Raw genomic sequence first — 57,671 nt, 5'->3', positions numbered from 1 at the left:
GGTGCTCGACTCCGACCGCACCCCCACCTGGGCCGGCTGGGAATCCGTCGAACGTGTGCGGGCACGCTACGGCATCTCGAGTGTCAACTTCGTCAAACCCGGCGTCGGAGAGACCACCCGAGTGCTGTTGCGGCGCGTTCCCTGGAAGGTACTGGTGCGCGACACGACCGCGGACGAACACGCCCACATCCGCATGCTCGCCGCCGCCCGCGACGTACCCGTCGAACAGGTCCCCGATCTCGCGTATTCCTGTATGGGACTGATCAAGGATCTGCCGTGAGCACGTCCGCGCCCGCACTGGTCGCCACCGATCTCGACCGCACACTCATCTATTCGCGCGCCGCGATGACCGGCGACCAGTTCGAGGCCCAGGACCTGCTCTGCGTCGAGTACTACGAGGGCGCACCGCTGTCCTACGTCACCGACACTGCAGCGCAACGACTCCGATCCCTCGCCACCGAGCTTCCGGTGGTTCCGACGACCACGCGCACCCCCGAACAGTTCCGGCGCATCGAGCTGCCGGGCGGGCCGTGGCGGTATGCCATTGCGAGCAACGGCGGGTCGATCATCGAGGACGGCCGGCTCGACCCGCACTGGCGACGCAGCGTCGAGTTTGCGGTACGCGAGGGTGGCGCGAGCCTCGACGAGATCACGTCCGAACTGCGCAGTCGCATCTCGGAGGAGTGGGTCGCGAAGTTCCGCATCGCGGACGAGCTGTTCTGCTATCTCGTCGTCGACGTCTCGTCGCAGCCCGCGGAGTTCCTCGACGACTGGCACGACTGGTGCTCGGCACGCGGCTGGAACGCCTCGCAACAGGGCCGGAAGATCTACACGATGCCGAACAGCGTGTGCAAGAGCCGCGCGGTCGCCGAGGTCCACCGCAGACTGAGCGACGCCGGGTTGCTCGCACACGACGCCCCTGTCTTCGCCGCCGGTGACGGCGCGCTCGACGCGGAGATGCTCAAGGCCGCCGACGCGGCGATCCGGCCGCGTCACGGCGAACTCGAACTGATGGACTGGCGTCATCCGACCGTCTCGGTGACCGGCGCCGCAGGTGTCACGGCCGGGGAGGAAATCCTCGCCTGGTTCGCCCGATCCGCTCGTGTTCCGGTCGCTTCGTAGAGTAGAAGGCGCCCGGCCACCGATACAGTGAGGACACATCTCTTGCCGACTTCGCTCTCCAAGGGTCAGAACGGACCGCTCAGCGCATCCGACGTGGTCGTCTCGCTCGAGCTGACCACTCCCGCCGATCTGTCTGCACTGCTCGTCAAGGCCGACGGCAAGGTGCGCTCCGACGCCGACTTCGTCTTCTTCAACCAGCCCACCGGCCCGGGCGTACGACTCGTTCCCGGCACTCCGGGGCAGGCCGCGTCGCTCGCCGTCTCCCTCGCGCAGGTGCCCGCCGACATCGATCAGGTGCGTGCCGTGATCACTCTCGACGACACGTCGAGCAGCTTCGGCCGGTTCGCGCCGCCCACAGCCCGGGTCTCCGACAGCACCGGCACCGTTCTGTACGAGTACCGGATCGAAGGACTGACCAGCGAATCCATCGTGATCGCGCTGGAACTGTACCGTCGCCAGGACGCGTGGAAGGTGCGTGCTGTGGGGCAGGGATATGCGGGCGGATTCGCGGCCCTGGTGACCGACCACGGGGTCAGCGTCGACGACGCACCGGCACAACCGGCTGCTGCGGCTCCGCAACCGGTCACTCCCCCGCCCGCGCCGGCCCCGGCCGCTCCCCCGGCTCCCCCGGTACAACCGGCGGCGCCGGCCCAGCCCGCAGAAGTCAGCCTCACCAAGAATCGCCCCGTGAGCCTGGTGAAGGGCCAGAAGGTCACCCTCCGCAAGGACGGCGGCGTCGCACTGACTTTCCTGCGTATGGGCCTCGGCTGGGACCCGGTCGAGAAGCGTGGCCTGTTCGGCAACCGCTCCGCGGACATCGACCTCGACGCGTCGGCGGTGCTGTTCGCCGACAACCAGATCGCCGACGTCGTGTACTACGGCCAGTTGCGTTCGAAGGACGGATCGATCCAGCATGAGGGCGACAATCTCACCGGAGCCGGCGAGGGCGACGACGAGGTGATGCTCGTCGACCTCACCCGCGTGCCCGCCCATGTCACGACCGTGATGTTCATCGTGACCTCGTACAAGGGCCACACCTTCGAGCAGGTGAAGAATGCGTTCTGCCGTCTCGTCGACGGCACGACCGGCGCCGAACTCGCCCGCTACACCCTCCAGGGCGGCATGCCTTTCACGGGCATGGTCATGGCGAAGGTCTACCGGCAGGGAAGCGAGTGGAAGCTGCAGGCCATCGGTGAGGGTATGCAGGCGAAGCATCCCGGTGAGGCGGCGCCGCAACTGGGCCGCTTCCTGAACTCGTAAGCCGGTGAGCCGGCACTTCACCGCGGGACAGAACGCCCCGCTGACGACCCGCACGGTCCGTTTCACGGCGACCGCGTCCGTACCGCTGGACGTGTGCGCGTTCGTCGTGGACGACCGGCTACGGGTGGCTTCCTCGGACGACGCGGTCTTCTACAACCAGCCCGCGACGACCGGTGTGCGGATCGAGGGCGATGCGATCGTCGTCGAGTTCGATGCGGTCCGGCCCGGTGCACGAGTGCTGTGCGCGGTGGGCTGTGAACGTCCGGTGCCGGTGACGACCTCGCTGACCGACACGGCCGGAAGCCCGATCGCGACGTTTCACGTGGAACCGTGTGCCGGCACCGAGACCGCGCTGCTGTGCTGGGAGATCTACCGGCGCCACGACACCTGCAAGGTGCGTGCGCTCGGCCAGGGGTACACCGGCGGGTTGCTCGAGATGTTCACGGCACACGGGGTCGACGTCGACGCTCCGGAGACCGCTCCGGCCTCGGTGGGCACCGCCGGGCCCGACTCGGTCGTCGGGCTCGGCGCTCTGGAAACTCTGTGGCGGATCTTCGAGGACGCGGCCCGCTCGGCCGCCGCATGCACGGCTGCTCTCGAATTCGCCCGGCAACGCCTGGACGACGAACTCTCGGCGGCGGTGGCCGACCCCGCAGGACGCACCGGCCCCGAGGCCGAACGTTCGAGACATCGCGCGCAACGTCGCCACGACGAACTCGTGGACACTGCCGAGTCCCGGTATCGGGACGACAGCGCCGTTCTCGCCGCCGAGCTGCTCGCCCTCGACGCCGGATTGCCGCCTGCCCTGGCCTCCTGGTCGTCCCCCGCCTGGGCGGGCGCAGGCACGCCGAGCGACGGGGTGCGCGTGGGCGAGGTGTCGGCACCGGATCCCGGGGCGCTGCGCATTCCTTTCGCCCTGCCGGCGCCGTTGATCCGTCCGTTGTGGGTCGGAGGTGAGCCCGCCGAACTCGGTCCCGTCGTGTCGTCCCTGGTGGTCCGGTTGCTCGCTGCCCGGCCCGGCACACTTCTGCATCTCGTCGACCCCGGCCGGAACCTGCCGGAACTCGAATCCCTCACCGCACCGAGGTTCGCCGGTCCGCCCGTCCACGATCGGGCCCAGGTCGCGGCCAGACTCAGGGGCCTGGCCGATGCGGCGGAACTGGACGCCCTCGCCCAGCAGGTCGACGAGGGCACCTCGACCTCACCTGTGCTCGTCGTCCTCGCCGGATTCCCCGACTGCTACGGCCACGAGGACATCCTTCAGATTCTTCGTCTCACGACGAGAGCGCGCGACGGCCGCGTCTCGCTGGTCCTCGCGGGAGATCCGGAGGACGACGACGATCCCGCTCTCGGCATCCTCTGGGACGAGGCCGAACACCTTCCCGGTGAAGGCCTGCTCTCCGACCCGTGGACGGGCGGCCGCTGGGTGTTCACCCCCGACCGTCTGCCGGCCGAGATCGACGCTCTGCGCGGGGCACTCGGCGGACGTTGACCGGCGCACTCCGTCACGCGTCGCCCCCGAGCTTCGCGATGTCGGGTGCGTAGACGGTCATCCACTGCGGATGCAGGCGGAAGTAGACCACGTCGTTGTCCCAGTCGAACGCGTCCGCGCCGTAGAAGGACATGAAATAGTCGAGCAGTTCCGGCCAGTCGGGGGCCGGTTCGCCGCCCCGGGGATTGAGGATCTCCACCCTGCCGTGGGTGAACACACCCAGCTCCTCCCCACGCACGTGTGCCAGACTCGCCGCGGGGCGCGCGGCGAGATGCCGGGCTTTCGCCGCACTGCGAGCCGTACCGAAATGCCACTTCCCGTGCAGAAAGTGCCCGTCCACGGCACTGACCCGCGGTTCACCGCCGGCAGTGACCGTCGCGAGCGTGAGAACGCACATGCCGGTGAGCACCTCGACGAGTTGCTCGGCGGTCGCCGTGGTCTTCCGGTCGATGATCGACCGCAGATGGGAGGTGGAGCGGGACAGCGACTCGTCGAGCAGTGCCTGGAGGTCGCCGAGTTCGTCGGAAGTTTCGCGCATGCCTCCATGCTCACATCACGAGCGGTCGCGAGACCTGACCGATCTTGCTCTGTATTCGATCCCGTACTCGCGGATCTTCCGGTAGATCGTCGCGCGTGACATACCGAGAGCCTTTGCCGCGGCGGACTTGTCACCGTTGTGGAGAGCGAGTGTCTCGACCACCGCGTCGCGTTCGAGTGATTCGAGTTTCGTCAGCCGGCGACGGGTGGTAGAACGACACTCGGCGGGCAGGTCCTCGAGCTCGATCACACCGGATCGCCGGCGTCTGCAGATGTCCTCGAGCACCGACTTCAGGTGGGTCACGTTGCCGGGCCAGGACAGTCGCGCGAGTTGGTTCGCCGCAGCCCGGGACAGCGTCAGGTTTCCCGCCCCCATGGCGTCGAGCAGGAGCCGCGACAATTCGGGAAGATCCTCGACGCGGTGGCGCAGCGGCGGCACCGGCACGGTCTTCGGGAACAGCCGTAACAGCGGATGGGTGTCGGGCAGCCCTTCGGTGGAGTGCAGGGTGAGCGCCACCCACGGAACGTTCGCGGCGGAATGCGCGGAAGCATCGAGCAGAAGATCACCGATCGCGTCGATGCTGTCGTCGTCCAGGCAGTGGACCTGCCGCAGCAGAAGGTCGGAGCCGTCGTCCGCTGCGGCAGCGACCTGCTCGAGCACGCTCTCCGCATCCGCTGCCGAAGCATCCACACAGACGAGAATCCGTCCGCTCCGTACGTGTTCGTGCACCGCCCGGACGAGAGTTGCTCTCCCGGTGCCCGGTTCGCCGTCCGCGACCACCCATTCGTTCCGCGTACAGGCGTCCGCCATCTCTTCCGCTGTGCGCGTCCAGGCGGCGCTCCGTCCCGCGACGGAACGCAGAACGGGCGCACGAGTACGACCCCGGGAGCGTGCTCGCCCACGGTCCACCTGCTCCTTGATGTGCACGATGCCACCCGCGAGCCTGTCGTCGACGAAGGTGGGCCGATAGGACAACCGGGCGGTGACACCGCTGGGCAGGTCGGCGAGGAGCGTGAACGGTTCGGCTCTTCCCCGCGAGTCCCGGGTGCGGTCGATGATCGCAGCCTGGTCGTGCGAATCGAAGACCCGGTGCGTGAGGTCGTTGATCATGAGCACCTCGTCGCCGATCGCGATGACCGGCCGGCCCGAGTGCCGGCATGCGAGGTGGTAGTCGTGCAGCAACGCCCGGTCGAGTTCACCGGACTCCTCGAGGATCTGTTCCCGGATGCGATGCGCCACCATCTTCGCGAACGAGAGCAACAGGGCGTTGGTGTTCTCCGCCAGCGTGGTCAGATCCACCGCGCCGAGCACGGCTCCGGTCACCGGATGGGTCACCGGAGCCCCCGCGCACGAAAAACGCCGCAATTGCCCGTTGTAGTGCTCGTCCCCGCGGATGAGCAGCGGCGCGCCGACCTCGAGGGACGTACCGATGCCGTTCGTGCCGACATTCGTCTCGGCGTACCGGAAACCCGGGGCGAGGTGCACACTGTCGAGTGCCGCGGCGAGGCCGCTGTCGCCGAGGCGCCGGTGCAGCACGGTCCCGGACGCGTCGGTGAGGATGAGCGAGACGGGTTCGTTCTCGATCTCCTGTGCCATCGCGTCCAGCACCGGAGCCGCCGCGCGAGTGAGCACGGTGTCCACCGACTCGGGATCGACGAAGTCGGCGCCCGGCCGGTCGGTGTCGACGTTCGCCTGCGCCGACCGCAGCCAGGAGACGCGCAACCAGTGCCGCGTCCGCCCACCCTCGCCTGATCCGATCGCACTACCTCCGATATCGCCCCGGGGCGCTGCGTGTTCCGATGCCGCGCCCGGTCTGTGTGCACTCACCGTCGATCTCCCGATTGTCGGTCGCCGCGGGCCACTGTTCGCATTGTCTGTTCGTCACTTTATCGCTTCATACTGTGATCCATGTCTCACATTGAGACAGATTGTGTGCGTCTTCCGCGGTTGTATCGCATCACCCCCGATCTCCGACGGCCGGCACCGCCCGGCTCCCGATCCAGGAGGCACACATTGAGCAGGCAGAGCCTCACCAAGGCGCACGCGAAGATCACCGAGCTGTCGTGGGAGCCCACATTCGCGACCCCCGCGACGCGCTTCGGCACCGACTACACATTCGAGAAGGCACCGAAGAAGGATCCCCTCAAGCAGATCATGCGGTCGTACTTCCCCATGGAGGAGGAGAAGGACAACCGCGTCTACGGCGCGATGGACGGCGCGATCCGCGGCAACATGTTCCGTCAGGTTCAGCAACGCTGGCTCGAATGGCAGAAGCTGTTCCTGTCGATCATCCCCTTCCCCGAGATCTCGGCGGCGCGCGCCATGCCCATGGCGATCGACGCAGTGCCCAATCCCGAGATCCACAACGGGCTCGCGGTGCAGATGATCGACGAGGTTCGTCACTCCACGATCCAGATGAACCTCAAGAAGCTGTACATGAACAACTACATCGATCCGGCCGGCTTCGACATCACGGAGAAGGCCTTCGCGAACAACTACGCGGGCACCATCGGCCGCCAGTTCGGTGAAGGCTTCATCACCGGCGATGCGATCACGGCGGCGAACATCTACCTGACGGTCGTCGCGGAAACCGCCTTCACCAACACTCTTTTCGTCGCCATGCCCGACGAGGCCGCCGCGAACGGCGACTACCTGCTGCCCACCGTGTTCCACTCGGTGCAGTCGGACGAATCCCGGCACATCTCGAACGGCTACTCGATCCTGCTGATGGCTCTCGCCGACGAACGCAACCGTCCGCTCCTCGAGCGCGACCTGCGTTACGCCTGGTGGAACAACCACTGCGTCGTCGACGCCGCGATCGGCACCTTCATCGAGTACGGGACGAAGGACCGCCGGAAGGACCGCGAATCCTACGCGGAGATGTGGCGGCGGTGGATCTACGACGACTACTACCGCAGCTACCTGTTGCCGCTCGAGAAGTACGGGCTGACCATCCCGCACGATCTCGTCGAGGAAGCCTGGAAACGCATCACCGAGAAGAGCTACGTGCACGAGGTGGCCCGCTTCTTCGCGACCGGCTGGCCGGTCAACTACTGGCGGATCGACGCGATGACCGATGCCGACTTCGAGTGGTTCGAGGAGAAGTATCCCGGCTGGTACTCGAAGTTCGGCACATGGTGGGAGAACTACAACCGGCTCGCCCATCCCGGACGGAACAAGCCGATCGCCTTCGAGGATGTCGGATACCAGTATCCCCACCGGTGCTGGACCTGCATGGTGCCGTGCCTCGTCCGCGAGGACATGGTGGTCGAGAAGGTCGACGACCAGTGGCGCACCTACTGCTCGGAGCCGTGCTACTGGACCGACGCCGTCGCCTTCCGCGGTGAGTACCAAGGACGGGAGACCCCGAACATGGGCCGGCTCACCGGCTTCCGTGAATGGGAGACACTGCACCACGACAAGGATCTCGCCGACATCGTCCAGGATCTCGGTTACGTCCGCGACGACGGCAGGACCCTCGTCGGGCAGCCTCACCTCGACCTGGATCCGAAGAAGATGTGGACCCTGGACGACGTGCGGGGCAACACCTTCCAGAGCCCGAACGTGCTGCTGAACCAGATGTCGGATGCGGAACGGGAGGCGCATGTCGCGGAGTACCGCGCCGGCGCCACACCACTCTGACACATCCCCGGACCGGCCGGCGCGATCTCGTCCCCTGTATTCGCGCCGGCCGGATCCCCTACCCGAAGCACAGGAGGCTCCCGTGGCCGACACCCACCGCATCCACTTCGAACCCGTCGACATCGAGATGGACGTCGCCGAGGACGAGAAGATCCTCGACGCGGCCTTCCGGCAGGGCATCCACCTGATGCACGGATGCCGGGAGGGGCAATGCTCGGCCTGCAAGTCCTACGTTCTCGACGGGGAGATCCAGATGGATCGCTATTCGACCTTCGCGTGCAACGACGCGGAGGTCGAGGAGGGGTACGTACTCCTCTGCCGCTCACACTCGTTCAGCGACTGCACGATCGAACTGCTCAACTTCGACGAGGACGAACTCCTCGGCGGTGTACCCATCCGGCAGGTGCGCGCCCGGGTGGTCTCGATCGATCCGGTGACCCGGGACATCGTCTCCCTCGTCGTCCGGCCGGTCGATCCCGAGAACTTCGAGTTCAAGGCCGGTCAGTACGCCGACATCACGATTCCCGGAACGGACGACCACCGATCGTTCTCCATGGCGACCGCCCCGGCGACCTCCGATCACGTCCAGTTCCTCATCAAGAAGTATCCCGGCGGTGTTTTCTCGGGCCTGCTCGACGACGGGCTGACGATCGGCGACGAACTGGACCTGACCGGGCCCTACGGATCCTCGACGCTCAAGGAGGGTCACGTACTGCCCATCGTCTGCATCGGCGGAGGGGCGGGGATGGCGCCCATCCTGTCGTTGCTGCGGCACATGAGCGAGACCGGTGATCCCCGGCCGGTCCGCTTCTACTACGGCGCCCGCACCGCCGCGGATCTGTTCTACCTCGACGAGATACGAGAATTCTCGAAGACGTTACGGGACTTCGCCTTCGTGCCATGCTTGTCGGAGAGCGCGCACTCCCTTCCCGACGGTCTCACCGGGGTGGAGACGGGCATGGTCCCGGACGTCGTGGGCGCCCACGAGAACGAACTGCACCGGTGCGAGACGTATCTGTGCGGTCCGCCCCCGATGGTCGACGCGACCTTGGACCTGCTCGACAGCAGAGGCGTCCCGAAGGACCAGATCTTCTACGACAAGTTCACCAGCCCGACCTTCGAGTGATCGAAGCGCCCGTTTCGCCCCAGTGACAGGAGAATCCGCAGATGACCGCCACTGCAGAGCCCCATCGGCGCAGTTTCCCCCGCATCGAATTCACCGATGCCGAGGCAGGCGCCCTGGAGTTCCCGAGTTCGAAGAGCCGCACCTACAACTACTACACGCCGGCGAAGCTGCGGGCGACGACCTACGAGGACGTCACCGTCGATGTGCAGCCCGATCCGGATCGGTACCTGAGTCAGGGCTGGATCTACGGCTTCGGTAACGGGCCCGGCGGCTACCCGAAGGAATGGACGGCCGCGAAATCATCGGACTGGCACCAGTTCCGGGATCCCAACGAGGAATGGGACCAGTCGATCTACCGCAACAATGCTGCAGTCGTCCGGCAGGTGGACCTGTGCCTGAAGAATGCGAAACGGGCGCACGCCTACGAGGCCTGGAATCCCACCTGGCTCGCGTTCATCGCCCGGAACCTCGGGGCGTGGATGCACGCCGAGAACGGCCTCGGCCTGCACGTGTTCACCTCGATCCAACGGTCCGGCCCGACCAACATGATCAACACCGCGGTCGCGGTCGACGCGGCGCACAAATTGCGGTTCGCACAGGATCTCGCACTGTTCAACCTCGATCTCGCCGAGTCCGGTGTGCCGTTCGACGGCTCGGTGCACAAGGAGGTCTGGCAGTCCGCCCCCGAATGGCAAGCCACCCGTGAGGTGGTCGAACGACTGACCGCGGTCGGCGACTGGTGTGAACTTCTGTTCGCGACCAACATCATCTTCGAGCAGCTGGTCGGATCGCTGTTCCGGACCGAACTGATCATGCAGATCGCCGCACGCAACGGCGACTACATCACCCCGACGATCGTCGGCACCGGCGAACACGACTACGACCGCGATCTCGCCTACACCCGGTCGCTGTACCGGATGCTCACTCGTGACGAAGAATTCGGGGATTCCAACAGGAAATTGTTCTCCACCTGGATGAGCACGTGGGTGCCACGCTGCATCGATGCGGCACGGTCGCTGCAGCCGATCTGGTCACAGCCGTCCGACAAGGCGGTCACCTTCGCCTCGAGTCTCGAATCCGCCCAGTCGAAGTTCCGGTCCCTGCTCGAGGAGATCGGACTGGAAGCACCGAAGGAGCTGGACCAGTGAGCATGAATTTCGGATCCTCCACCGAGTTCTCCAACAAGTGCGGAGTGACCCTCATGAACACTCCGATCGGGCGGGTCGTCGCCGACGTCATGGGCGCCAAGGACGGGGTGGAACTGACGGAGTATCCCTCCATGATCCGCGTCGACGGCACGAAACTGCTCGAGTTCGACTACGACGAGCTCACCGAGGCACTCGGCAGCGAGTTCGACGGTTCCGTCTTCGAGGAGATCAGCTCGACGCATTACGGACGCATGGTGCATCTCGACGACAAGACCATGTTGTTCGCCAGCCCCGAGGACGCCGCCGAGTACATCGGTTTCGACCTCACCGCGCCATAGGAATCGAGGACGGCATGTACACCAAGGACGGCGAGAACTATTTCATCGTCGATGCTCACGTGCACATCTGGGACGCGCGTCCCTCCAACCTGAAGAACATCCACGGGCAGCAGTTCATCGACTGCTTCTACGACTACCACAAGAACCTCAGTCCGCAGGAGGAGGTGTGGGACTTCGACACCTACGCCTACTACGGCAGCGAGAGGTTCATGAAGGATCTGTTCACCGACGGATATGTCGACCACGCCATCTTCCAGGCGACGCTGCTGAGCGAGTTCTACAAGAGCGGTTTCGGTCAGACGGAGGAGTGTCTCGCACTCACCCGCAAGCATCCCGGGAAGCTCACCTACAACCATGCCTACGACCCCCGGAACGGGGAGGCCGGCCTCGAGCAGCTGCGACGCGACGCCGAAAGCATGAATCTGCAGGGCGTCAAGCTCTACACGGCCGAATGGTTCGGCGACTCCCGGGGATACAAGCTCGACGATCCGTGGTCGCGGCGCTACCTCGAAGAGTGCATCGAGTTGGGGATCGAGAACATCCACGTCCACAAGGGCCCCACCATCCGCCCGCTGGATCGTGACGCATTCGACGTCGCCGATGTCGACAAGGTGGCGACCGACTACACCGATCTGCGGTTCGTCGTCGAGCACGTGGGCCTGCCCCGCCTCGAGGACTTCTGCTGGATCGCGACACAGGAGTCGAACGTCTACGGCGGCCTGGCCGTGGCGATTCCGTTCATCCACACCCGGCCGAGGTATTTCGCGCAGATCATCGGTGAGCTGATGTACTGGATCGGGGAGGACAAGATCCTCTTCTCGAGCGACTACGCCCTGTGGACGCCGCGGTGGCTGATCGAGAAGTTCGTCGACTTCCAGATCCCCGAGGACATGACGGAGTACGCACCGCTGACGATCGAGCAGAAGAAGAAGATCCTGGGCCTCAATGCGGCTGCGCTCTACGACATCGACGTGCCGGCCGAATTGCGGCTTCCCGAGCCGGCCGGGCAGGAGGGGGTCGAGGTCGCTGCAGGGGCACAGGAAGCGGTGTCCTCATGACTGCCGAGGCCGTGACCTCCGGCGACGTCCTGCGGGCGTTGTCGGAGGTCGTCGATCCCGAACTGGACGAACCCATCACCGATCTCGGGTTCGTCCGCTCGGTGGTCCTCGACGACGACGGCGTCACCGTGCACCTGCGCCTTCCCACCGCATTCTGCTCACCCAACTTCGCCTACCTGATGGCGTCGGACGCCCAGGACGTACTCGAAACGGTCGAAGGGATCGGACGGATCCGGATCCTGCTCGACGATCACCACGACAGCCACAAGATCAACAGTGGACTCGCGGCGAAGGCGGGATATCAGGGCACCTTCGGGGTCGAAGCCGTGGACAGTCTCGACGACCTGCGGCGCACCTTCCTCCGCAAGGCGCACCTGGCCGCACTCGAACGCTGCATCGAGGCACTGCTGCGTGAGACCTCTCTGACCGTCGACGACATCGGCACGCTCACCCTGAGCGACATTCCACCGGGCCGATACCGGTCCGCTCTGCTCCGGAGGCGCCTGGCCCTCGGCCTGACGTTGTGCCCGGCCGGTCGTGTGTTCGTCGACGACGAGGGCAGAACCATTCCTGCCGAGAACATTCCGATGCGACTGCGGTTCGCGAAGTCCGTGCGCATCTCCATGGAAGGCAATTCCCACTTCTGCCGGGGCCTGCTCGCCACCCGCTATTCCGACGACGACGGGGCGGAGGTCCCGCGGATCGTCGACATCCGATCAACTTCGTCCGTCCCCGTCAGGAGGGTGTCATGAAGGCCGTGCAGGTCGTGGGCTACCACACGAAGCTCCAGCTCACCGAGATCCCGGAACCGAAGGTCGAGGGCCCGCTCGACGTGATCGTCCGCATCGGTGGAGCGGGCGTGTGCCGCACCGACATCCACATCCTCGAAGGACAATGGGCGGAGAAGAGCGGCGTGGAACTGCCGTACACGATCGGCCACGAGAACGCCGGCTGGGTGCATGCGGTGGGCGATGCGGTCACGAACGTCGCGGTGGGCGACAAGGTGATCCTGCATCCGCTCATCACGTGCGGTCAGTGCCGCGCGTGCCGCTCCGGCGACGACGTCCACTGCGAGAACAGTGCCTTCCCCGGTATCGACACCAACGGCGGTTACGCGGAATATCTGCGCACCACCGCACGCAGCGTCGTACGGATCGACGACTCGCTCGAACCCGCCGACGTCGCTGCGCTCGCGGACGCCGGACTGACGGCCTATCACGCAGTCGCCAAGGCCGCGAAGCTGCTTCGCCCCGGGGACGTGTGCGTCATGATCGGCGCCGGAGGTCTCGGGCACATCGGCATCCAGGTGCTGAAGGCGATCTCGGCGGCCACGCTCGTCGTGATCGACCGCAATCCGGACGCGGTGGCGCTCGCAGCCGAGATCGGCGCCGACCACGCGATCGTCGCGGACGGTACACACGTGCAGCAGGTCCTCGACCTCACCGGTGGCCACGGCGCCGAGGCCGTCGTCGACTTCGTGGGTGAAGGCGGCGCCACGCGGGAAGGCGTGGCGATGCTGAGGCGCGCCGGGAACTACTACGTCGTCGGCTACGGCGAGAACCTCGACATACCCACCATCGACATCATCTCGACGGAGATCAACATCATCGGCAATCTCGTCGGCTCCTACAACGACCTGCAGGATCTGATGATCCTCGCCGCGCAGGGCAAGGTCAGGCTTCACACCACGAAATATCCGCTCGACCGGTTCCAGCAGGCCATCGACGATCTCGACGCCGGTCACGTACGCGGCCGCGCGATTCTCGTCCCCGGATCCTGAACCGCATCACCGACGAAAGGACATCCCGTCATGGCCAAGGATCTGAGGTTCGAGCAGGAAGCCCGCACGCTGCTCGAATACGGCGTCAACGCGCTCGCCGACGCCGTCAAGGTGACACTCGGGCCGAAGGGGCGAAATGCCGTGCTGGAGAAGCTGACCGGTCCTCCCACCATCACGAACGACGGTGTCACGATCGCCCGGGAGATCCAGCTGCGCGATCCCTTCGCCAACATGGGGGCACAGCTGGTCAAGGAAGTCGCCATGAAGACCAACGGGACGGTGGGCGACGGCACCACCACCGCGACCGTGCTCGCGCAGGCGATGGTCCGGGAAGGGCTCCGGGCCGTGGAGGCGGGCGCCAATCCGATGCGTGTGCGGCGCGGCATCGAGCGTACGGTCCCCGTCGTCGTCGATGCGGTCCGCACCCACTCGGTGCAGATCCGGGACCGCCGCGACCTCGCTCGCATCGCCACGCTCGCCGCCAGCGACGACGACGCGATCGGCGAGGTCATCGCCGAGGCGGTCGCCCACGTCGGACGCTCCGGCATCGTCACCACCGAAGAATCCGACACACTCGGAATGTCCGTCGACGTCGTCGACGGTATCGAGTTCGACCACGGCTACATCTCGGGGTACATGATCACCGACCCCGAGCGCATGGAATCGGTCCACGAGAACCCCCTGGTGCTGCTCACCAACAAGAAGATCAGCCAGGTCCAGGACATCATGCCGAGCATCGAGGCGGCCAAACGTGCGGACCGGCCACTGGTGGTGCTGGCCGAGGACGTCGACGGACCGGCTCTGCACCTGCTCGTCGGCGGCAACATGCACAAGACGATGCAGTCCGTCGTCGTACGCGCCCCGGGTTTCGGGCACCGGCGGGTCGCCGAACTCGAGGATCTCGCGGTGGCGCTCGGCGGGCACGTCGTCGCCAAGGACACCGGTATCGAACTGTCGGAGGTCACGCGCGAACATCTCGGGTCGTGCGATCGCGTCACGGTGACCGAGAACGACACCACCATCGTGGGTGGCCACGGTGACCCGAGACTCGTGCAGGCCCGCATCACGCAACTCGAGACACAACTCGGCCGGGCCCGCATCGACGCCGACCAGGACGCACTGCAGCTGCGGCTCGCACGCCTGACCGGCAGTGTCGCCGTCATCAAGGTCGGGGGCGCCACCAGTGTCGAACTCAAGGAGAGGATGCTGCGGGTCGAGGACGCGCTCGCAGCCACCCGCGCCGCGCTCGAAGAGGGCGTGGTCGCCGGGGGCGGCACCGCGCTCGGGCAGGCACATCGGGCACTCGCCGATCTCGACCTGCCCGGAGACGAAGCGGTGGGACGGGATGTCGTACGCCGAGCGCTCGCCGAGCCCCTGCGCCGCATCGCGATCAACGCCGGCTTCGACGGTGATCACGTCGTCCGGGTCGTCGAGGGGTTGCCGCTCGGTCACGGATTCAACGCCCTCACCGGGGAGTACGGCGATATGTTCGACGAAGGCGTGATCGATCCGTTCAAGGTGACCCGGGCTGCCTTCGAGAGTGCGGCATCGATCGCGGCCCTGCTCATCACCACCGAGACCGCCGTGGTCGAGGAGGTGGTGGGTAACCCCGGGGCGATTCCCGCGCCCGGTTTCGGCGACCTCGCCGAAGGCATGATCCGCCCCTCGAACATCTACTGACCGGAGGCAAGATGATCTTCATCGTGGTCCGCTTCAGGGTGCGTCCCGAGTACCAGGACAGCTGGCTCGAGACGACCGCGGAGTTCACCGAGGCAACTCGCAACGAGCCGGGAAACCTGTGGTTCGACTGGTCCCGCAGCGTGGACGACCCGTCCGAGTTCGTTCTCGTCGAGGCATTCAGGGACGGGGACGCCGGTGCCGAACACGTGAAGTCCGACCACTTCCGTAACGGACTCGACGCGATGCGGCCGGCGCTCATCGAGACACCGCGCATCCTCAACACGGAGATCCCCGGTACCGAGTGGTCGCGCATGGGCGAACTCGAGATCGGCTGATCGACCACAGGGGTGTGTGCCGGGTCCGAGCCCGGCACACACCCCGTGTCGGATCCGCGCTCATAGGTTTGCCCTAACGTTTCGTGCGGCGGCAGGTCTTTGTGGCCGCAGTCACCGTCGTGATCGACTGGACCGGCGTGGACGGTACGTCCACGGTGTCCGTGTCGATCAGGAGCGTGATGTGAGCGAGTTGCACCTTCCCAACCGAATTCGGCAGCTGGCAACAGAACATCCGGATCGCGCGGCGGTCAGCTCCGGCGGCACGACTCTCACCTTCTCCGAGTTCGACGCCCTCACCGACCGGGTCGCGTCGGCGCTCACGACGGTGCCCGCCGGGTCCCGCCGGATCGGGGCGCTCCTGCGTATGGGTCTGCCCGGTGCGGCCACGTTCGTCGGCTGCGCCAAGGCAGGGCTCGTGTTCACGCCCCTGAACTGGCGCCTGCGTCCCGACGAGATCGCCGACATCGCCGACGATGCCCGGCTCGATGCTCTGATCGTCGAGGACGAGTTCGCGGCGTCCGCGTGCGCAGCCGCCGAGGTACTGCCCGATGTGCAGATCGTCGTGGTGGGCGATGCCTCCACGATTCCCGGCGCGCGCTCGTGGGAGGACTTCGTCGCCTCCGGTGACGGCGCCGACCCCGGATTCGGCGACGACCCGCAGGCCGAGGTCCTGCAACTCTATACATCCGGTACGACCGGGCGTCCCAAAGGTGTTGTGGCCACGCATCACAACATCTTCAACGAACCCCGGAACTTCGCGCTCTACGAGTTCACCGACGATTCCGTCGCTCTCGACGCACTGCCCCTGTTCCACATCGCCGGTGTCGGATGGATGAGCACGACCCTGTCGGCCGGCGTGCACCTGGTGCTGCTCGGGGAGATGCGCCCGGAACCGGTGGCCGCCGCGATCTCCCGGTACGGCATCACCCATGCCTTCCTCGTTCCGTCCGCGATCGGCATGCTGGTGGAGATGCCCGGACTGGCGGACCACGACCTGTCGAGTCTGCATCTCGTCGCCTACGGTGCGTCCCCCATCACGCCCACCCAGCTCGCCCGGGCCATGGACCGCCTCGGCTGCCGCTTCGTGCAGCGTTACGGCATGACCGAGACGATGGGTGCCCTCACGGCCCTGCGCGCCCACGACCACGACCCGCACGGGCCACGTTCGTACCTGCTGCGTTCGGCCGGAACCCCGCTTCCGGGTGTCGACGTGCAGATCCGCGACATCGCCACGGGCGAACCGCTTCCCGTCGGCGAGACCGGGGAGATCGTGTGCCGATCGCGGAACAACACGTCCGGATACTGGCGACGCGACGCGGAGAACGCCGCCCTGTTCACCGCGGACGGTTTCCTGCGCACCGGCGACGCCGGACACCTCGACGAGGACGGCTATCTGTTCGTCACCGACCGAGTGAAGGACATGATCATCACCGGTGGTGAGAACGTCTACCCGATCGAGGTGGAATCCGTCCTGGCCGAACATCCCGCCGTGGCCGAGGTCGCCGTCGTCGGCGTTCCCGACGATCGCTGGGGTGAGGCCGTCACCGCCGTCGTGCGACTGGCTCCGGGTGCGCCCCGGCCGGACGAGGACGAACTCGTCCGGTTCACGGTCGAACGCCTCGCGTCCTACAAGAAGCCGCAGCGCATCCGGTTCGTGGACGAATTGCCCCGCAACGCGAGCGGAAAGGTCCTCAAGCGCACACTGCGCGACGAGTTCGCCCGGGCGCCGGAGGAAACCACGTCATGATCCGCACCGAGGACATCGGTACGGTCCAGCGTGAGGCGTGGGCAGCCCGGACACTGCCACCCGTCGAGGAGGTCCGGCCGGGACTGTGGTCGATACCCGTGCCGATGCCGGACAATCCCCTGCGTTACGTGCTGTCCTACGCGCTCGCGCTCGACAACGGTGTCGCCCTGATCGATCCGGGTATGGACACCGAGGAGTCGTGGGATGCCCTGGTCACGGGTGTCGAGTCCACCGGCCACCACATCACCGAGACGCGTTACGTCGCCGTCACCCATCTGCATCCCGACCATTTCGGTCTTGCGCCCCGGCTGAGGGAGACCGCCGGCGCCGTCATCGCGATGCATGCCGCCGACGCAACGGCTCTCGGGCACTTCACCGCCGAGGACGTCGCCGCCGACAAGGAAGCCTGGCGCGTCGACCTGACGGGACTCGGAGCTCCCCCGGAAGTCGTGGAGGCGGCCCGCTTCGAACTCGTGCGCTTTCCGCCGGGAGAGAGCGCCGACATCGTTCTCGCACACGGAGACCGGCTCGACATTCCGGGCTGGAACATCGAGGCGATCTGGACACCCGGGCATACCCCCGGCCACCTCGCCTTCGTCGACCGCGACCGCGAACTGCTGTTCAGCGGCGACCACATGCTCCCGCGCATCAGCCCCAACATCTCCTCCGGCCCCGGTGAACTGACCGACCCGCTGCACCGATATCTGCTGTCGCTGCACGCGACGACGTCACTTCCCGACTGCGAGGTGCTCCCAGGCCACGAGTACCGCTTCCGTGGGATCACCGAGCGGGCACACCAGCTGATGGATCACCACGAGCTCCGGCTCGGTGAGATCCGTGACGCGATCGCGGCACGACCCGAGTCGACGGCATGGCAGGTGACGACCCGCGTGACGTGGTCCCGGCCCATCGACGTGATGTCACCCCGGTTGCAGCGACTCGCGGTCCGCGAAACCCAGGCGCACCTCATCGTGCTCGCCGACCGAGGCGACATCCGCTCCGACGGTGGAACTCCCGCCCGCTGGACTCTCTCCCCTCCGATCGATACGAAGGAAAACTGACATGAGCGTTGTTCTCACCGAATTCGCCGACGGCGTGGCCGTATTCACCCTCAACCGCCCCGAGGCCAAGAACGCCGTGAACCTCGAGGTCGCGAAAGCGCTGGCCGCCGCCCTCGACGAGTTCGAGGCACGCCCCGACCTGACGATCGGCATTCTCACGGGCTCCGGTGGAACATTCTGCGCCGGAATGGATCTCAAGGCATTTGCCCGCGGTGAGCGTCCGACGATCCCGGGACGCGGTTTCGGTGGCATCACCGAGGCCCCGCCGACCAAACCGCTCATCGCCGCCGTCGAGGGCTGGGCCCTGGCCGGAGGGTGCGAGCTCGCACTCGCCGCCGACCTGATCGTCGCGTCCAGGGATGCGAAATTCGGTATCCCCGAGGTCAAGCGAGGACTCGCAGCGGCCGCAGGCGGCCTCCTGCGCCTGCCGAAGATCCTGCCGTATCCCGTAGCGATGGAGATGGCCATCACCGGCGATCCGCTCACCGCCGAGGTCGCCTACGCACACGGACTGGTCAACCGTGTCACCGAACCCGGCCAGGCACTGGCGGTGGCACAGGAACTCGCGGCTCGCGTCGCAGCGAACGGCCCGCTCGCGGTGCGGGCGACCAAGCAGGTCGTCTCCATGGCCGCCGCCTACACCGATCCCGATGCTTTCGTCGCCCAGCGCGCGTTCATCGATCCGGTGTTCGCCTCGTCCGATGCACAGGAGGGCGCTCGGGCGTTCGCCGAGAAGCGAGCGCCGGTCTGGAAGGGCGAGTAGTCCTGCCGCGCGTCCGGTGGTCACGGCAGGTTCCCCGAGGCCCGATTCACACGGTCGCCTAGGATAGCCGGGTGGACCTGCATCTCGTGACCTACTTCGTGGCTGTCGTCGACCACGGTGGAATCACGAAGGCAGCTCGTGCTCTTTATATTTCGCAACCCTCGTTGTCACAGGCGATCCGCACGCTCGAACGCCGGCTGGGGACGACCCTGTTCGACCGCACCGGACGACGGCTCACGCTCACCGAGGACGGCCGGGCTCTCGAGGTCGCGGCGCGCCGGATCCTCGCCGACGTCGAGCGTGCGAAACAGAAGGTCGCGGCGGTACGCGATCTCGAAGCGGGCCGCGTCGAGATCGTGACCTACGCGACGTTCTCGATCCACCCCGTCATCGAGTTCGTCCAGCGCTTCCGCAGCCGTTACCCGAAACTGACGGTGCGGGTGAGCGACGCCGAAGGTCCGGCCGGGGTGCATGCGGCCCTGCGTCGCGGCGAAGCGGAGATCGGCATCACCGACCTGTCGGTCGAGCACGCCGGCATGATCACGGTGCCGGTGCTCGAGCAGGAGATGGTGCTGGCCCTGCACCCCGATCTCGCGAGCGATGTCCCCGACCCGGTGACACGGGCGCAGGTCCGCGATTTCCCGCTCGTCCTCGACCTCGGGTCCCGCGCGAGCGCCGCGCGCACCGGTGAACTGCTCGGGGAACAGAATGTCGTGGTCGACTGCGCCAACCAGGCCGCCCTGTGGCAGTTCGTCGAACGCGGTACGGCCGGCACGGTGGTACCGCGGCGTGTCGCCGAGAAGCAGATTCCCGGCGCGGTGGTCCGCTCGCTGGACCCGCCGTTCCTGCGTCCCGTCGGACTGGTGATGCGGCCCGGCGACCCTTCCCCGGCGGCCGCGGCCTTCGTCGCGACCACCACGGCCAGCACCTGGGAGGGGTGAGCACATGGAGTTCCGGCAGGTCGAGTATTTCCTCGCCGTCGTGGAGAACGACGGTATCAACGGCGCCGCCGCCGAACTCGGGGTGGCACAACCCACCGTCTCCCAGGCGCTGCGCAGTCTCGAACGCGAGCTGGGCGTACAACTGTTCCATCGCATCGGGCGCGGCATGGTGCTCACAGCAGCGGGCAAGGCTCTCATCGGTCCGAGCCGGCAGATCCTGCGCGATGTGAACGCGGTCGAGGAGTTGCTGACCGTGTCCACCACCGAGGTGACCGGCCGGCTGGACCTGATGGTGTTCCCCGCTCTCGCGACCGGACCGATCGTCGATCTGGTGTCCGAATTCCGGCGCCGGCACCCCAAGGTCACCGCGCGGCTCGGTGATCTGCGGACGGAGGAGTCCACGGCCTCGGTCATCCACGACGGTCACTGCGAATTCGTCGTCACCCATCTGTCCCGTGAGGACGAGGTGGGACTCGAGATCATCGAACTCGGCCAGACGGAGTACTGGCTGGCCTATCCACCCGGTACCGATCTCCCACCCGGACCTCTCCCGTTGGCCGATCTGCCCGACATCCCGATGGTCTTCGTACCGCGAGGTATGGGATCGGTGAGCGATTCGATCGATCACGCGCTACGCCGCGCCGAGGTCCGGCGTCCCATCTCGGTACTCACCGACCATCGGGAGGCCCGGCTGCCGATGGTGCTCGCAGGTCTGGGTGGATCCTTCGTCGAGCGTTCCCTCGCCGAGTCGGTGCAGGACGTGGCGGTGGTCCGTCCGTGCGAGCCGACCTTCGCGCAGTCGTACGGGCTGGTGTTCGACCCGGCTTCGCTGTCGAAGGCGGGCCGGGCGTTCGTCGACTTCGTGCGGTCGTCCGAGGAGATCGCGCCGAAGGGGTGACTTCCCGGGGGACGGTGACATCCGGACGGCGGGGCGCGAGGATGAACGGGTACGACACCCGCTTCCGCGTCGGGAGATGATCCGTATGTCCGCTTCGGCGACCTCCCCCACCGATCTCGACTCCGTGGACGCCTTCGCGCAGCGCGTCCTCGATTCCGTGCTCGGCAGCATGGACACCCTCGCCATCCTGCTCGGTGACCGTCTCGGCTGGTATCGAAGCCTCGCCGAGGACGGACCCGCCGCCGCCGACGAACTGGCCGCACGCACCGGCACCCACCCGCGCTACACCCGCGAATGGCTCGAACAGCAGGCCGTGACGGGCCTGCTGGGCGTCGAGGACGGCGATCCGCCCCGCTTCGTCCTGTCGCCCGCCGGTCGCGAAGTGCTCACCGATCCCCACAGCCTGTCCTATCTCGCACCGCTCGCCCGGATGATCTGCGGCGCCACCATGCAACTTCCCGGCCTGCTCGAGGCGTACCGCGACGGCGGTGGGGTGAGCTGGAGCCGGTTCGGCCGTGACGTGCGTGAATCCCAGGCCGATGCGAACAGACCCCTGTTCGAGAAGTCGCTACCCGGCGCCCTGCGCTCGATACCCGAGATCGACCGGATGCTCGGCGAACCCGGCGCACGGATCGCCGATATCGGTTGCGGCGGAGGATGGTCCACGATCACGCTCGCGCGCACCTATCCGGGATCCCACGTGCACGGTGTCGACATCGACCCGCCCTCGGTCGCTCTCGCCCGGTCGAATCTCGCTACCGAGAGCCGCACCGACGACGATGTGGCACAACGGGTCACCTTCACCCGGTGCGATGCATCCGAACTCCCGGCAGGGCACTTCCGTGCGGCCTTCGCATTCGAGTGTCTCCACGACATGCCGCGTCCGGTCGAGGTCCTGGCCGCGGTACGGCGTTCGCTCACACCGGGCGGGTTCATGATCGTCATGGACGAAGCGGTCGCCGAGACCTTCACCGCTCCCGGCGACGACCTCGAACGACTCATGTACGGCTACAGCCTCACGGTGTGCCTTCCCGACGGAATGAGCCACACACCGAGTGCCGCGACAGGGACGGTCATGCGGCCCGCCACGCTTCGGCGCTACGCGCTCGACGCGGGTTTCACCGCTGTGGACGTTCTACCCATCGAGGATGTCGGATTCTTCCGCTTCTACCTGCTCCGCACCGGATAGGGCCGCGGGCAGCGCCACGGGGAGGCCGTGTGCGGGCTTCGTGGGAAACACGCACACGACCTCCGCGCCGTCACGAGTGGCGCTGTCAGGAGACGCGTTCGAAGACCGCGGCCAGCCCCTGCCCGCCGCCGATGCACATCGTCTCGAGACCGTAGCGGGCCTCGCGGCGGTGCAGTTCGCGGGCCAGGCTCGCGAGCATGCGTCCGCCGGTCGCGCCGACCGGGTGGCCGAGGGAGATGCCCGAACCGTGCACGTTCGTGCGCTCGAAGTCGGACTTGCCGAACTTCCACTCCCGCGTCACCGCGAGTGCCTGCGCGGCGAATGCCTCGTTGAGTTCGATGAGATCGACGTCGGTGAGGGTGATCCCGGCCCGGTTCAGAGCGATCTCCGTGGCAGGTACGGGACCGATACCCATGATCTTGGGCTGCACACCGGCGAGACCCCACGAGACGATCCGCACCAGCGGGGTCAGACCGAGTTCGGACGCCTTCTCGGCAGTGGTCACGATCGCCATCGACGCCGCGTCGTTCTGCCCGCTGGCGTTGCCCGCGGTGACGGTGGCGTCGGGATCCTGCTTGCCCATGATCGGACGGAGCTTCGAGAGCGTCTCGACGGTCGTGTCGGCGCGCGGGTGCTCGTCGGTGTCGATGACCTCCTCGCCCTTACGGCTGCTGACGGTGACCGGCACGATCTCCTCGGCGAGGATGCCGTTCTTCTGCGCGGCGACGGCGCGGGCGTGCGATTCCGCGGCGAGCTCGTCCTGCTCGAGACGAGTGATGCCGTACTCGGCGCGCAGGTTCTCGGCGGTCTCGATCATGCCGCCGGGCACGGGATAGAAGCGTCCACCGGCCGTGGATCGCGCCCGTACGAGACCGTCGTGCATCTGCACTCCGCTGCGGGCGCCACCCCAGCGGATGTCGGTCGAGTAGAACGCGGCGTTGCTCATCGACTCGGTGCCCCCGGCGACGACGAGATCGTGGTCGCCGTTGCCGACCTGGAAGGCGGCCTGGATGACGGCTTGCAGACCCGAACCGCAGCGACGGTCGATGTGCATGCCCGGCACGGTGACCGGCAGTCCGGCGTCGAGGGCGACGACCCGGCCGATCGCAGGTGCCTCGCTGTTGCCGTTGCAATGGCCGAGGATGACGTCCTGAACCTGTTCGGGCGCAACACCGGTGCGATCGAGCAGACCCTTCAGTGCTGCGACACCGAGATCGACCGCAGTGAGGGACTTGAACATTCCTCCGTAGCGGCCGATCGGAGTACGGACCGGCTCGCAGACGACTACTTCGCGCATGATGACCTTTCGGGAGAACCGGGTGACGGAGCGACCGTCACATGAAGCGGCCGCCGGTGACCTCGAGGACGGTGCCGGTCATGTAGGAGGACATATCGGAGGCGAGGAACAAAGCAACGGAAGCGATCTCGCCGACCTCACCGGGCCGGCCCATCGGGATCTCGTTCATCTTCTGATCCCAGGCCTTCTGCGGCATGGCCTCGGTCATCGCCGAGCGGATCAGGCCGGGCTGGATCGCGTTGACCCGCACACCGTGGTGCGCCATCTCCTTCGCGGCAGCCTTGGTCAGACCGACGATGCCGGCCTTCGCGGCCGAGTAGTTGGTCTGTCCGACCATGCCGACCTTGCCGGACAGCGACGAGATGTTGACGATCGCGCCGCGCTTGGCCTCACGCATGATCGCGGCGGCCTTGCGGGTGCCGTGCCAGGTTCCCTTCAGATGCACCGCGATGACCAGATCGAAGTCCTCCTCCGTCATCGTGCGCATGGTGGCGTCGCGGGTGATGCCCGCGTTGTTGACGACGACGTCGAGCGAACCGAAACCGTCGAGGGCCTCGGCGAGCAGGGTGTCCCAATCGTCGGACTCGACGACGTTCGCCCGCACCGCGCGGGCGACGTCACGGCCACCGAGCTTCTCCGCGGCGGCGTTCGCGGCGTCGAGGTCGAGGTCGCCGATCACCACGCGGGCACCGGCGGCGACGAATTCCTGCGCAATGGCGAAACCGATTCCCTGAGCGGCACCGGTGATGACGGCAGTGCGATTCTCCAGCAGAGACATCCAAGATTCCTTTCGGTGGGGCACGTACCGGCCCCCGAATGTGTCGATGTCGTCGAATATAACGGCGATCGGTGCTGGTAGCGCCCTTCCGAACCATCGAGAATGCCTATACGGGAATGGCGCCATTCGTATTGGACACCTCACGTGGGCGATACGAAACTCGAGTACATGACACTCTCCATCCCTGCCCCCGAGGTCGACGAAGACGACTTCCGCGAGATCCTCGCCCAGACCCGCGCGTTCGTCCGGAATGTGGTCGTCCCGCGCGAGCAGGAGATCGCAGACACCAATGCGATCCCCGAGGACATCCGCGCGGCCGCGAAGGAGATGGGCCTGTTCGGTTACGCGATTCCGCAGCAGTGGGGCGGGCTCGGCCTGAATCTGCAGCAGGACGCCGAACTCGCCATGGAGCTCGGCTACACGACACTGTCGCTGCGCTCGATGTTCGGCACCAACAACGGCATCGCCGGTCAGGTTCTCGTCAACTTCGGTACCGACGAGCAGAAGGAGCAGTGGCTCGAAGGCATCGCCTCGGGCGAGGTCGTCGCATCCTTCGCCCTGACCGAGCCGGGCGCCGGGTCGAACCCCTCGGGACTGCGTGCCAAGGCCGTGCGCGACGGCGACGATTGGGTGATCACCGGCGAGAAGCGCTTCATCACCAATGCCCCACTGGCGAATCTGTTCGTCGTCTTCGCCCGCACCCGTCCGGCAGACGAGAACGGGACCGGCATCGCGGTCTTCCTCGTCCCCGCCGACACTCCGGGTGTCCGGGTGGGAAACAAGGACGCGAAGATGGGCCAGGAAGGTGCCTGGACCGCCGACGTGCACTTCGACGAGGTACGCGTCCCGGCTTCGTCATTGGTCGGCGGCAGTGAGGATGTCGGCTACAAGGCCGCGATGATCTCCCTGGCCCGTGGTCGCGTACATATCGCCGCGCTGTCGGTCGGCCAGGCCCAGCGGGCCCTCGACGAATCCGTCGCCTACGCCGCGACCGCCACCCAGGGTGGCACCCCGATCGGGAACTTCCAGCTCGTACAGGCGATGATCGCCGACCAGCAGACCGGTGTGATGGCCGGCCGCGCACTCGTGCGCGACGCCGCGAAGGCATGGGTCGAGGAGACCGATCGCCGGATCGCGCCCTCGGTGGCGAAGCTGTACTGCACCGAAATGGTCGGCAAGGTAGCCGATCTCGCGGTGCAGATCCACGGCGGTACCGGATACATGCGGGAGGTGCCGGTCGAACGCATCTACCGCGACGTGCGACTGCTGCGCCTGTACGAGGGCACCAGCGAGATCCAGCGCCTGATCATCGGCGGCGGACTCGTCAAGCAGGAACAGAAGAAGAACTCCTGAGTTCCACGTCCGCCTTCCCACGGCGAAGCCCCCGGTACCTCGATACCCGGGGGCTTCGCCGTGCTGCGTCAGGAAACCGACAGGCGTGACCGCAGATCCGTCTTGAGGATCTTGCCCGCCGGCGAGGTCGGCAGCGCGTCGACCATCACGACCTCGCGAATCTTCTTGTACGGCAGGACACGTTCGGCGACGAACGCCTTCAGCTCGTCCTCCTCGAGGTCCTCACCGTCGACCGGGACGACGAAGGCGACCGGTTCCTGACCGACCGGGCCCGCCTCACGACCGACGACGGCGGCGGTGGACACCTTCGGGTGCGTCACCAGGATCTCCTCGAGCTCACGCGGATAGACGTTGTAGCCCTTGTAGATCAGCATGTCCTTCGCGCGGTCGGCGATGTAGAGGAAGCCGTCGGCATCGCGATAGGCGATGTCGCCGGTCGCGAGCCAGCCGTCGACATACTGCTCCGCGGTGATCTCCGGGTGCCCGAGATAACCGTCGGTGACCTGCGGTCCGCGAATCCACAGTTCGCCGCGTTCGCCGTCGGGGAGGACGACGGACGGGTCGATCTGCGAACGGATCTCGATCTCGGTGTCGAAGACGGGTAGGCCCACACTGCCCAGGCGGTACTCGGAGTCGACGACGAGCGGCATGGCCGTGACGACACAGGTGCCCTCGGTGAGCCCGTAACCCTCCGCGATGCGTGCCTCGGGGAACGCACGCCCGAGATTCTCGAGGGTCACGTGGTCGATCGGCGCGGCACCGGACGACACGACCCGCACGGTGGACAGATCGCGGGTCCCGACGTCCGGATGTGTGGCGAGCGCGTGCCACATCGCCGGGCTACCGGTGATATAGCTCGCCTCGTACCGTTCGATCAGCTCGAGCATCCGTCCCGGCTCGAACCGTCCCGCGAGGACCTGGGTCAGGCCGCATGCGAGCAGGAAAGACGTGTTGATCAGCGCGTGAGCGTGGAACAACGGCGACACCACGATCGTCGAACCGACGCCCGGGACGACGCCCGCGATCTCGAGATCGTCGATCTTGTCGAGGCTGATACGTCCGTCGACGTCGGCGACCAGTTGATGACCGGCACGCCACGCACACATCTGCGTGACGTTGCCGACGACGTTGCGGTGCAGTACCCGTACGCCCTTCGAAATACCCGTCGTGCCACCGGTGTACGCGATGTGCGCAACATCGTCGGGTCCGGTGAGGACCGGTTCGAAGGTAGGAGGCCGCCGCTCCAGCGCATCGCCGAAACGCACGGCACCCGGTGCGGTGACCGCCTCGCCGGAGACGACGGAGATCGATCGGACGCCGGTTCCTTCCACAGCCCGGAGCAGGATGCCGAGTTGCTCGGCACCGGTGACCACCGCGGACGCGGAGGTCTCCTCGATCTGCCGGCGCAGACCCGGCTCGGGCTGGAGCGGATTGACCAGCGTGACCGCCGCCCCCACCCGGAGTGCGCCGTAATAGGCGATGTGGAACTCGACGCAGTTGCCCAGGTGCAGCAGAACGACATCGCGCGCCCGCACCCCGGCCTCGTGCAGCACGCCGGCGAACTGCGCCGACCGGGCGTCGAGGTCGTTGTAGGTGAGGATCCGGTCGCCGTCCACCACCGCCGGCCGGTCGCCGTAGACGGCAGCGAGGCTCGGCGCCCACACCGCCATCGTCGTCGCCGGATACGACAGGCTGCGCTGCGCCGGGCCGGAAGCCGAACCCACAGTCTTCCGGCTCAACGCGGCGCCATACGGATGGCGCCGTCGAGACGGATGGTCTCGCCGTTGAGGTAGCCGTTCTCGAGGATGTTGGTGGCGAGGCGGCCGAACTCGTCCGGGCTGCCCAGACGTGACGGGTTGGGCACCGTCGCCTCCAGCGACTTGCGGACGTCGTCGCGCAGACGGGCGAGCAGCGGGGTGTCCATGATGCCCGGTGCGATGGTGTTGACGCGGATGCCCCTGCTCGCGAGATCGCGCGCGGCGACGATCGTCATGCCGACGATGCCGGCCTTCGACGCCGAGTAGTTGATCTGGCCGATCTGCCCCTCGAAAGCGGCGACGGAGGCCGTCATGACCACTGCACCGCGCTCGTCGTCGATGAGGTCGAGTTCGGCCATCCGCTCGGCACCGAGACGCAACGCGTTGAACGAACCGACGAGGTTGAGGCGGATCACGAATTCGAAGTCCTCGAGCGAACCGGCCTTGCCCTCCTTGTCGAGGACACGCATCTTGCGACCGGCACCGGCGCAGTGCACCACACCGCGCAGACCCCCGCGCTCGTGCGCGACGTCGAGAGCCGCTGCGAACTGTTCCGGGTCGGTCACGTCGCCGGGAGCGAAGACCGTACCGTCGCCGAGTTCCCGGGCGACCTCCTCGCCGTTCGAGCTCGGCAGGTCGATCAGGGTGACGTTGCCCCCGGCAGCCAGGACACGACGTGCGGTGGCGAGACCGAGACCGGACGCCCCACCGGTGACGGCGACGGACAGACCCTTGAGTTCCATAGTGCTTCCTTCGAGATTCGTAGCGGCTGGATGACGAGGTGGATCAGAGCAGTTCGAGAATGGTGGCGTTGGCCATGCCGCCGGCCTCGCACATCGACTGCAGGCCGTAGCGGATGCCGTTGTCACGCATGTGGTGGACGAGTCGGGTCATGAGGATCGCACCGGATCCACCGAGCGGATGGCCGACACCGATCGCACCGCCGAGCGGGTTCAGGCGGTCGGGCTTCGCTCCGGTCTCGACCTGCCACGCGAGGGGCACCGGCGCGAAGGCCTCGTTGATCTCGAAGACCCCGATGTCGTCGATGGACAGCCCGGAACGCTTCAGCGCCTTCGCGGTCGCGGGGATCGGGCCGGTGAGCATGACGACCGGGTCGTCGGCCGCGACGACGGCGGTATGGATGCGGGCGAGCGGGTTCCAGCCCTGTGACGCAGCGTATTCGCTCGTAGTGATGAGCAGGGCACCGGCACCGTCGGAGATCTGCGAGGAGTTGCCGGCGTGGATCACCCCGTCCTCCTTGAAGACCGTCTTCAGCTTCGCGAGCGAGTCGAGGCTGCCGCCGCGGCGGATACCCTCGTCCGTGGCGAAGTCGCCGACCGGGGCGATCTGCCCGGTGAAGGCTCCCGCGTCGGTGGCAGCTGCGGACAGTTCGTGTGATCGCAGCGAGTACTCGTCGAGCCGGGTGCGGGAGAAGCCCCACTTCTCGGCGATCATCTCGGCGCCGATGCCCTGCCCGAAGCCTGCGACCCCGAAGCGGTCGAGCACGTTCTGCGGGAAATGCTGCCCGTCCTTGGCGGCGCTGCCCATAGGCACGCGGCTCATGGACTCGACACCACCGGCGATCACGACGTCGCTCTGTCCGGAGACGACGGTCGCGGCGGCGAAGGACACGGCCTGCTGGCTCGACCCGCACGCGCGGTTGATGGTGGTGGCGGGCACGGTAACCGGCCATCCGGCAGCGAACACGGCGCTGCGCGAGACGATTCCGGCCTGGTCGCCGACCTGGCTCACACAACCCCACTGCACGTCGTCGACGGTGGCGGGGTCGAGGCCGGTGCGCTCGGCCAGTGCCGTCAGCACATGCGCGGACAGGTTGACGGGGTGGAGCTCGGACAGTGCACCACCGCGGCGTCCGATGGGGGAACGGACGGCGTCGACGATCACGGCATCGCGCATGCGAAACGATCCTTTGCTCTTGCAGGACACGGCTGCGGAGCAACCGCTGTGGGAAACGACGACCGGCCGGGTGGTGGTCCTCACATTCGAGGAGACCATGCACCCGGCCGGTAGGGGAAAGTCTTTCGGCGGAATCCTCCGTTAGGCGGAAGCTATGCCGACGCGGTCAGGCGGCCGACCGGATGATCGCGCGGTCACGTTCCGGGTCTGCCAGGAAGAGCACCAGGACGGCGGCGAGCGCACCGAGTGCACCGATGACCTGGAAGGCTGTGGCGTAGCCCTCCGCCGCGGTGGCGGCATTGTCGACGAGGACACCCGTGCCGTAGGGAGCCACGAGTCCGCCGACGGCCATCAGCGCGAGGAAGACACCCATCGTGCCGGCGGTCTGCTGCGGGGGGCACAACTCGGAGATCGCGGCATTGATCAACGGGAACGCGATGGCACCGAAGCCGTAGCCGACGGAGACGACCGCGACGGCGAGAGCCGGCGTACCGATGGACGGAAGGAAGACCAGGATCGCACCGCAGACGAGCACGCCGACAGCGGGCACGATGATGCGGACGACCCGCGAGCGGTAGCCCTTCGCGCTCAAACGGTCGGTGACAGTACCCGAGGTGATCATGAGGAACAGACCGATGATGGACGGCAGGGCGAACATCGATCCGGCCTGCAGGGCGCTGTAGCCGAGGCCCACCTCGAAGTACGAAGGCAGCCAGGTCAGTACGACGGTGGTCAACGCGTAGACGACCATGATCAGGATCGCGCAGCTCACGAACGTGCGGGTGAGCAGGATCTTGCGCCACGGCACGGACGGTTCGGTCCGGCCGGCGGCGTCGGGGCCTTCGACGGTCTTGCCGACCGCCTTGCCGGCGAAGGGCCCTTCCTTCCAGCCGACGAGCCAGCAGGTCATCCAGACCGCGCCGAGGATCGACAGCGAGACGAGCGCGGCACGCCAGCCCCACTCGACGGTGATGAAGGTCAGCACGGGAGCGAGTGCGATCTTGGCGACCGATGCGGAACCGGCCAGGAAAGCACCGGGCAGACCACGCTTGGCCGGCGGATGCCACGAGTACGCGGCGGTGTGCATGAGCGCCGAACTCGGGCCTTCGGCGAGGCCGAGCAACATGCGCGTGACCACGAGCATCACGAAGCTCGCGCTGACGACGAGCGGCAGCATGACCACCGACCAGATCAGGCCGAGGGCGAGCAGGGCCCAGCGCAGCGTCAGGTACTTCGCGAGCGGCCCGGCGAAGAACCCGCCGACGGTGAATGTGACGAAGAACAGCGAACCGACGAGACCGATCTGGGAGGAGGTCATGCCGAGTTCGCGTGCCAGCGGCTGGGCGATGATGCCGAGAACGGCCTTGTCGGCATAGTTCACGACGTAGAGGAAGATGACCAATCCGGTCATGCTCCACGCGCGGCCGGGGGTCACCAGAGGTGTCGAACCCGTCGCCGACCGGGTGCGGTCGCCGGCGGTACCCGACTTGTCGTGCGAAATTTCGCCTGTGGTCACTGGGAGTCCCTTCAGAACTCGAGCGGGATATCCGACCTGCGGGGCACCATGTGCCCCACCGTCGGGGGAAACGTCACGCCTGGCGTCTGCATGCATTGAACGTGAGCCGGGTCACGGTGCGCAAAGTGCGGTAGGCGAACGAATCGATCACCGAAACCTATGGCTGCTCACAAAAAGGATTCCGCCACATGGAGTATTGGTCTGCGCTAATCGAAAGATAGCCGATCGGTGCTGTTGCAGCTGGTGGAGCCTGGGGCATGCTGACTGTGCCCGAACCACCCCTGACGAGGACGAGCGAGCCCAGCATGAACTCCACCGCTTCCACCGACGAGCTGCCCTCGTCCACTGCGCCCTTCGCGGGGGTGCGCGTGGTCGAGGTGTCGAGTTTCGTGGCCGCGCCACTGTGCGGCATGACTCTGGCCGCGCTCGGCGCCGACGTGATCCGCGTCGATCCGATCGGAGGGGCCGCCGACTACCGCCGCTGGCCGGTGACCGAGGACAACGAATCCATCTACTGGGCGGGCCTGAACAAGGGCAAGCGCTCCTTCGCAGCGGATTTCCGCAGTCCGGAAGCCCAAGCGCTGATCCGCGATCTCATCATCGACGCCGGGGTGCTGGTGACGAACGCTGCCGGTCGCTCGTGGCTCGACTACGACGAGCTCACCTCGATCCGCCCCGACCTGATCCACGTCCAGGTCCTCGGCCGCGCCGACGGGTCCGGCGCCGTGGACTACACCGTCAACGCCGCCGCCGGATTCCCGCAGGTCACCGGCGCCGAGAACGTTTCCACCCCGGTCAATCACGTACTGCCGGCCTGGGACGTCTCGTGCGGTCTGTACGCCGCGCTGTCCGTCGCCTCGGCCGTCTACCGGCGCGAGATCACCGGCGCCGGATCGAAGATCGTGCTGCCGCTCGAGGACGTCGCCTTCGCGACCGTGGGCAATCTCGGTTACATCGCCGAGGCCCAGCTCGGCCGTCCTGCCCGGGAGAAGGTCGGCAACTCGGTCTACGGTACCTACGGCGCCGACTTCGCCTCCGCCGACGGCGCGCGGTTCATGATCGTAGCGCTGACACCGCGGCACTTCCGCGACCTGACCGTTCTGACCGGCACGGCGGAGGCAGTCGCCGCGCTCGAATCCGCGCTGGGCGTGGACTTCCGGGACGAGGGCACGCGATTCGAGCACCGCCACGTACTCGACAGCCTCTTCGGCGCCTGGTTCTCCCGGCACACCGCTGCGGAAGTCGAAGCAGCCCTGGCGGGTACGTCGATCCTGCACGAGCGATACCGCACCTTCGCCGAACTCGCCGCGGACCCCCGCGTGACCGGCAATCCGATGTTCCACGAGCTCGACCAACCGCGGATCGGCCGGTATCACGCGCCGAGCACCCCGATGTCGTTCGACGGCGCCTATCCTGCAGTCCGGCCGGCTCCGGCCAACGGTGACGACACCGCCGCAGTGCTCACCGAACATCTCGGGCTCACCGACGAGGAGATCGACGCCCTCGCAGCATCCGGCATCATCCGCATCACGAAGGAAGAGCACGCATGACCCGCCTCGCCCAGACTCTCGGCCTGACCGAGTTCCAGACCGAGATCCTCGACACCGTACGCACTTTCGTCGACCGTGAGATCATCCCGAACGCGCAGGAGCTGGAGCACTCCGACACCTACCCTCAGGCCATCGTGGACCGGATGCGCGAGATGGGCCTGTTCGGGTTGATGATCCCCGAGGAATACGGCGGTCTCGGTGAGTCGCTGCTGACCTATGCGTTGTGCGTCGAGGAACTCGCCCGAGGCTGGATGAGCGTCTCCGGCGTCATCAACACCCATTTCATCGTCGCCTACATGATCCGTCAGCACGGCACCGAGGCGCAGAAGCAGCACTTCCTGCCTCGCATGGCCACCGGTGAGGTCCGCGGGGCATTCTCGATGTCCGAACCCGAGCTCGGCTCGGACGTCGCCGCGATCCGCACCAAGGCCAAGCGCGACGACGAGGGCAACTATGTCGTCAACGGCCAGAAGATGTGGCTTACCAACGGTGGCAGTTCCACCCTCGTCGCCGCCCTCGTCAAGACCGACGAAGGCGCCGACCAGGCGCACCGGAACCTGACGACCTTCCTCGTCGAGAAGCCTGCGGGCTTCGGGGAGGTCGCGCCGGGCCTGATCATCCCCGGCAAGATCGACAAGATGGGCTACAAGGGCATCGACACCACCGAGCTCGTCTTCGACAACTACCGGATCTCGGCCGATTCGATCCTCGGCGGCACTCCCGGCAAGGGCTTCTTCCAGATGATGGACGGCGTCGAGGTCGGCCGCGTCAACGTCTCGGCCCGCGCGTGCGGGGTCGCCATCCGCGCGTTCGAGCTCGCCGCACGGTATGCCCAGCAACGCAGCACTTTCGGCAAGCCCATCGCCCAGCACCAGGCGATCTCCTTCTCCCTTGCCGAGATGGCCACCAAGGTCGAGGCCGCGCACCTGATGATGGTCAACGCCGCACGCCTGAAGGACTCCGGCGAACGCAACGACGTCGCCGCGGGCATGGCCAAATATCTCACCAGCGAGTACTGCTCCGAGGTCACCCAGGCCAGCTTCCGTATCCACGGCGGCTACGGCTACTCCAAGGAATACGAGATCGAACGCCTCATGCGCGAGGCGCCCTTCCTGCTCATCGGTGAGGGCACCAGCGAGATCCAGAAGACCATCATCAGCAAGGGTGTCATGCGCAGCTATTCGCTGTAAGGTTCTCCCCCACATAGACATACATATCCGGAAGGACAACGCGTGAAGCGCACGCTGTACAACGAGGACCACGAAGCGTTCCGGCAGACCGTCCGCGACTTCATCGCAAAGGAAGTCGCCCCCGTCTACCACGAGTGGGAGGAGGCGGGTCATCCCCCGCGCGAGTTCTACAACCGCATGGGTGAACTCGGGCTCCTCGGCATCCAGGTCCCCGAGGAGTACGGCGGCGGTGGCGAGACCTCGCTCAAGTTCAACGTGATCGTCGCGGAGGAGGCCTCCGCGGCGGGAGTGTCGTTCGGTTCGTCGTCGGTGCACTCGAACCTGATCCTGCCGTACATCATGCAGAACGCCACGGAGGAGCAGAAGCAGCGTTGGCTTCCCGGATTCGCCTCCGGTGAACTGATGTTCGCGATCGCGATGACCGAGCCGGGCGCCGGTTCGGATCTCGCCGGCATCGCGACGACGGCCAAGTTGTCGGAGGACGGCGGCCACTACATCCTCAACGGCGCGAAGACCTTCATCACCGGCGGTGCTCTCGCCGACCGCATCCTCGTCGTGTGCCGCACCTCGCCGTACAACCCCGAGGACCGCCGCGGTGGCCTGTCGATCCTGGTGGTGGACACCGCCACCGAAGGCTTCGCGGTCGGACGCAAGCTGAACAAGATCGGCCTCAAGACCTCCGATACCGCCGAGCTGTCGTTCGACGACGTGAAGGTCCCCGTCGCCGATCTGCTGGGCAAGGAGGGCGAGGCGTTCTCGTACCTGACGCAGAATCTCGCACAGGAACGCCTCACCATCGCCTTCGGTGCCGCTGCGACCGCGGCCGCCGCGATTCAGCACGCCATCGCATACACCGAGGACCGCAAGGTCTTCGGGAAGCCGGTCGCATCCTTCCAGAACACCAAGTTCGTGCTCGCGGAGTGCTCGACCGAGTCGCAGGCGATGCAGCTCATGGTCGACAACGCGATCGAGCTCAACGATCGCGGCGAACTGACCGTACCGGATGCGGCTCGCGCCAAGCTGTTCGCGACGGAGGCCGCCGGTCGCATCATCGACAAGTGCCTCCAGCTACACGGTGGTTACGGCTACATCACCGAATATCCCATCGCCCGCCTCTACGCCGACACGCGCGTGACCCGCATCTACGGCGGCACGAACGAAGTCATGAAGACGATCATCGCCAAAGACCTGGGACTGTAGGTCCCGCCCTTCTTCGGTGGAGTGGGCCCCGCTACCCGGGGTTCACTCCACCGAAGTCGTTTCCGGCTATCGTTTCCCGGCATGCGGTTAGTGGCGAAGACCAAGAGGGTGATCGAAGCCCACCTGAACAACTCGTCCGTACGGGCACTGTCGGGTTCGATGGTGGCCTACGAGGGGCAGGTCGGCTTCAAGTCCGCCGGATTCGGCGGTGGTGAGGGCGTGCTCGCCGGCGTGCGCCAACGCGCGACGGGCGAGGGCTTGTCGCTCATGGAGTGCACCGGTACCGGGGTCGTCTATCTGGCGCACCGGGCCCAGGACGTCACGGTGCTGGATCTCGACAACGAGACCCTGCAGGTCGAGTCGGAGCAACTCCTGGCGCTCGGTGGGAACCTGAGTACGAACGTGACGTTCGCGGGTCTGCGCGGCGGCATGAGCGGTCAGGGTCTGTTCACGACGACGGTGACAGGGACGGGACAGGTCGCGCTGCTGTCGGCCGGGGGTCCGCTCATCCACCTCGAGGTGTCGCCGCACTACCCTCTCGTCGTCGATCCCGATGCGTTCGTATGCGCCAAGGGGCAGCTCACACAGTCGTTCGTCACCGACGTGTCGTGGCGGTCCGCCATCGGACAGGGTAGCGGAGAAGCGTTCTCGCTCGAGTGGACCGGCGTGGGCGTGGTGTCCGTCCAGCCGGCGGAACGGTAGGGACAGATGACCTTCACGAAGATCAACAGCAAGGTCGTCCGTGCCGATCTGCGCGGATCCGGACCGATCGTGGCCCGCCGCGGCGCGATGCTGTTCTACACCGGCACTGTACAGTTCTCCCCTCACGGTGTGCCCGGCGGGACCGGCACCGCTCCCGGTCTCGGCGGACTCGCCGGGATGGCGGGTCGCATGCTTCGAGGTGAGCACGAGGCCACGATGCTCGCGCAGGGCGACGGTGTCGTGCACTACGGCTTCCGGGGCCTCGAGACGCACGTCGTCGACATCGCCGCCGGCGGCGAACTGCGGGTCGAGGCGTCGCGTCTGCTCGCCCACACCGCGGGTCTGCAGTCGACGGTGGTGTCGGTGGCCGCGACCGCAGGAGGCAGCGGGGGCGGAGGCGGACTGTTCGGTGCGCTGCGCGGCGCCGCCACCGGCGCGGTGACCGGCACCGGCATGTTCACGACGCAGCTGAGCGGCCACGGCGCAGCGGTAGTGCTCGCGCACGGTGGAGTGTTCGAGCTGCGTGTGGGCGGCCCCGACCCCGTGGTCGTCGACCCTCAGGCGTTCGTGGCCTCCTACGGCCCGGTCCGAACCGAGTTGAAATCGTCGATGAGCTGGCGGAATGTCGGACGCACCGGCGGGGAGGCCGTGCAACTCGAATGCACCGGGCAAGGCGTCGTCTATGTGCAGGCATCGGAGGAGAAGCTGTGAGCACCGTCCTGAATCCGTCGAGCTTCACCGGCAACGACAACGTGCCGGGCAACCCGTACGCCTACTGCATCGACCTGCAATCGCCGTGGTTCCTGTCGAAAGGCGCGATGATCGCGTATTACGGCAGGGTGCAGTTCTCGGCGCTCACGCACGGACTGCACGGGCAGTTGCTGCACATGGTGGCGAGCCGGTTCTCGGCTCCCCTCTATCTCGGCGACTACGTCGTCGCCGACGGCGCCGGAAAGCTGATCCTCGGAGATCGCGGATACGACATCAACTCCTACGATCTCGAGGACGGCAACCTCACGATCCGGCAGGCCAATCTGCTCGCCTTCGAACCGGGGCTCTCGCTCAATCAGTCGATCGTCCCCGGTTTCCTCACCCTCATCGGCACGGGACGTTTCCTCGCGTCGTCGAACGGACCGGTGATGTTCGCCGAACCTCCCCTGCGAGTGGATCCCGAGGCGCTCGTCGGCTGGGCCGACTGCCCGTCCCCCAGCCACCACTACGACGAATCGTGGATCACCGGTTTCGTCTCGTCCGGCGCACACCGCTTCGGGGTGCAGTCCGGTGAGGAGCGGCAGTTCGATTTCACGGGCGCGGGCACCGTACTGATCCAGTCCAGCGAGAAGGTTCTCGACGACTCGTCGCTGGTGCGCACGATCGAGAATCAGATCCCCGGTCTCACCGCGCCCGGCCTGCAGCGGATCAACCAGGTGGTCGCTCAGCAGATGCAACAGCAACAGCCGTGAGGCGCCCGGCCGAGGCACCGATTTATCACAGATTCACACAACCCTTTCTGTGACCATGATCACAAGCTAGGCTTACCTAAGTGGTTATAAGGTTTGGGAAGCCTAAGCAAGTATCCCCCGGTCCAGAAAGGTGGCTGTGATGATCGTCTGCAGTTGCCACGCTCTCACCCACCACCACATCGAGGCCGAGGTGGCCGCAGGGGCACGATGCACCCGCGAGGTGAGCGCGAAATGCCGCGCCGGCACCGATTGTGGCAACTGCGTACGGAACATCTCGGCGATCATCAGGCAAGCTCGACTGCGGAATGAGAGCATCGACCTCGAGACCGCCGTGTAGCCAGCCCCTACCCGGCGGTAAACCTGATGGTTCACCCCGGGAGGTGCCGTGAAGGGCGACAAGAAGGTCATCGAGCTGCTCAACGAACAACTCACAGCGGAACTCACTGCGATCAACCAGTACTTCCTCCATTCGAAGATGCAGGAGGATCGCGGATGGTCGAAGCTGGCGAAGCACACCCGCGACGAGTCGTTCGACGAGATGCGTCACGCCGAACGCCTGACCGATCGAATCCTCTATCTCGACGGACTGCCCAACTACCAGCGCCTCGGCGCGCTGCGTCTGGGCCAGACCGCTCGCGAGATGCTCGAAGCCGATCTGCAGGTGGAGATCGAGGCGCGCGACCGGCTCCGTAAGGGATCGGAGTACATGCGCTCCGTCAGCGACATCACCTCGGCGAACATCTTCGAGGACATCCTCGCCGACGAGGAGGAGCACATCGATTATCTCGAAACCCAGCTCGATCTGATCGAGCAGCTCGGCGAACCGCTGTACCTCGCCCAGCACATCTCTCCGCCGGAGTAGGCCGGAACAGCAGAACGGGCCGCGGCGCTGCGCCGCGGCCCGTTCTCTATGCTGTGGGACACACCTGCTTCGTCGACGGTGGAGAGGAAGACCATGAGCGACTCGTCCGTGACCGTGGCACACAACCCCGAAAAGCAGCGTTACGAGCTCCGGGACGACGACGTCGTCATCGGGTACACGCAGTACCGTCCCGATGACGACGGTCGCCTCGTCTTCGATCACACCGAGGTCGACAAAGGATATTCCGGTCAGGGGCTCGCCGGCAGACTCGTCGGGTTCACACTCGACGACGTCCGTGCACGCGGCAAGCGCATCGTCGCGATCTGCTCCTACGTCGACAAGTACGTCACCGAGCACCCCGAATACCGGGATCTCGCCGACTGAGCGTCCTCAGTGGCCGGCGCGGTTGCGCAGGTCGAGGGCGACGTCGGTGATCATGTCCTCCTGGCCACCGACGAGTCCGCGGCGACCGATCTCGACGAGGATGTCGCGGGTGTCGAGACCGTAGATGCTCGCCGCGGTCTCGGCATGACGCAGGAAGCTCGAGTACACACCCGCGTAGCCGAGGGTGAGGGTCTCGCGGTCGACCTGGACCGGGCGGTCCTGCAGCGGACGCACGAGATCGTCTGCGGCGTCCTGCAATCCGAACAGATCGCACGAGTGCTTCCAGCCGTGCAGGTCGGCGACCGCCACGAACGGCTCGATCGGGCAGTTGCCGGCGCCGGCGCCGTGCCCGGCGAGCGAAGCGTCGACGCGGATGACGCCTTCCTCGACCGCCACGACCGAGTTCGCGACCGACAGCGACAGGTTCTGATGCGCGTGGATACCGATCTGGGTGGTCTCGTCCAGAACGGCCCGGTAGGCGCGGATGCGCTCGCGGACACCGTCCATCGTGAGGCGTCCGCCGGAATCGGTGACGTAGACGCAGTCGGCCCCGTAGGACTCCATGAGCTTGGCCTGACGCGCGAGTTCCTCCGACGGAGCCATGTGCGACATCATCAGGAAGCCGGACACGTCCATGCCGAGTTCCTTCGCGGCGGCGATGTGCTGTGCGGAGACGTCGGCCTCCGTGCAGTGCGTCGCGATGCGCACCGAGCGCACACCGATCTCGTAGGCGCGCTTCAGTTCGTGGACGGTACCGATGCCGGGGAGCAGGAGCGTGGTGAGAGTCGCCGAGTTGATGGCTCCGGCAGCAGCTTCGAGCCACTCCCAGTCGGTGTTGCTGCCCGGACCGTAGGTCAGGGAGTGCCCGGCGAGACCGTCGCCGTGGGACACCTCGATCGCGTCCACTCCGGCACGGTCGAGCGCACCGGCGATCTTCGCGACGTCCTCCGGCGTGATGCGGTGACGGATGGCGTGCATGCCGTCACGCAGGGTCACGTCCTGGATGTACAGAGCCGTTCCGTCGCTTGCGTATTCACGATTCGTCGTTGCCGTCGTCGTGGTCATGCCGTCACCTGGTCCTTCTTGCGTGCCGCCACGGCGCGCGCGACCTGCAGCGCCGCAGAGGTCATGATGTCGAGATTGCCCGCGTACTCGGGCAGGTAGTGTGCTGCGCCCTTGACCTCGAGGAAGACCGCGACCTTCCACAGCGGGCCGGTGTGATCAGTGAGCGTCACCATGGACTCGGCGACCTCGGTGAACTGCACCTCCTGCTTGAGGGTGTAGCCGGGCACGTACTGGGCGACCTTCGCGATCATGGCCTCGATCGAGGCGACGATCTCGTCCTTGCGGTCCTCACCGACGAGCGCGAGAACCGTGTCGCGCATGATCATCGGGGGCTCGGCCGGATTCAGGATGATGATCGCCTTGCCACGGGTGGCGCCGCCGATCTTCTCGATGGCCTGCGAGGTGGTCTCGGTGAATTCGTCGATGTTGGCACGGGTACCCGGTCCTGCGGACTTCGACGAGATCGAGGCGACGATCTCGGCCCAGTGCACCTTGGTGACCTGCGAGATGGCCGCGACGATCGGGATCGTCGCCTGTCCACCACAGGTGACCATGTTGACGTTCGGGGCGTCGAGATGCTCGGTGAGGTTCACCGGCGGCACGACGTAGGGGCCGATCGCTGCCGGCGTGAGGTCGATGAGCATCTTGCCGTGCGGGCGGAGAAGCTTCTCGTTGTACTCGTGCGCCTTCGCCGAGGTGGCGTCGAAGACGATGTCGATCTCGTCGAAACGGGGATGCTCGAGGAGGCCGTCGACGCCCGTGGAGATGGCGTCGATGCCGAGACGCTTCGCCCGGGCGAGTCCGTCGGACTCGGGATCGATACCGACGAACGCGACGGTCTCGAGTTCGGCGTCGGCGAGTCGTTTGATCTTGATGAGCAGGTCGGTTCCGATGTTGCCCGACCCGATGATGGCAACCTTGGTGGTCATGAGTTCTCCTGTGCCTGAGAGCTTTCGGAAGAGAATTGCGCTGTCACGGTGCCGAGCGACGAGATCTCGGCACGCACGGTGACGCCGGGCGGTGCCGGGACCATGGGGCCGAGCGCTCCCGACAGCACGACCTGCCCTGCGCGCAGGGGCTGCCCGAACTCACGTGCCGTGCGCGCGAGCCACAGCAGTGCGTTCAGGGGATCGCCGAGGCACGCCGCTCCGGTTCCCTCGGAGACGAGTTCGTCGTCGACGTACATCCGCATGGTGACGTCGATCGGTTCGAATTCGTCAAGCGTGAGGGTCTGCGAGCCGAGTACGTACAGACCGCTGGACGCGTTGTCCGCGACCGTGTCGGTGATCTTGATGTCCCAGCCTGCGACGCGGCTGTCGACGATCTCGAGCGCGGCCACGGCGTGCCCGACCGCTGCCCGGACGGTCGCGAGATCGAGATCGTCCGAGTCGAGGTCGTCGGAGAGGACGAACGCGATCTCGGCTTCGGCCTTGGGCTGGAGCAGACGCTCGCTGGGGACCTCGTCGAGGTCGGTGACGTCCATGTCCTCGAAGAGGACACCGAAGTCGGGGCGGTTGACACCGAGCTGCTGCTGCACCGCCGGAGAGGTCAGGCCGATCTTGCGCCCGACGATGCGGGCACCCTCGACGAGCCGGCGTTCGGTGAGCTGTTGCTGCACCTCGTACGCCAGATCGATGTCGATCTCTCCCAGCAGGTCGCGGACCGGGCCACACGGCGCGGAGTTGCGCGTGGCCTCGATGAGGCGGTCGGCCGCCGCACCGACGATGCGGGTCCGATCCGCCGCGGATGTGGTGTTCGAGCTGGTAGTCATCACGTCCTCGTCGTTCGTTGGATACGACCATCGTGACGGGGACCCCCAGCCCTACCTAGCCTCGCGTTCCGGTGAGTGAGACGTTGCCGGGTATGCGGGGTCAGAGATTGCGGATGGCCTCCCGGCGGGCGTGGGTGGCGGCGATACCCGCGGCGGCCGCCTTCACCGCACCGGCGTGCTTCTCCGGACGGAACCGGGTGACGGGACCGGTGACACTCACCGCCGCGACCGGGCGGTCGTCCGCGTCGAAGATCGGGGCCGCCACGCAGGCGAGCCCGACCGCCGACTCCTCGAATTCGAAGGCCACGCCGCGCTCCACCACGGACGCGAGATTCGCACAGAGCCGGCCGGGGGTCGTGATGGTGCGAGGAGTCTTGCGGGGCAGCCCCGACCCGATCACCTCGGCCAGTAGTTCCGGCGACGAGAAGGCGAGCAGCGCCTTCCCGATTCCGGTGCAGTACATCGGCATCCGCCCACCGATACGCGAGGGCGTCGATGCGGGACGATGCCCGCCGATCTTGGAGACGTAGACCACCTCGACACCCTCGGGAACTCCGAGATGGACGGTCTCGTGGGTGCGTTCGTAGAGATCCTCCATGAAGGGAATCGCGACCTCGAGCAGGCCACGTTCGACGGAGGCACGCAGACCGAGTTCGAAGAGCTGAGCACTGAGCCGGTAACCCGGCGGGTCCTTGTCCAGCAGGCGCACCGCGACGAGATCACCCACCACGCGATGCAGCGTCGCCTTCGGCAGGCCCGTACGCCGGCCCAGCTCGGCGAGTGTGAGGACGTGGTCGTCGGCGGTGAAGGCCCACAGCACCGTGACGACCTTGCCCAGCACCGTATTGGTGTCCACGCCGTCGCCCGGGGGGCGGGTGTACACCGACGGAACAGGCGATTCCCGCTGACCTTCCACGTGGCACAGGTTAGGACACGCGCTGCCACCCGGGCGATACACCCGCAGTGACGACCGGGCCCGTGCGCCCGCTGGCATCCTGGATGTGTGACGGAACGCAAGCGGTGGGACCTCACGTTCGAGACGTGGATCGAGCGGCAGATCCGCGTCGCGCAGGACCGTGGTGATTTCGACGATCTGCCCGGTTACGGCAAGCCCATCCCCGATCACGGTGACGACGAACTGTGGTGGGTGAAGAGTTATCTCGCGCGCGAAGGACTGTCGACCGAGGCGTTGCTGCCGCCCGAACTACAGCTGCGGCGCGAGATCGAGCGACTGCCCACCACGGTCGGTTCGGCACCCAGCGAGAAGGTCGTTCGCGAGATCGTCGCCGATCTCAACCGCCGGATCGCCGACTGCCTGCGCTTTCCCAGCGGAGTCCCCGTGCCGGTCCGCAAAGTGGACGCCGACGAGGCGGTGGAGACGTGGAAGGCCGAGCGCGCACGCCGCCGCGAGCAGGCGAGGACGGCCTTGAATTCGACACGACCCCGGCTCGAAACGGTGTCCGAAACCGGGGTCGTGCGGAGACGGGGAATTCTCCGCTGGTTCCGCCTGCGGAACCGGTCGATCGTCAGGGAAGGCTGAGCGGCGCCCCTGTCGCAGCGCGCACCTGCTCCTCGGTGACGCCGGGTGCGCACTCGCGCAGTACCAGTCCGTCGGTGGTCACGTCGATCACCGCGAGGTTCGTGATGATGCGCTGAACGACACCCTCACCGGTGAGTGGCAGCGAGCACTCCGAGACGATCTTCGGATTGCCCTGCTTGTCGGTGTGTTCCATCAGGACGATGACCTTGCGGGCACCGTGGACGAGATCCATCGCCCCGCCCATGCCCTTGACCATCTTGCCGGGGACCATCCAGTTCGCCAGGTCGCCGGTGGCCGAGACCTCCATGCCACCGAGCACTGCGGTGTCGATGTGACCGCCGCGGATCATGCCGAAGCTCAGCGCGGAGTCGAAGAAGGCCGCACCGGGATTGACCGTCACCGTCTCCTTGCCGGCGTTGATCAGATCCGGATCCACGGCGTCCTCGGTGGGATACGGCCCGGTCCCCAGGATCCCGTTCTCGCTGTGCAGGGTGACATGCACACCCTCGGGCAGGTAGTTGGGGATCAGCGTCGGAAGTCCGATACCGAGGTTGACGTACTCCCCCGGCGACAACTCCTGCGCGGCCCGTGCGGCCATCTCGGTCCGGGCCCACCCGACGGCCTGTGTTTCCACGCTCGCTGTCATCTCAGGCACCCTTTCCGGCGGAGACGGTCCGCTTCTCGATCTGCTTGTCCTGGACACCGGTGTGCACGATCCGGTTCACGAAGATCCCCGGCAGGTGCACCTCACCCGGATCGATCTCGCCCGGCTCCACGAGTTCCTCGACCTGCGCGACACAGACGCGACCGGCCATGGCGGCGAGCGGGTTGAAGTTCATCGCGGCCTTGTTGAACACGAGATTGCCCTCGGTGTCGCCCTTGATCGCGTGCACCAGCGAGAAGTCGGCGGTGATGGACTCCTCGAGTACGTACCGCTTGCCCCGGAACTCGCGGATCTCCTTCGGCGGCGACGCCACGGCGACCGAACCGTCGGAGTTGTACTTCCACGGCAGACCACCCTGGGAGATGGGTGTGCCGACCCCGGCGGGGGTGAAGAAGGCGGGGATGCCCGCGCCACCGGCGCGCAGCTTCTCGGCGAGCGTGCCCTGCGGCGTGAGCTCGACCTCGAGTTCACCCGAGAGGTACTGCCGGGCGAATTCCTTGTTCTCCCCCACATAGGACGCCGTGACCCGGCGGATCCGGCGCTCCGCCAGGAGGATTCCGAGCCCGTGCCCGTCGACACCGCAATTGTTGGAGAACACCTCGAGATCGGTGGCGCCGGAGTCGGCGATCGCCTGGATCAGGATGTCCGGGATGCCGCACAATCCGAACCCGCCCACCGCGAGCGTCGCACCGTCGCGGACATCCGCGACGGCCTCCGCCGCCGTTTCGAACACTTTCGTTGCCAACTCACACCTCTCCGGATCCTGGGGAGTCGCGGTGACCCCACTGAACGAATCACGTCCACTGGATGAACGCCTTCACGGTCCTGGCTACAAATAAAGATGGTGCAGGTCGCGAAAACAAGTGTTCCCGGTAACAAGGCGACAATTGGTCGTTCATCGAACGCCGGACGGAATTGCGTCCACTGAGTGGACGTAGGATGAGGCCATGTCGTCGGAGTCTCGGGGTCAACTGGTCGCGCGGATCACAGCGTTGCTGCGCACCATCTCGTCGCACGAACCCTCGGGTGTGACGACATCGGAGGTCGCCCGCGCCACCGACCTGGCCCGGCCCACCGTGCACCGCCTGCTCACCTCGCTCGCCGAGGAAGGACTCGTCGATCGGGATCCGGCGTCGGGCCGCTGGGCGCTCGGGCCCGAACTCTATCTGCTGGGCTCCCTCGCATCCGCACGCTACGACATCACCGACCTCGCGGGAGACGTGCTCCGCGATCTGGCGCGCGCGACAGGCGAGAGCGCGTTCCTCTCGGCGCGACGAGGGGACGAGACCGTGTGCCTGGCACACGAAGAGGGCAGTTTCCCGCTCCGATCACACGTACTCCACATCGGAATCCGCTTTCCCCTCGGTGTCGCCTCGGCGGGCCTGGCGATCCTCGCGCACATGCCCGACCAGGACATCGCGGCCTACCTCTCCCGGGTCGATCTCGCACACGATTGGGGCGCCGACCACACCCGGCCCGCGCTCGAGAAGCGGATCGAAGCGACGCGACTGGCGGGCTACGCCGTCAATCCTGCCCTTCTCGTCGAGGGCAGCTGGGGTATGGGCGCCGCGGTGTTCGATCACCGCGGCGCCCCGACGTGGGCGTTGAGCCTGACCGGCGTGGAGAGCAGGTTCCGCCCCGGCCGGCTACCCGAACTCGGCGAAGCGCTGCTCGACAGCGCCCACCGGCTCACCCAGCTCCTGCGTCACCGTCCCCGATGACTCACGGTCACGCCGAACCGGCGGCCGACGCGCGGTGCAGCACCCGCTCGGCGTGACGCAGCACCGGAGCGTCGACCATCTTCCCTTCGAAGTCGAACACGCCCCGTTCCGATCCGGCGGCGTCGAGCACGCGTCGTGCCCAGGCCTCCTCCTCCGGGGTGGGGGCATACGCGCGACGGATCACGTCGACCTGGCCCGGATGGATGGAGACCTTGATGTCGAATCCGACCGCCACGGCATCGAGCGCTTCCTCGTACAGGCCGTCGGTGTCCTTGATGTCGAGATACACCGAGTCCAGCGCCCACCGGGCGTGCCCCTTGGCGGCGAGCAGGGTCACCGACCGGGCGTGTTGCGCCACCGCGCGATACGTCCCGTCGGCGCGCCGGCTCGCATTGCCACCGAGCCCTGCCACGAGATCCTCCGCACCCCACATCATCCCGAGTGTGTTCTCCGCGGTCGCGATGTCTTCCACCGCGAGCACGCCCAGCGGCGACTCGACGAGCGCCACCACCTCGAAGGGTGCGAGCGAGCGCACCTCGTCGCCGCTCTCGCACTTGGGCAGCATGACCCTGGTGTACGCCGTGCGGCCGAGAGCTTCGAGGTCGGCCTCGTGGTCGACCGTACCCACCGGATTGACGCGCACCACGGTGCGCTCGGGATCGAGCGGAGTCGCGACGAGAGCTTCCCTCGCGGCCGGCTTGTCGGCCGCCGAGACGGCGTCCTCGAGATCCAGGATCACGACGTCGGCGCGCTCGGCGGCCTTGGCGTAGCGGTCGGGGCGGTCGGCGGGGCAGAACAACCACGCCGGACCCGGCAGTAGCCAGCTCATTCGACCGGCCTCTTCCGGACGAGGGTCTTGCGCACGGCGACCGCGACGACATCACCGTGCTGGTTCCGGCCCGTGTGCTCGAGAGTCACGATGCCCTCACCCGGGCGGCTCTTCGACTCCCGCTTGTCGACGATCTTCGTCTCGGCGTAGAGCGTGTCGCCGTGGAACAGCGGCTTGGGGAAGGACACCTCGGAGAAACCGAGATTCGCGACGATCGTGCCCTGGGTGAGCTGGGTGACGGACAGGCCCACGATGGTGGAGAGTGTGAACATCGAATTGACCAGTCGCTCACCGAAACTCGTCTCTGCGGCGTATGCGGCGTCGAGATGCAGAGCCTGGGTGTTCATCGTCTGCGTGGTGAAGAGCGTGTTGTCGGCCTCGGTGATCGTGCGACCGGGGCGGTGCTCGTAGATCGCACCCAGTTCGAATTCCTCGAACCACAGCCCCCGCTGGACGATCCGCTTCTCGGTGGTGGTCTCGTGCGCGGTCCCGCTCACAGTCCCAGCTCCCGTCCGACGAGCATGAGCTGCACCTCGGTGGTGCCCTCACCGATTTCGAGGATCTTGCTGTCGCGGTAGTGACGTGCCACCGCGTACTCGTTCATGAACCCGTACCCGCCGTGGATCTGCGTCGCATCGCGCGCGTTGTCCATCGCGGCTTCGGAAGCGACGAGCTTCGCGATCGCGGCCTGCTTCTTGAACGGCTTGCCGGCGAGCATCGCGGCGGCGGCGTCGTAGTAGGCGGTACGGGCAACGTGCGCACGCGCCTCCATGCGGGCGATCTTGAAAGCGATGGCCTGGTTGTTGCCGATCGGGCTGCCGAAGGCCTCACGCTCCTTGGCGTACTTGACCGATTCGTCGACACAACCCTGCGCGGCACCGGTGGACAGCGCCGCGATGGCGATGCGGCCCTCGTCGAGGATGCGCAGGAAGTTCGCGTACCCGCGGCCCCGCTCGCCGAGCAGATTCTCCTCGGGCACACGCACATCGGCGAAGGTGAGCGGATGAGTGTCGGAGGCGTTCCAGCCGACCTTGTTGTAGGCCGGTTCGGCGGTGAATCCCGGAGTGGTGGTCGGCACGAGGATCGTCGAGATCTCCTTCTTGCCGTTGTCCTTCACCCCCGTGACCGCCGTGACCGTCACCAGCGAGGTGATGTCGGTACCCGAATTGGTGATGAACTGCTTGTTGCCGTTGATGACCCACTCGCCGTTCTCGAGCTTGGCGGTGGTCTTGGTGCCTCCGGCGTCGCTGCCGGCTCCCGGCTCGGTCAGGCCGAAGGCGGCGAGGTTGCGGCCACTCGCGAGCTGCGGCAACCACTGCTGCTTCTGCTCCTCGTTGCCGAAACGGTAGATCGGCATCGCGCCGAGCGACACGCCTGCCTCGAGAGTGATGGCGACGGACTGGTCGACCTTGCCGAGTTCCTCGAGAGCGAGGCACAGCGCGAAGTAGTCGCCGCCCATGCCGCCGTACTCCTCCGGGAACGGGAGGCCGAACAGGCCCATCTCCGCCATACCCGCGACCACCTCGTAGGGGAACGAGTGCGCGGCGTCGTGCTCGGCCGCGACCGGCGCGACGACCGTACGCGCGAAGTCGGCAACGGTCTTGCGCAGCTGCTCGTACTCGTCGGGAAGTTGGCCCGTGGCCAGATAGTCCGTCATTGCTCTGCCTCTTCCGTGTCGGCGTGCGGGGTGACCCGCGCGAGAAGTTGATCGACCTTGACCTGCTCACCTGCGGCCGCGAACAGCTCGACGGTGCCGTCGACGGGGGCGGTGAGCGAATGTTCCATCTTCATGGCCTCGACGACGACGAGCGTCTGCCCGGCCGTCACCGTGTCGCCGGAGGCGACGGACACCGCGATGACGGCACCGGGCATGGGGCTGGTGATGTCGGCATCGCCGGCGTGCGCATCGTCGCCGCGTACGGACGCCTCCCGTACCTCGCGGACGAAGACGCTGCCGTGACCGTCGGCGAGCCAGATCGCACCCTCGGATTCGGCGACGCGATAGCTGTGGCGACGACCGTCGAGCACCACGGCGAGCGTGGATCCGCTGCGCTCGGCGGAGATCGAGAAGCTGTCTCCGTCCTCGACATCCGCCCGGCCGTCACGTGGCGACCCGCGCAGGTGGACGTGAGCGGTGCGGTCGCCGGCAGCGAACCGGAAGACGAGCGGCCGGTGGGCGCCGATCCGCCAGCCGTCGGGCACCTCCCACGGATCGGATGCGTCGTCCTTCCAGTGCTCGAGCCACCGCAGAGCGGCAGCGGCGACGAGCGTCGAATCCGCGACATCCGGCGCGGTGTAGTCACCGAGACGACGGTCGAGCAGACCGGTGTCGAGCGCCCCTGCGACCACTTCGTCGTCGGCGAGCAGGAAACGAGCGAAGTCGATGTTGGTGACGACGCCGAGCACGGCGGTACCGGCCAGCGCGCGGTCGAGGCGGCGCAGCGCACCGGCACGATCGTCGGCATGGGCGATGACCTTGGCGAGCATCGGGTCGTAATCGCTGCCGACGCGCGTTCCGGCCCGGATTCCGGAGTCCACCCGCACCCCGGGGCCGGTGGGCTCGACCACGTCGGCGATCGTCCCGCCGGTGGGCAGGAACCCACGGGCCGGGTCCTCGGCGTAGACGCGGGCCTCGATCGCGTGGCCGGTGAGCGTGATGTCGTCCTGACCGAAGCCGAGCGGCTCGCCGCCGGCGATTCGCACCTGCCACTCGACGAGGTCGAGACCGGTGACCATCTCGGTGACCGGATGCTCGACCTGCAGCCGGGTGTTCATCTCCATGAAGAAGAACTCGTCGGGCTTGTCGGCGGAGACGATGAACTCGACGGTGCCCGCACCGGTGTAGTCGACGCTGCGCGCGGTGTTGCAGGCGGCCTCACCGATGCGGGCTCGGGTGACCTCGTCGAGCAGTGGCGAGGGCGCCTCCTCGATGACCTTCTGGTGGCGTCGCTGCAGGCTGCACTCGCGTTCACCGAGATGCACCACGTTGCCGTGCGCGTCGGCGAGGATCTGCACCTCGATGTGGCGGGGACGCTGCACGAAGCGCTCGAGGAAGAGGGTGTCGTCGCCGAACGCCGAAGCCGCTTCACGGCGGGCGGATTCGAGGGCGGCGGGCAGGTCGGCGGGGTCGGTGACCAGGCGCATACCCTTACCACCGCCGCCCGCGGACGGCTTGACCAGCACCGGATAGCCCACTTCGTCGGCGCCGGCGATCAATTCGGCATCGGTCAGGCCCGGACGGGAGATGCCCGGTACGACCGGCACTCCGAACTTCGACACCGCGGCCTTGGCGGTGATCTTGTCGCCCATGGTCTCGATCGCGTGCGCCGAGGGTCCGAGGAAGGCGATGCCCGCGGTGGCACAGGCGGCGGCGAAAGCAGAGTTTTCCGAAAGGAATCCGTATCCGGGATGGATCGCCTGGGCGCCGGTCGCCAAAGCCGCATCGACGACCTTGTCGATCGCCAGATAGCTCTCACGCGCTGCCGCGGGCCCGAGCAGTACCGCCGTGTCCGCTTCGTGGACGTGCCGGGCATCGCGATCGGCCTCGCTGAACACCGCGACCGAGCGAATGCCCATTGCCTTCAGGGTGCGGATGACGCGCACCGCGATCTCACCGCGATTGGCGACGAGCACCGTATCGATCCGAGTCGTATCAGTCATGTGTGCACTCACATCCGGAAGACGCCGTAGGAGACCGGTTCGAGCGGTGCGTTGGCGCACACCGACAGTGCCAGTCCGAGAACTTTTCTGGTGTCTGCGGGATCGATGATGCCGTCGTCCCACAGTCGCGCGGTGGAGTAGTAGGGATTGCCCTGCTCCTCGTACTGGGCACGGATCGGGGCCTTGAACTCCTCTTCCTGTTCGGCGGTCCACGGGTTCCCCGAAGCGTCGAGCTGATCCGAGCGCACCGTGGCCAGCACCGACGCGGCCTGCTCGCCGCCCATGACGGAGATGCGGGCGTTGGGCCACATCCACAGGAAGCGAGGCGAATACGCGCGTCCGCACATCGAGTAGTTCCCTGCCCCGTACGACCCGCCGATGACGACGGTCAGCTTCGGCACCCGCGCGCACGCGACCGCGGTGACCATCTTCGCGCCGTGCTTGGCGATGCCACCGGCCTCGTAATCGCGGCCGACCATGAAGCCGGAGATGTTCTGGAGGAACAGCAACGGGATGGATCGCTTGTCGCACAGTTCGATGAAATGGGCGCCCTTGACGGCGGATTCACCGAACAGGACACCGTTGTTCGCGATGATGCCGACCGGGTGACCGTGGATACGGGCGAAGCCGGTGACGAGCGTCTTGCCGTACTCGGCCTTGAACTCGTGGAAGGAGGATCCCCGGCCACCACCGGCGCCGTCGACGATTCGGGCGATGACCTCGTGCACGTCGTAGGGGATGCGCGAGTCGGTGGGCACCACGTCGTACAACTCGGCGGGATCGGCATCGGGCTCCACTGTGGGCTCGATGTCCCAGGGGCGCGGAGTGCGCGGTCCGAAGGTGGAGACGATATCGCGCACGATCCGCAGAGCGTCGCGGTCGTCCTCGGCGAGGTGATCGGTGACGCCCGAGACCTTCGAGTGCAGGTCGCCGCCGCCGAGTTCCTCTGCGGTGACGACCTCACCGGTCGCGGCCTTCACCAGCGGCGGACCGCCGAGGAATATCGTGCCCTGGTTGCGGACGATGACGGCCTCGTCGCTCATCGCGGGCACGTAGGCGCCGCCGGCTGTGCACGAGCCCAGAACCGCCGCGATCTGCGGAATCCCCTTGGCGCTCATGGTCGCCTGGTTGTAGAAGATGCGGCCGAAGTGTTCGCGGTCGGGGAAGACCTCGTCCTGTCGCGGCAGGAAGGCGCCGCCGGAGTCGACGAGGTACAGGCACGGCAGGTTGTTCTGCAGCGCGACTTCCTGAGCCCGCAGGTGCTTCTTGACCGTGATCGGGTAGTAGGTGCCGCCCTTGACGGTGGCGTCGTTGGCGACGATCACGCATTCGCGACCGGCGACGCGGCCGATACCGGCGATCATCCCGGCTCCCGGGCACTCGTCGTCGTACATGCCGTCCGCAGCGAGGGGCGACAACTCGAGAAACGGGCTCCCGGTGTCGAGCAGTTCGTCGACGCGGTCGCGGGGAAGCAGCTTGCCGCGGGCGACGTGCCGCTCCCGGGACTTCTCGTTGCCACCGAGCGCGGCGGCGGCGAGCTTGTCGCGGAGCTCTCGGACCAGCTGTTCGTGCTGGTCGCGGCTGGTCGTCGAGGCCGTCTCAACGGTCGTCACGAGCACCATCCTCGGTAGATTGGAGTAATCGCCATTAACTGAAATCTAGGTTAGTTATCATTAACCGAGTTGTCCAGATCACTCGAGGAAGTTTCCATCCATGACCGAGCCCGACGCCGCGCCGACCCGGCGGAGCCTTGCGAAGGCCGAACGTCGCCGCGACCTCCTGCGAGCCGCGGCACACCTGATCGCCGAACGCGGCTTCGCCGGCGTGCGGCTCGAAGACCTCGGCGCCGCCGTCGGCATCAGCGGACCCGCCGTCTACCGGCACTTCCCCAACAAAGACGCCCTGCTCGTCGAAATCCTCGTCGACATCAGCCGGCGTCTCCTCGCCGGCGGCACGGAAGTCGTGCAGACCGTGCCCGTCCCGGGCGACGCCCTCGAAGGTCTCGTCGACTTCCACCTGGACTTCGCACTGGGCGAGCCCGACCTCATCCGGGTGCAGGATCGTGAACTGGCATCCCTCCCCGACGACGCACGTCGAGAGGTGCGGCAGACCCAGCGCCGCTACGTCGAGATCTGGGTGGACGTCCTGCGCCGCATCACACCCGGGCTACCCGAATCCGATGCGCGCACGATGGCCCACGCGACCTTCGGGTTGATCAACTCGACCCCGCACAGCGCCGATCCCAGCGCGCCCGACAGCACACGGGCGGTGCTGCGTCACATGGCCCTGTCCGCACTGACCGCGACTCCCCGCGGTGCTCTACGTACGACCGCACGACCCGAGGAGAAGGTGTGACCTATTTCGAGCGACTGGGGCCGACGTCCTTTCACGCCACCGCACATGTGAGCGGTGCGTGGAACGAGGCGGAACAGCACATCGCGCCCGCGCTGGGGCTACTCGCCCACGTCATCGAGACCGACCGCGACAGCCGCCGCGACGACGGACTCGTGATCGCGCGCCTGTCCTACGACATCCTCGGCACCGTGCCGGTAGGTACCGTCGCCACGACGGTCGAGGTCCTCCGGCCCGGGCGCACCATCGAACTCGTCGAAGCCACCCTGTCCTACGAGGGACGAGCGGTCGTGAGGGCACGCGCGTGGCTGATGCAGACCCGACCCACCGGCGAACTCGCCGGCAGCACGCTGCACTCGATCCCCTCTCCCGAGGACAGCGAGCCCTGGGATCCGACGACCGTGTGGCCGGGCGGGTTCATCGAATCGGTGGAGGTTCGCCGCACGTGGGTCGAGCCGGGCCGGGCCTCGTTCTGGGTTCGCACCCCGATACCCCTCGTGGACGACGAGAAGGTCAGCGGTCTCGCCGCCGCGGCCGGCCTGTTCGACATCGCCAACGGCATGGCGGCACGTGCCGATCCCACGGAGGTCGCTTTCCCGAATCTCGACCTGACCGTCCATCTGTTCACCGAACCCCGTGGCGAGTGGCTCGGCTTCGACACCTCGGTCTCGTTCGGTGCCGACGGGGTCGGGCTGACGAGTACGGTGCTGCACGACACGTCCGGGCCGATCGGCACGATGTCCCAGATCCTGACCGTGCGCCCCTTCTGATACGGCGGTTCAGCCGATCAGTGCACCCGCCAGCTGCCGGTACGCCGCACTCGGGAAGGCGCGCGGATCGGCGGTGAGGACCTGGACGGCGACCTCGTCGGCGCCCGCGTCGTAGTGCTTCTCGATGCCGGCGACGACGCGGTCGAGGTCGCCCCACGGGACGAGCACGTCCATCAGCCGGTCGCTGCCGCCGCCGGCCAGGTCGTCGTCCGTGTACCCGAGACGCCGGAGATTGTCCGAGTAGTTCGGCAGTGCGAGATAACCACGCATGTACTCGCGGGCGATGCCGCGCGCGACGGTCTCGTCGCTCTCGAGCACCACGGCGACCTCGGGCGCGAGCAACGGTTCGGAGCCGAGAATCTCTCGCGCGCGAGCCGTGTGCTCGGGCGGGACGAAGTAGGGATGGGCTCCTGCCGCTCGCTCGGCCGCCAGGGCGAGCATCCGCGGGCCGAGAGCTGCGAGCACCCTGCGCTGCGCCGGCACGGGCGGCGAGGCAGCGTCGAGCGCGTCGAGGTACTCGACCATCCGGCTGTAGGGCTTCGTATAGGTGGAGCCTTCGCGCGCGTCGACGACCGGAGCATGACTCGTTCCGATTCCGAACAGGAAGCGACCGGGATGACGTGTCTCCAGGTCGGCGACCGCTCCGGCAGCCCCGGCCGGATCGGCGTGCCAGATGCTGACAATGCCGCTCGCCAGCTCCAGGCGTGTCGTCGCCGCGAGCAGTTCGCCGTACACCGCGGGGAATCCGTCCTCGAAGCCTCCGGACGTCCACAACCGCGAATATCCCAGCTCCTCCAGTTCTCGGGCCGCGTCGAACGCCTCCTCACGCCGCTTGCGACCGAGCCAGAACGCGCCACCCCACACACTCACCCGTCGTGTCATGTGAGCGACCCTAGACCCGCCGTGCGACCTGCGCGATCTCTCGGCCCTCTACCGCGTCCGGCGCGCCCGCAACCGTGGGTTACAGTTTCGCTCCGGGGTTCAGCAGGCAGCCCGTACATAGGTGTGTTCGCAGACCGGATGGCTCGGTCCGCGCTGTCGTCGGGAATCGACCGATCTCGGCGTCAGGCGGCCCCGAGCCGGGAAGCTGGGGTGGATGTGACCGGTTTCGCTCGTTGTGCCGACGCCGGGACGGCGGTACGGCGATGAGAGACCCATCGATTCCTGAGCCGCGTATCGAACGGATCTCCTCGCGGATGGTCGTGCAGAGCTGGTTCCAGCTCGCCTTCGCGGTCCTCGCGGTCTTCGCGGTCATCGGCTCGGTAATCGGAGGCATCTTCATCCAGCGCACCGTGGAGATCACGGACGACGTCACCAAGCGGATCCAGCCCGCCATGGTGCAGTCCTACCGGCTGCAGACCGCCCTTCTGGACCAGCAGACCGGCGCTCGCGGCTACGCCCTCACCACCGATCCGAGCTTCCTCGAACCCTATCTGTTCGGCCAGGACCAGCAGCAGGCCGCCGTCGACAGTCTCCGTGATCTGCTGGCCGGATATCCCGGCCTCGTCGAGGATGTAGACGCCATCGACACCGCCGGGCGGCAGTGGCGCCTGCAGTACGCCGAACCGGTGGTCGCCTCCGTCGTCCCCGGCGATCCGCGCCCCCTCGATCCGGCGACGGCGAAGGAAGCGCAGGACGCGTTCCGGGAGATCCGGACGATGTTCGACGCCGAGAACAGCGCTCTCGCGCGCGTGCTCGAGGAGAAAACCGAGGATCTCGCGCAGTCCCGGTTGATCCGTAATTCGACCCTGATCGCGATGGTCATCACGTTCATCCTCATCGGACTCGCGATGGTGGTGCTCGTCCACAATCTCGTCGCCGTTCCGCTCAGCCGCCTCCGTATGGCGAGTCGACGGGTCGCCATGGAAGAGAATTTCTACCAGCACATCTACCCCCAGGGGCCGAAGGACATCCGGGCGCTGGCTCGCGACGTCGAGACCATGCGTGGCCGCATCGCCGACGCATTGTCGGACTCCCGCACTCAACAGGCCCTGCTCGCAAAACAGACCGAGGATCTCGACGCTCAAGCCGAGGAACTACGGCGTTCCAACGCCGAACTCGAGCAGTTCGCCTACGTCGCATCGCACGACCTGCAGGAACCGCTCCGGAAGGTGGCGTCGTTCTGCCAGCTGCTCGAGAAACGCTACGGCGACGTCCTCGACGACCGGGGACGGCAGTACGTGGAGTTCGCCGTGGACGGTGCGAAGCGCATGCAGGTGCTGATCAACGATCTGCTCGCCTTCTCCCGGGTCGGACGCGTCCACGATGCCTACGTCCAGGTCGATCTCGGCCGTCCGCTGGACAAGGCGCTGTCGAATCTCTCGGCGGCGATCGAGGAGTCACAGGCACGGATCGAACGCCCCGATCATCTGCCCGAGCTGACGGGCGATCCGACACTGTTGACCATGCTGTGGCAGAACCTGCTCGGCAACGCGATCAAGTTCCGTCATCCCGACCGGGCCCCGCTGATCCGGATCGAGTGCGAGCAGATCGAGGGCGCTGCGGGCGGACCTCAGTGGCAACTGTGTGTCACCGACAACGGCATCGGGATCGACAACGAGTTCGTCGAGAGGGTGTTCGTCATCTTCCAGCGTCTCCACCCCCGTGAGGATTACCAGGGCACCGGCATCGGACTGGCGTTGTGCAAGAAGATCGTCGAGTATCACGCAGGAAGAATCTGGATCGACACCGAGTACAGCGATACTCACTCCGAGGGCACTCGAATCTGCTTCACCCTCGGAACCGCATCACGCCCCGTCGAGCAGAAGCACGGGACCACTGACCGAGGAGCAATATCGTGACCTACCCCGCTGCCCAACCGGTGGACGTCCTGCTTGTCGAGGACGATCCCGGCGACGAGCTGATGACGCGTGAAGCGTTCGAGGACAACAAGATCGGCAATGCCCTCCACGTCGTCCGCGACGGTGAGGAAGCGCTGGACTTCCTGTACCGGCGGGGCGCTCATGCTCAGGCCCCGCGCCCGGACCTGATCCTCCTCGACCTCAACCTGCCCAAATACGACGGCCGGCAGGTCCTGACGAAGATCAAGTCCGATCCCGATCTGTCGGACATCCCGATCGTGGTGCTCACGACCTCCTCGGCCGAGGAGGACATCCTCCGCAGTTACAAGCTGCACGCCAACGCGTATGTCACCAAGCCGGTGGACCTCGACCAGTTCATCGGTGCGGTGAAGCAGATCGACGAATTCTTCGTGCAGGTCGTGCGTCTGCCTCGTCGCAACCGTCACTAGCATGTCCGGCACTCGACCGCAGTGCGGCCGCGATGCCCGGCCCGAGCGGTCGGCTCGGCGATGACCGTTCCGTTCCGCCTTGCCGCAAGCAGTTCGCGGTGAGTACGGAACGAGGGCGTCTTGTGCTGTAGATCCACCGAATGGTGGATGCGCGAGTCAACCCGAACCCAGCCGCGACGGTTGATGGGCGGGGTGCGGTGCGCCCGTAGCTTCACGGTATGACCGCAATAGAAGTGCGAAACCTGCACAAGCGCTACGGGCAGCGCGTGGCCGTCGACGACATCTCTTTCACCGTCGAAGAGGGGGAGATCTTCGGCGTCATCGGGCCCAACGGCTCCGGCAAGACGACAACCGTCGAGAGCATCGCGGGGCTTCGAACGCCCGACTCGGGCTCGATCTCCGTGCTGGGACTCGACCCGCACAAGGACCGGGCAGAGGTGCGTGAAGTCCTCGGCGTGCAACTGCAGGAGAGCAGCTTTCCGGACGCGATCAAGGTCGCCGAAGCGCTCGATCTCTACAGCTCCTTCTACCGGAACCCCGCCGATTGGCGGGAACTCATGGAGCTTCTGGGTCTGACCGAGCAACGCACTACGCAGTACAAGGCTCTCTCGGGCGGGCAGAAGCAGCGACTTTCGATCGCGCTCGCGCTGGTCGGCAACCCGAGAATCGCCATTCTCGACGAGCTCACGACGGGTCTGGACCCGCAGGCGAGACGCGATACCTGGAGTCTCATCGAACGGGTTCGTGACACAGGTGTCACGATCCTCCTCGTCACGCACTTCATGGATGAAGCGGAGCGGCTCAGCGACCGGATCGCCGTCATCGACAGCGGCCGGGTTGCCGCCCTGGATACGCCGGCAGGGCTGATTGCGCAGGCGAGCGCGGTGCAACAGGTCCGCTTCCGTGTGAGTCGACCACTGGACAAGAATGTCCTGACCGAGCTGCCCGAGGTGACTGATGTCGAGATCACCGACGGCCGTTGGTCGGTCACCGGCAGAGGACAACTTCTGAGCAGCGTCACAGGGGCTCTCGCCAGAGCACAGGTGGTGGCGGAAGATCTTCGCGTCGACCAGCGCAACCTCGACGACGCCTTCATCGCCTTCACCGGACGCGCCCCGGGATCCCCCGCGCCCGCCGAGAGGAAGGCTCACTGATGCGGGCTCTCGTGAAGATGGTCGAGGTCGAGACGAAACTCTTCCTCCGAGACTCTGCCACCGTCATCTTCGGTGTGCTGTTCCCGACAGGACTCCTGCTCGGGCTGGGTGCCATCCCGGCACTCGGAGAGCCGACGCCGGAAACCGGTGGGCTCCGGCCCATCGATGTCTGGGCACCGACAGCACTGGTGTTCGGGATGGTGATGATCGCCGTGCAGCACATCCCGGCGGTGATCGGGACATACCGTGAACGCGGCATCCTGCGCAGGCTGTCGACCACTCCTGCGCATCCGCGACGTGTCCTGCTCGCGCAGATGACCGTCGCGTTCGCCTCCGTGGTCGTCTCCGCGGCACTCTTGATCGTGTGCGGGTGGGCGGTGCTGGACATCGCGCCGCCCGAGCGGCCCCTGGAGTTCGTCGCCGCCTTCGTCATCGGCTATGCGGCACTGCTCGGGCTCGGCATGATCTCCGCGGCCGTGGTCCGCACGAGCGGCGCTGCGAACCAGATCGGCACTGTCCTGTTCGTTGCGCTGATGTTCTTCGGCGGGGCATTCCTGCCCCGTGTCCTCATGCCCGACGTGCTGCGCGAGGTCGGCGAATTCGTACCGCCCGGGCTGCAGGCTCTCACCGCGGCGTGGTCCGCCGAAGCAGGCGAGATCACCGCCACTGCCGGCGGGCAGCCCTTCCTGCTGCAGATTGCCATAATGACGGGCATAGCAGTGATCGCGACCGGGATCGCCGCGAAACTCTTCCGTTGGGAGTAGATGTCGATGATGCGGGATACCGGAGCCGGTGAGTGCCCGAGCTC

At 66.7% G+C, this 57,671-nt stretch carries 58 protein-coding genes (2 of these 58 running past the window's edge); 38 read left to right on the top strand and 20 right to left on the bottom strand.

From position 1 onward, the window contains the following. From MOM01_RS02185 to MOM01_RS02170, 4 genes are all read left to right on the top strand, one after another. Positions 1-280, top strand: partial view of a cysteine protease StiP family protein gene (locus MOM01_RS02185; protein ID WP_241383738.1) — the 3' end only. The gene continues 827 nt to the left of window position 1, outside the view; only the last 280 of its 1,107 coding nucleotides appear in the window; its start codon lies beyond the left edge, outside the window; the stop codon is at positions 278-280. Between the two features lie 65 nt (positions 281-345). Next, a complete protein-coding gene (locus MOM01_RS02180; RefSeq protein WP_277609174.1) occupies positions 346-1,122 on the top strand; it encodes an HAD family hydrolase in 777 nt (258 codons plus the stop codon). A gap of 42 nt (positions 1,123-1,164) precedes the next feature. Continuing rightward, a complete protein-coding gene (locus MOM01_RS02175; RefSeq protein WP_241383736.1) occupies positions 1,165-2,382 on the top strand; it encodes a TerD family protein in 1,218 nt (405 codons plus the stop codon). Between the two features lie 4 nt (positions 2,383-2,386). Continuing rightward, positions 2,387-3,874 (top strand): TerD family protein, encoded by a 1,488-nt coding sequence (locus MOM01_RS02170; RefSeq protein WP_241383735.1) that lies wholly within the window; start codon positions 2,387-2,389, stop codon positions 3,872-3,874. A gap of 13 nt (positions 3,875-3,887) precedes the next feature. Here MOM01_RS02170 and MOM01_RS02165 read toward each other — a convergent pair whose 3' ends face one another. Next, positions 3,888-4,412 (bottom strand): pyridoxamine 5'-phosphate oxidase family protein, encoded by a 525-nt coding sequence (locus tag MOM01_RS02165; RefSeq protein WP_241383734.1) that lies wholly within the window; start codon positions 4,410-4,412, stop codon positions 3,888-3,890. Positions 4,413-4,427: 15 nt separating this feature from the next. Continuing rightward, a complete protein-coding gene (locus tag MOM01_RS02160) occupies positions 4,428-6,239 on the bottom strand; it encodes a sigma-54-dependent Fis family transcriptional regulator (protein ID WP_374112245.1) in 1,812 nt (603 codons plus the stop codon). Between the two features lie 186 nt (positions 6,240-6,425). Between MOM01_RS02160 and MOM01_RS02155 the strand changes: the two genes are divergently transcribed. The 15 genes from MOM01_RS02155 (at position 6,426) to MOM01_RS02085 (ending at position 22,118) form a co-directional block, all read left to right on the top strand. After that, complete coding sequence (locus MOM01_RS02155) at positions 6,426-8,054, top strand: methane monooxygenase (protein ID WP_241383733.1); 1,629 nt, start codon at positions 6,426-6,428, stop codon at positions 8,052-8,054. A gap of 82 nt (positions 8,055-8,136) precedes the next feature. After that, positions 8,137-9,180: a 2Fe-2S iron-sulfur cluster-binding protein gene (locus MOM01_RS02150; RefSeq protein WP_241383732.1), complete on the top strand. Its 1,044-nt coding sequence runs from the start codon at positions 8,137-8,139 to the stop codon at positions 9,178-9,180. Positions 9,181-9,221: 41 nt separating this feature from the next. Then, on the top strand, positions 9,222-10,328 hold the full coding sequence (locus MOM01_RS02145; RefSeq protein ID WP_241383731.1) for an aromatic/alkene monooxygenase hydroxylase subunit beta: 1,107 nt from the start codon (positions 9,222-9,224) through the stop codon (positions 10,326-10,328). Beyond that, positions 10,325-10,666, top strand: coding sequence for a propane 2-monooxygenase effector subunit MimD (gene mimD / locus MOM01_RS02140; protein ID WP_241383730.1), 342 nt, complete (start codon positions 10,325-10,327; stop codon positions 10,664-10,666). The genes MOM01_RS02145 and mimD overlap by 4 nt, the downstream gene beginning before the upstream one ends. A gap of 14 nt (positions 10,667-10,680) precedes the next feature. After that, positions 10,681-11,724: an amidohydrolase family protein gene (locus MOM01_RS02135; RefSeq protein ID WP_241383729.1), complete on the top strand. Its 1,044-nt coding sequence runs from the start codon at positions 10,681-10,683 to the stop codon at positions 11,722-11,724. Then, positions 11,721-12,476 carry an iron-sulfur cluster assembly protein gene (locus MOM01_RS02130; protein WP_241383728.1) on the top strand — a complete coding sequence of 252 codons (756 nt, stop codon included), beginning with the start codon at positions 11,721-11,723 and terminating at the stop codon, positions 12,474-12,476. The genes MOM01_RS02135 and MOM01_RS02130 overlap by 4 nt, the downstream gene beginning before the upstream one ends. After that, positions 12,473-13,504 carry an NAD(P)-dependent alcohol dehydrogenase gene (locus tag MOM01_RS02125; RefSeq protein WP_241383727.1) on the top strand — a complete coding sequence of 344 codons (1,032 nt, stop codon included), beginning with the start codon at positions 12,473-12,475 and terminating at the stop codon, positions 13,502-13,504. The genes MOM01_RS02130 and MOM01_RS02125 overlap by 4 nt, the downstream gene beginning before the upstream one ends. 30 nt (positions 13,505-13,534) lie before the next feature. Then, on the top strand, positions 13,535-15,184 hold the full coding sequence (gene groL / locus MOM01_RS02120; protein ID WP_241383726.1) for a chaperonin GroEL: 1,650 nt from the start codon (positions 13,535-13,537) through the stop codon (positions 15,182-15,184). An 11-nt stretch (positions 15,185-15,195) separates the two neighbouring features. Next, entirely contained in the window at positions 15,196-15,519 is a 324-nt protein-coding gene (locus MOM01_RS02115; RefSeq protein ID WP_241383725.1) for a putative quinol monooxygenase, read from the top strand. A 181-nt stretch (positions 15,520-15,700) separates the two neighbouring features. Next, on the top strand, positions 15,701-17,266 hold the full coding sequence (locus tag MOM01_RS02110) for an AMP-binding protein (RefSeq protein WP_241383724.1): 1,566 nt from the start codon (positions 15,701-15,703) through the stop codon (positions 17,264-17,266). After that, positions 17,263-18,327, top strand: coding sequence for an MBL fold metallo-hydrolase (locus MOM01_RS02105; RefSeq protein ID WP_241383723.1), 1,065 nt, complete (start codon positions 17,263-17,265; stop codon positions 18,325-18,327). The genes MOM01_RS02110 and MOM01_RS02105 overlap by 4 nt, the downstream gene beginning before the upstream one ends. A gap of 1 nt (position 18,328) precedes the next feature. Then, a complete protein-coding gene (locus tag MOM01_RS02100) occupies positions 18,329-19,090 on the top strand; it encodes a crotonase/enoyl-CoA hydratase family protein (RefSeq protein WP_241383722.1) in 762 nt (253 codons plus the stop codon). 71 nt (positions 19,091-19,161) lie between these two features. Beyond that, a complete protein-coding gene (locus tag MOM01_RS02095; protein ID WP_241383721.1) occupies positions 19,162-20,031 on the top strand; it encodes a LysR family transcriptional regulator in 870 nt (289 codons plus the stop codon). 4 nt (positions 20,032-20,035) lie between these two features. Continuing rightward, the gene (locus tag MOM01_RS02090; protein ID WP_241383720.1) at positions 20,036-20,929 is read left to right on the top strand and encodes a LysR family transcriptional regulator; all 894 of its coding nucleotides are present in this window, start codon (positions 20,036-20,038) and stop codon (positions 20,927-20,929) included. 76 nt (positions 20,930-21,005) lie between these two features. Then, positions 21,006-22,118 (top strand): class I SAM-dependent methyltransferase, encoded by a 1,113-nt coding sequence (locus MOM01_RS02085; RefSeq protein ID WP_241383719.1) that lies wholly within the window; start codon positions 21,006-21,008, stop codon positions 22,116-22,118. Positions 22,119-22,203: 85 nt separating this feature from the next. Here MOM01_RS02085 and MOM01_RS02080 read toward each other — a convergent pair whose 3' ends face one another. Together MOM01_RS02080 and fabG are read right to left on the bottom strand one after the other, a co-directional pair. Then, complete coding sequence (locus MOM01_RS02080) at positions 22,204-23,415, bottom strand: acetyl-CoA C-acetyltransferase (RefSeq protein WP_241383718.1); 1,212 nt, start codon at positions 23,413-23,415, stop codon at positions 22,204-22,206. A 37-nt stretch (positions 23,416-23,452) separates the two neighbouring features. After that, positions 23,453-24,193 carry a 3-oxoacyl-ACP reductase FabG gene (fabG, locus tag MOM01_RS02075; protein WP_241383717.1) on the bottom strand — a complete coding sequence of 247 codons (741 nt, stop codon included), beginning with the start codon at positions 24,191-24,193 and terminating at the stop codon, positions 23,453-23,455. Between the two features lie 168 nt (positions 24,194-24,361). Between fabG and MOM01_RS02070 the strand changes: the two genes are divergently transcribed. After that, complete coding sequence (locus tag MOM01_RS02070; protein ID WP_241383716.1) at positions 24,362-25,546, top strand: acyl-CoA dehydrogenase family protein; 1,185 nt, start codon at positions 24,362-24,364, stop codon at positions 25,544-25,546. Positions 25,547-25,614: 68 nt separating this feature from the next. On the opposite strand, the gene MOM01_RS02065 is transcribed toward MOM01_RS02070, so the two are convergent. The 4 genes from MOM01_RS02065 to MOM01_RS02050 all read right to left on the bottom strand — a co-directional run bounded on the left by MOM01_RS02065 (position 25,615) and on the right by MOM01_RS02050 (position 30,736). Further along, a complete protein-coding gene (locus MOM01_RS02065; protein WP_241384036.1) occupies positions 25,615-27,216 on the bottom strand; it encodes a class I adenylate-forming enzyme family protein in 1,602 nt (533 codons plus the stop codon). A 65-nt stretch (positions 27,217-27,281) separates the two neighbouring features. Beyond that, positions 27,282-28,046: an SDR family NAD(P)-dependent oxidoreductase gene (locus MOM01_RS02060; RefSeq protein WP_241383715.1), complete on the bottom strand. Its 765-nt coding sequence runs from the start codon at positions 28,044-28,046 to the stop codon at positions 27,282-27,284. Positions 28,047-28,089: 43 nt separating this feature from the next. Beyond that, positions 28,090-29,220, bottom strand: coding sequence for a thiolase family protein (locus tag MOM01_RS02055; RefSeq protein WP_241383714.1), 1,131 nt, complete (start codon positions 29,218-29,220; stop codon positions 28,090-28,092). A gap of 166 nt (positions 29,221-29,386) precedes the next feature. Then, positions 29,387-30,736: an MFS transporter gene (locus MOM01_RS02050; protein ID WP_241383713.1), complete on the bottom strand. Its 1,350-nt coding sequence runs from the start codon at positions 30,734-30,736 to the stop codon at positions 29,387-29,389. 305 nt (positions 30,737-31,041) lie between these two features. Here MOM01_RS02050 and MOM01_RS02045 point away from each other — a divergent pair, with 305 nt between their 5' ends. The 9 genes from MOM01_RS02045 to MOM01_RS02005 all read left to right on the top strand — a co-directional run bounded on the left by MOM01_RS02045 (position 31,042) and on the right by MOM01_RS02005 (position 38,087). Further along, positions 31,042-32,286 (top strand): CoA transferase, encoded by a 1,245-nt coding sequence (locus MOM01_RS02045; protein ID WP_241383712.1) that lies wholly within the window; start codon positions 31,042-31,044, stop codon positions 32,284-32,286. Next, positions 32,283-33,476, top strand: a complete 1,194-nt coding sequence (locus MOM01_RS02040) for an acyl-CoA dehydrogenase family protein (RefSeq protein ID WP_241383711.1) — start codon at positions 32,283-32,285, stop codon at positions 33,474-33,476. The genes MOM01_RS02045 and MOM01_RS02040 overlap by 4 nt, the downstream gene beginning before the upstream one ends. 42 nt (positions 33,477-33,518) lie before the next feature. Beyond that, positions 33,519-34,676 (top strand): acyl-CoA dehydrogenase family protein, encoded by a 1,158-nt coding sequence (locus MOM01_RS02035; RefSeq protein WP_241383710.1) that lies wholly within the window; start codon positions 33,519-33,521, stop codon positions 34,674-34,676. Between the two features lie 81 nt (positions 34,677-34,757). Next, entirely contained in the window at positions 34,758-35,378 is a 621-nt protein-coding gene (locus MOM01_RS02030) for an AIM24 family protein (protein ID WP_241383709.1), read from the top strand. A 6-nt stretch (positions 35,379-35,384) separates the two neighbouring features. Continuing rightward, complete coding sequence (locus MOM01_RS02025) at positions 35,385-36,089, top strand: AIM24 family protein (RefSeq protein ID WP_241383708.1); 705 nt, start codon at positions 35,385-35,387, stop codon at positions 36,087-36,089. Further along, positions 36,086-36,841 (top strand): AIM24 family protein, encoded by a 756-nt coding sequence (locus MOM01_RS02020; protein ID WP_241383707.1) that lies wholly within the window; start codon positions 36,086-36,088, stop codon positions 36,839-36,841. Before MOM01_RS02025 ends, MOM01_RS02020 begins: the two co-directional genes overlap by 4 nt. Before the next feature lie 139 nt (positions 36,842-36,980). Beyond that, a complete protein-coding gene (locus tag MOM01_RS02015) occupies positions 36,981-37,178 on the top strand; it encodes a (2Fe-2S)-binding protein (RefSeq protein WP_241383706.1) in 198 nt (65 codons plus the stop codon). A 48-nt stretch (positions 37,179-37,226) separates the two neighbouring features. Beyond that, positions 37,227-37,703 carry a bacterioferritin gene (gene bfr / locus MOM01_RS02010; protein WP_241383705.1) on the top strand — a complete coding sequence of 159 codons (477 nt, stop codon included), beginning with the start codon at positions 37,227-37,229 and terminating at the stop codon, positions 37,701-37,703. Between the two features lie 93 nt (positions 37,704-37,796). Next, positions 37,797-38,087: a GNAT family N-acetyltransferase gene (locus MOM01_RS02005; protein ID WP_241383704.1), complete on the top strand. Its 291-nt coding sequence runs from the start codon at positions 37,797-37,799 to the stop codon at positions 38,085-38,087. 6 nt (positions 38,088-38,093) lie between these two features. Here MOM01_RS02005 and dmpG read toward each other — a convergent pair whose 3' ends face one another. From dmpG to MOM01_RS01985, 4 genes are all read right to left on the bottom strand, one after another. Then, entirely contained in the window at positions 38,094-39,152 is a 1,059-nt protein-coding gene (dmpG, locus tag MOM01_RS02000; protein ID WP_241383703.1) for a 4-hydroxy-2-oxovalerate aldolase, read from the bottom strand. Next, the gene (locus MOM01_RS01995) at positions 39,149-40,081 is read right to left on the bottom strand and encodes an acetaldehyde dehydrogenase (acetylating) (protein WP_241383702.1); all 933 of its coding nucleotides are present in this window, start codon (positions 40,079-40,081) and stop codon (positions 39,149-39,151) included. The genes dmpG and MOM01_RS01995 overlap by 4 nt, the downstream gene beginning before the upstream one ends. Then, positions 40,078-40,923, bottom strand: a complete 846-nt coding sequence (locus MOM01_RS01990; protein ID WP_241383701.1) for a 2-keto-4-pentenoate hydratase — start codon at positions 40,921-40,923, stop codon at positions 40,078-40,080. Before MOM01_RS01990 ends, MOM01_RS01995 begins: the two co-directional genes overlap by 4 nt. 100 nt (positions 40,924-41,023) lie before the next feature. Then, on the bottom strand, positions 41,024-41,779 hold the full coding sequence (locus tag MOM01_RS01985) for an IclR family transcriptional regulator (protein ID WP_241384035.1): 756 nt from the start codon (positions 41,777-41,779) through the stop codon (positions 41,024-41,026). A gap of 147 nt (positions 41,780-41,926) precedes the next feature. On the opposite strand from MOM01_RS01985, the gene MOM01_RS01980 reads away from it, so the two are divergent. Further along, the gene (locus MOM01_RS01980; protein ID WP_241383700.1) at positions 41,927-42,463 is read left to right on the top strand and encodes a J-domain-containing protein; all 537 of its coding nucleotides are present in this window, start codon (positions 41,927-41,929) and stop codon (positions 42,461-42,463) included. Here MOM01_RS01980 and MOM01_RS01975 read toward each other — a convergent pair. After that, positions 42,450-43,109 (bottom strand): CoA transferase subunit B, encoded by a 660-nt coding sequence (locus tag MOM01_RS01975; protein WP_241383699.1) that lies wholly within the window; start codon positions 43,107-43,109, stop codon positions 42,450-42,452. The two genes, MOM01_RS01980 and MOM01_RS01975, sit on opposite strands and share 14 nt — an antisense overlap. Position 43,110: 1 nt before the next feature. Beyond that, entirely contained in the window at positions 43,111-43,872 is a 762-nt protein-coding gene (locus MOM01_RS01970) for a CoA transferase subunit A (protein ID WP_241383698.1), read from the bottom strand. Positions 43,873-44,074: 202 nt separating this feature from the next. On the opposite strand from MOM01_RS01970, the gene MOM01_RS01965 reads away from it, so the two are divergent. Beyond that, positions 44,075-44,848, top strand: coding sequence for an IclR family transcriptional regulator (locus tag MOM01_RS01965; protein WP_241383697.1), 774 nt, complete (start codon positions 44,075-44,077; stop codon positions 44,846-44,848). Between the two features lie 7 nt (positions 44,849-44,855). Here the strand turns inward: MOM01_RS01965 and MOM01_RS01960 are convergent, their stop codons facing one another. The 5 genes from MOM01_RS01960 to MOM01_RS01940 are packed head-to-tail and all read right to left on the bottom strand — an operon-like array spanning position 44,856 to position 50,959. After that, a complete protein-coding gene (locus tag MOM01_RS01960) occupies positions 44,856-45,677 on the bottom strand; it encodes an HpcH/HpaI aldolase/citrate lyase family protein (RefSeq protein WP_241383696.1) in 822 nt (273 codons plus the stop codon). Continuing rightward, positions 45,674-46,174: a MaoC family dehydratase gene (locus MOM01_RS01955; RefSeq protein WP_241383695.1), complete on the bottom strand. Its 501-nt coding sequence runs from the start codon at positions 46,172-46,174 to the stop codon at positions 45,674-45,676. Before MOM01_RS01955 ends, MOM01_RS01960 begins: the two co-directional genes overlap by 4 nt. Further along, positions 46,171-47,334, bottom strand: a complete 1,164-nt coding sequence (locus tag MOM01_RS01950; protein WP_241383694.1) for an acyl-CoA dehydrogenase family protein — start codon at positions 47,332-47,334, stop codon at positions 46,171-46,173. The genes MOM01_RS01955 and MOM01_RS01950 overlap by 4 nt, the downstream gene beginning before the upstream one ends. After that, positions 47,331-49,337, bottom strand: coding sequence for an acetyl-CoA carboxylase biotin carboxylase subunit (locus MOM01_RS01945; protein WP_241383693.1), 2,007 nt, complete (start codon positions 49,335-49,337; stop codon positions 47,331-47,333). The genes MOM01_RS01950 and MOM01_RS01945 overlap by 4 nt, the downstream gene beginning before the upstream one ends. An 8-nt stretch (positions 49,338-49,345) precedes the next feature. Further along, entirely contained in the window at positions 49,346-50,959 is a 1,614-nt protein-coding gene (locus MOM01_RS01940) for a carboxyl transferase domain-containing protein (protein WP_241383692.1), read from the bottom strand. Between the two features lie 91 nt (positions 50,960-51,050). Here MOM01_RS01940 and MOM01_RS01935 point away from each other — a divergent pair, with 91 nt between their 5' ends. Continuing rightward, the gene (locus tag MOM01_RS01935; RefSeq protein ID WP_241383691.1) at positions 51,051-51,692 is read left to right on the top strand and encodes an SACE_7040 family transcriptional regulator; all 642 of its coding nucleotides are present in this window, start codon (positions 51,051-51,053) and stop codon (positions 51,690-51,692) included. After that, entirely contained in the window at positions 51,689-52,459 is a 771-nt protein-coding gene (locus MOM01_RS01930) for a thioesterase family protein (RefSeq protein WP_241383690.1), read from the top strand. Before MOM01_RS01935 ends, MOM01_RS01930 begins: the two co-directional genes overlap by 4 nt. Positions 52,460-52,468: 9 nt before the next feature. Here MOM01_RS01930 and MOM01_RS01925 read toward each other — a convergent pair whose 3' ends face one another. Further along, positions 52,469-53,341, bottom strand: coding sequence for a TIGR03620 family F420-dependent LLM class oxidoreductase (locus MOM01_RS01925; protein WP_241383689.1), 873 nt, complete (start codon positions 53,339-53,341; stop codon positions 52,469-52,471). 263 nt (positions 53,342-53,604) lie between these two features. On the opposite strand from MOM01_RS01925, the gene MOM01_RS01920 reads away from it, so the two are divergent. The 5 genes from MOM01_RS01920 to MOM01_RS01900 form a co-directional block, all read left to right on the top strand. Next, a complete protein-coding gene (locus MOM01_RS01920; RefSeq protein WP_241383688.1) occupies positions 53,605-55,260 on the top strand; it encodes a sensor histidine kinase in 1,656 nt (551 codons plus the stop codon). After that, a complete protein-coding gene (locus tag MOM01_RS01915) occupies positions 55,257-55,709 on the top strand; it encodes a response regulator (RefSeq protein ID WP_308196952.1) in 453 nt (150 codons plus the stop codon). Before MOM01_RS01920 ends, MOM01_RS01915 begins: the two co-directional genes overlap by 4 nt. A gap of 218 nt (positions 55,710-55,927) precedes the next feature. Beyond that, positions 55,928-56,863 (top strand): ABC transporter ATP-binding protein, encoded by a 936-nt coding sequence (locus MOM01_RS01910; RefSeq protein ID WP_241383687.1) that lies wholly within the window; start codon positions 55,928-55,930, stop codon positions 56,861-56,863. Next, positions 56,863-57,627, top strand: coding sequence for an ABC transporter permease (locus MOM01_RS01905; protein WP_241383686.1), 765 nt, complete (start codon positions 56,863-56,865; stop codon positions 57,625-57,627). The genes MOM01_RS01910 and MOM01_RS01905 overlap by 1 nt, the downstream gene beginning before the upstream one ends. Before the next feature lie 6 nt (positions 57,628-57,633). Then, positions 57,634-57,671 carry the 5' portion of a sensor histidine kinase gene (locus tag MOM01_RS01900; protein WP_241383685.1) on the top strand. The gene runs 1,309 nt beyond the window's last position, so the window shows 38 of its 1,347 coding nt (coding positions 1-38); it begins with the start codon at positions 57,634-57,636; its stop codon lies off the right edge, out of view.

The sequence above is a fragment of the Rhodococcus sp. CH91 genome (assembly GCF_022554085.1).
Lineage (GTDB): Bacteria > Actinomycetota > Actinomycetes > Mycobacteriales > Mycobacteriaceae > Rhodococcus.
Note: the sequence above shows the minus strand (reverse complement) of the source record. Positions and strands in the feature narration are given on the sequence as shown.

Coding starts and splice junctions, on each gene's coding strand:
- MOM01_RS02180 (WP_277609174.1), top strand. CDS start 346: ATGACCGGCGACCAGTTCGAGGCCCAGGACCTGCTCTGCGTCGAGTAC.
- MOM01_RS02165 (WP_241383734.1), bottom strand. CDS start 4,412: ATGCGCGAAACTTCCGACGAACTCGGCGACCTCCAGGCACTGCTCGAC.
- MOM01_RS02145 (WP_241383731.1), top strand. CDS start 9,222: ATGACCGCCACTGCAGAGCCCCATCGGCGCAGTTTCCCCCGCATCGAA.
- MOM01_RS02135 (WP_241383729.1), top strand. CDS start 10,681: ATGTACACCAAGGACGGCGAGAACTATTTCATCGTCGATGCTCACGTG.
- MOM01_RS02130 (WP_241383728.1), top strand. CDS start 11,721: ATGACTGCCGAGGCCGTGACCTCCGGCGACGTCCTGCGGGCGTTGTCG.
- MOM01_RS02125 (WP_241383727.1), top strand. CDS start 12,473: ATGAAGGCCGTGCAGGTCGTGGGCTACCACACGAAGCTCCAGCTCACC.
- groL (WP_241383726.1), top strand. CDS start 13,535: ATGGCCAAGGATCTGAGGTTCGAGCAGGAAGCCCGCACGCTGCTCGAA.
- MOM01_RS02115 (WP_241383725.1), top strand. CDS start 15,196: ATGATCTTCATCGTGGTCCGCTTCAGGGTGCGTCCCGAGTACCAGGAC.
- MOM01_RS02105 (WP_241383723.1), top strand. CDS start 17,263: ATGATCCGCACCGAGGACATCGGTACGGTCCAGCGTGAGGCGTGGGCA.
- MOM01_RS02100 (WP_241383722.1), top strand. CDS start 18,329: ATGAGCGTTGTTCTCACCGAATTCGCCGACGGCGTGGCCGTATTCACC.
- MOM01_RS02090 (WP_241383720.1), top strand. CDS start 20,036: ATGGAGTTCCGGCAGGTCGAGTATTTCCTCGCCGTCGTGGAGAACGAC.
- MOM01_RS02085 (WP_241383719.1), top strand. CDS start 21,006: ATGATCCGTATGTCCGCTTCGGCGACCTCCCCCACCGATCTCGACTCC.
- MOM01_RS02080 (WP_241383718.1), bottom strand. CDS start 23,415: ATGCGCGAAGTAGTCGTCTGCGAGCCGGTCCGTACTCCGATCGGCCGC.
- fabG (WP_241383717.1), bottom strand. CDS start 24,193: ATGTCTCTGCTGGAGAATCGCACTGCCGTCATCACCGGTGCCGCTCAG.
- MOM01_RS02070 (WP_241383716.1), top strand. CDS start 24,362: ATGACACTCTCCATCCCTGCCCCCGAGGTCGACGAAGACGACTTCCGC.
- MOM01_RS02065 (WP_241384036.1), bottom strand. CDS start 27,216: ATGGCGGTGTGGGCGCCGAGCCTCGCTGCCGTCTACGGCGACCGGCCG.
- MOM01_RS02060 (WP_241383715.1), bottom strand. CDS start 28,046: ATGGAACTCAAGGGTCTGTCCGTCGCCGTCACCGGTGGGGCGTCCGGT.
- MOM01_RS02055 (WP_241383714.1), bottom strand. CDS start 29,220: ATGCGCGATGCCGTGATCGTCGACGCCGTCCGTTCCCCCATCGGACGC.
- MOM01_RS02045 (WP_241383712.1), top strand. CDS start 31,042: ATGAACTCCACCGCTTCCACCGACGAGCTGCCCTCGTCCACTGCGCCC.
- MOM01_RS02040 (WP_241383711.1), top strand. CDS start 32,283: ATGACCCGCCTCGCCCAGACTCTCGGCCTGACCGAGTTCCAGACCGAG.
- MOM01_RS02030 (WP_241383709.1), top strand. CDS start 34,758: ATGCGGTTAGTGGCGAAGACCAAGAGGGTGATCGAAGCCCACCTGAAC.
- MOM01_RS02025 (WP_241383708.1), top strand. CDS start 35,385: ATGACCTTCACGAAGATCAACAGCAAGGTCGTCCGTGCCGATCTGCGC.
- MOM01_RS02015 (WP_241383706.1), top strand. CDS start 36,981: ATGATCGTCTGCAGTTGCCACGCTCTCACCCACCACCACATCGAGGCC.
- MOM01_RS02005 (WP_241383704.1), top strand. CDS start 37,797: ATGAGCGACTCGTCCGTGACCGTGGCACACAACCCCGAAAAGCAGCGT.
- dmpG (WP_241383703.1), bottom strand. CDS start 39,152: ATGACCACGACGACGGCAACGACGAATCGTGAATACGCAAGCGACGGA.
- MOM01_RS01995 (WP_241383702.1), bottom strand. CDS start 40,081: ATGACCACCAAGGTTGCCATCATCGGGTCGGGCAACATCGGAACCGAC.
- MOM01_RS01990 (WP_241383701.1), bottom strand. CDS start 40,923: ATGACTACCAGCTCGAACACCACATCCGCGGCGGATCGGACCCGCATC.
- MOM01_RS01975 (WP_241383699.1), bottom strand. CDS start 43,109: ATGACAGCGAGCGTGGAAACACAGGCCGTCGGGTGGGCCCGGACCGAG.
- MOM01_RS01965 (WP_241383697.1), top strand. CDS start 44,075: ATGTCGTCGGAGTCTCGGGGTCAACTGGTCGCGCGGATCACAGCGTTG.
- MOM01_RS01960 (WP_241383696.1), bottom strand. CDS start 45,677: ATGAGCTGGCTACTGCCGGGTCCGGCGTGGTTGTTCTGCCCCGCCGAC.
- MOM01_RS01950 (WP_241383694.1), bottom strand. CDS start 47,334: ATGACGGACTATCTGGCCACGGGCCAACTTCCCGACGAGTACGAGCAG.
- MOM01_RS01945 (WP_241383693.1), bottom strand. CDS start 49,337: ATGACTGATACGACTCGGATCGATACGGTGCTCGTCGCCAATCGCGGT.
- MOM01_RS01940 (WP_241383692.1), bottom strand. CDS start 50,959: ATGGTGCTCGTGACGACCGTTGAGACGGCCTCGACGACCAGCCGCGAC.
- MOM01_RS01935 (WP_241383691.1), top strand. CDS start 51,051: ATGACCGAGCCCGACGCCGCGCCGACCCGGCGGAGCCTTGCGAAGGCC.
- MOM01_RS01925 (WP_241383689.1), bottom strand. CDS start 53,341: ATGACACGACGGGTGAGTGTGTGGGGTGGCGCGTTCTGGCTCGGTCGC.
- MOM01_RS01920 (WP_241383688.1), top strand. CDS start 53,605: ATGAGAGACCCATCGATTCCTGAGCCGCGTATCGAACGGATCTCCTCG.
- MOM01_RS01910 (WP_241383687.1), top strand. CDS start 55,928: ATGACCGCAATAGAAGTGCGAAACCTGCACAAGCGCTACGGGCAGCGC.
- MOM01_RS01905 (WP_241383686.1), top strand. CDS start 56,863: ATGCGGGCTCTCGTGAAGATGGTCGAGGTCGAGACGAAACTCTTCCTC.